The 57671-nt window shown below is 43.7% G+C and carries 46 protein-coding genes (2 of these 46 only partly in view); 25 read left to right on the top strand and 21 right to left on the bottom strand.

Annotation, left to right across the window (positions count from 1 at the left end):
- Positions 1-828: the 5' portion of an AGE family epimerase/isomerase gene (locus AC23P2_RS07390; RefSeq protein ID WP_487772592.1), read on the bottom strand. Its footprint begins 348 nt before the window's first position; 828 of the gene's 1176 nt are visible here — the first part of the coding sequence; it begins with the start codon at positions 826-828; its stop codon lies beyond the left edge, outside the window.
- A 96-nt stretch (positions 829-924) separates the two neighbouring features.
- Here AC23P2_RS07390 and tilS point away from each other — a divergent pair, with 96 nt between their 5' ends.
- The 3 genes from tilS to AC23P2_RS07405 all read left to right on the top strand — a co-directional run bounded on the left by tilS (position 925) and on the right by AC23P2_RS07405 (position 5444).
- The gene (tilS, locus tag AC23P2_RS07395) at positions 925-2259 is read left to right on the top strand and encodes a tRNA lysidine(34) synthetase TilS (protein WP_487772593.1); all 1335 of its coding nucleotides are present in this window, start codon (positions 925-927) and stop codon (positions 2257-2259) included.
- Between the two features lie 145 nt (positions 2260-2404).
- Complete coding sequence (locus AC23P2_RS07400; protein WP_487772594.1) at positions 2405-4726, top strand: OmpA family protein; 2322 nt, start codon at positions 2405-2407, stop codon at positions 4724-4726.
- Between the two features lie 223 nt (positions 4727-4949).
- A complete protein-coding gene (locus tag AC23P2_RS07405; RefSeq protein WP_487772595.1) occupies positions 4950-5444 on the top strand; it encodes a dihydrofolate reductase in 495 nt (164 codons plus the stop codon).
- On the opposite strand, the gene AC23P2_RS07410 is transcribed toward AC23P2_RS07405, so the two are convergent.
- Positions 5441-7102 (bottom strand): ArnT family glycosyltransferase, encoded by a 1662-nt coding sequence (locus AC23P2_RS07410; RefSeq protein WP_487772596.1) that lies wholly within the window; start codon positions 7100-7102, stop codon positions 5441-5443. The genes AC23P2_RS07405 and AC23P2_RS07410 overlap by 4 nt on opposite strands.
- Before the next feature lie 115 nt (positions 7103-7217).
- Positions 7218-8405 carry an acyl-CoA dehydrogenase family protein gene (locus AC23P2_RS07415; protein WP_487772597.1) on the bottom strand — a complete coding sequence of 396 codons (1188 nt, stop codon included), beginning with the start codon at positions 8403-8405 and terminating at the stop codon, positions 7218-7220.
- A gap of 244 nt (positions 8406-8649) precedes the next feature.
- Between AC23P2_RS07415 and AC23P2_RS07420 the strand changes: the two genes are divergently transcribed.
- The gene (locus AC23P2_RS07420) at positions 8650-9198 is read left to right on the top strand and encodes a tetratricopeptide repeat protein (protein ID WP_487772598.1); all 549 of its coding nucleotides are present in this window, start codon (positions 8650-8652) and stop codon (positions 9196-9198) included.
- A 21-nt stretch (positions 9199-9219) separates the two neighbouring features.
- On the top strand, positions 9220-9600 hold the full coding sequence (locus AC23P2_RS07425; RefSeq protein WP_487772599.1) for a co-chaperone GroES: 381 nt from the start codon (positions 9220-9222) through the stop codon (positions 9598-9600).
- Between the two features lie 43 nt (positions 9601-9643).
- On the opposite strand, the gene AC23P2_RS07430 is transcribed toward AC23P2_RS07425, so the two are convergent.
- From AC23P2_RS07430 to AC23P2_RS07440, 3 genes are all read right to left on the bottom strand, one after another.
- On the bottom strand, positions 9644-10477 hold the full coding sequence (locus AC23P2_RS07430) for a lysophospholipid acyltransferase family protein (protein WP_487772600.1): 834 nt from the start codon (positions 10475-10477) through the stop codon (positions 9644-9646).
- A 74-nt stretch (positions 10478-10551) separates the two neighbouring features.
- The gene (locus AC23P2_RS07435) at positions 10552-11325 is read right to left on the bottom strand and encodes an alpha/beta fold hydrolase (RefSeq protein ID WP_487772601.1); all 774 of its coding nucleotides are present in this window, start codon (positions 11323-11325) and stop codon (positions 10552-10554) included.
- 337 nt (positions 11326-11662) lie between these two features.
- A complete protein-coding gene (locus AC23P2_RS07440; protein WP_487772602.1) occupies positions 11663-12220 on the bottom strand; it encodes a YcxB family protein in 558 nt (185 codons plus the stop codon).
- Between the two features lie 54 nt (positions 12221-12274).
- Here AC23P2_RS07440 and AC23P2_RS07445 point away from each other — a divergent pair, with 54 nt between their 5' ends.
- Positions 12275-13168 carry a phosphodiester glycosidase family protein gene (locus AC23P2_RS07445; protein ID WP_487772603.1) on the top strand — a complete coding sequence of 298 codons (894 nt, stop codon included), beginning with the start codon at positions 12275-12277 and terminating at the stop codon, positions 13166-13168.
- Here the strand turns inward: AC23P2_RS07445 and AC23P2_RS07450 are convergent.
- Positions 13145-13642 (bottom strand): DUF6265 family protein, encoded by a 498-nt coding sequence (locus tag AC23P2_RS07450; protein ID WP_487772604.1) that lies wholly within the window; start codon positions 13640-13642, stop codon positions 13145-13147. The genes AC23P2_RS07445 and AC23P2_RS07450 overlap by 24 nt on opposite strands.
- An 80-nt stretch (positions 13643-13722) precedes the next feature.
- On the opposite strand from AC23P2_RS07450, the gene AC23P2_RS07455 reads away from it, so the two are divergent.
- On the top strand, positions 13723-14514 hold the full coding sequence (locus tag AC23P2_RS07455) for a hypothetical protein (protein ID WP_487772605.1): 792 nt from the start codon (positions 13723-13725) through the stop codon (positions 14512-14514).
- A gap of 87 nt (positions 14515-14601) precedes the next feature.
- On the opposite strand, the gene AC23P2_RS07460 is transcribed toward AC23P2_RS07455, so the two are convergent.
- From AC23P2_RS07460 to AC23P2_RS07480, 5 genes are all read right to left on the bottom strand, one after another.
- On the bottom strand, positions 14602-15840 hold the full coding sequence (locus AC23P2_RS07460) for an S-adenosylmethionine:tRNA ribosyltransferase-isomerase (RefSeq protein WP_487772606.1): 1239 nt from the start codon (positions 15838-15840) through the stop codon (positions 14602-14604).
- Positions 15840-16346 carry a hypothetical protein gene (locus AC23P2_RS07465; RefSeq protein WP_487772607.1) on the bottom strand — a complete coding sequence of 169 codons (507 nt, stop codon included), beginning with the start codon at positions 16344-16346 and terminating at the stop codon, positions 15840-15842. Before AC23P2_RS07465 ends, AC23P2_RS07460 begins: the two co-directional genes overlap by 1 nt.
- A 110-nt stretch (positions 16347-16456) precedes the next feature.
- Positions 16457-18016, bottom strand: a complete 1560-nt coding sequence (locus AC23P2_RS07470; protein WP_028525546.1) for an Rne/Rng family ribonuclease — start codon at positions 18014-18016, stop codon at positions 16457-16459.
- Positions 18017-18254: 238 nt separating this feature from the next.
- Positions 18255-19100 carry a tetratricopeptide repeat protein gene (locus AC23P2_RS07475; protein WP_487757826.1) on the bottom strand — a complete coding sequence of 282 codons (846 nt, stop codon included), beginning with the start codon at positions 19098-19100 and terminating at the stop codon, positions 18255-18257.
- A gap of 44 nt (positions 19101-19144) precedes the next feature.
- Positions 19145-19429 (bottom strand): HU family DNA-binding protein, encoded by a 285-nt coding sequence (locus AC23P2_RS07480; RefSeq protein ID WP_028525548.1) that lies wholly within the window; start codon positions 19427-19429, stop codon positions 19145-19147.
- Positions 19430-19605: 176 nt separating this feature from the next.
- Between AC23P2_RS07480 and mutY the strand changes: the two genes are divergently transcribed.
- Positions 19606-20670 (top strand): A/G-specific adenine glycosylase, encoded by a 1065-nt coding sequence (mutY, locus tag AC23P2_RS07485; protein WP_487772608.1) that lies wholly within the window; start codon positions 19606-19608, stop codon positions 20668-20670.
- 66 nt (positions 20671-20736) lie between these two features.
- Positions 20737-21210, top strand: coding sequence for a single-stranded DNA-binding protein (locus AC23P2_RS07490; protein ID WP_487772609.1), 474 nt, complete (start codon positions 20737-20739; stop codon positions 21208-21210).
- Positions 21211-21273: 63 nt separating this feature from the next.
- Here AC23P2_RS07490 and AC23P2_RS07495 read toward each other — a convergent pair whose 3' ends face one another.
- Positions 21274-21690: a hypothetical protein gene (locus AC23P2_RS07495; RefSeq protein ID WP_487772610.1), complete on the bottom strand. Its 417-nt coding sequence runs from the start codon at positions 21688-21690 to the stop codon at positions 21274-21276.
- An 89-nt stretch (positions 21691-21779) separates the two neighbouring features.
- Here AC23P2_RS07495 and AC23P2_RS07500 point away from each other — a divergent pair, with 89 nt between their 5' ends.
- Positions 21780-22151, top strand: coding sequence for a VOC family protein (locus AC23P2_RS07500; RefSeq protein WP_487772611.1), 372 nt, complete (start codon positions 21780-21782; stop codon positions 22149-22151).
- A 1-nt stretch (position 22152) separates the two neighbouring features.
- On the opposite strand, the gene msrB is transcribed toward AC23P2_RS07500, so the two are convergent.
- A complete protein-coding gene (gene msrB / locus AC23P2_RS07505) occupies positions 22153-22629 on the bottom strand; it encodes a peptide-methionine (R)-S-oxide reductase MsrB (protein ID WP_487772612.1) in 477 nt (158 codons plus the stop codon).
- A 78-nt stretch (positions 22630-22707) separates the two neighbouring features.
- Here msrB and AC23P2_RS07510 point away from each other — a divergent pair, with 78 nt between their 5' ends.
- From AC23P2_RS07510 to AC23P2_RS07560, 11 genes are all read left to right on the top strand, one after another.
- The gene (locus AC23P2_RS07510) at positions 22708-23472 is read left to right on the top strand and encodes an SDR family oxidoreductase (RefSeq protein ID WP_487772613.1); all 765 of its coding nucleotides are present in this window, start codon (positions 22708-22710) and stop codon (positions 23470-23472) included.
- Positions 23473-23592: 120 nt separating this feature from the next.
- The gene (locus tag AC23P2_RS07515) at positions 23593-24813 is read left to right on the top strand and encodes a sugar MFS transporter (RefSeq protein WP_028525555.1); all 1221 of its coding nucleotides are present in this window, start codon (positions 23593-23595) and stop codon (positions 24811-24813) included.
- 20 nt (positions 24814-24833) lie between these two features.
- Positions 24834-25916: a GHMP family kinase ATP-binding protein gene (locus tag AC23P2_RS07520; RefSeq protein ID WP_487772614.1), complete on the top strand. Its 1083-nt coding sequence runs from the start codon at positions 24834-24836 to the stop codon at positions 25914-25916.
- A gap of 80 nt (positions 25917-25996) precedes the next feature.
- Complete coding sequence (locus AC23P2_RS07525) at positions 25997-28843, top strand: PVC-type heme-binding CxxCH protein (protein ID WP_487772615.1); 2847 nt, start codon at positions 25997-25999, stop codon at positions 28841-28843.
- A gap of 400 nt (positions 28844-29243) precedes the next feature.
- Entirely contained in the window at positions 29244-30599 is a 1356-nt protein-coding gene (locus AC23P2_RS07530; RefSeq protein WP_487772616.1) for an SWIM zinc finger family protein, read from the top strand.
- 30 nt (positions 30600-30629) lie between these two features.
- Positions 30630-32201, top strand: coding sequence for a DUF5691 domain-containing protein (locus AC23P2_RS07535; protein ID WP_487772617.1), 1572 nt, complete (start codon positions 30630-30632; stop codon positions 32199-32201).
- Positions 32198-33277 (top strand): ATP-binding protein, encoded by a 1080-nt coding sequence (locus tag AC23P2_RS07540; protein WP_487772618.1) that lies wholly within the window; start codon positions 32198-32200, stop codon positions 33275-33277. The genes AC23P2_RS07535 and AC23P2_RS07540 overlap by 4 nt, the downstream gene beginning before the upstream one ends.
- An 82-nt stretch (positions 33278-33359) precedes the next feature.
- The gene (locus AC23P2_RS07545; protein WP_487772619.1) at positions 33360-36329 is read left to right on the top strand and encodes a DUF4132 domain-containing protein; all 2970 of its coding nucleotides are present in this window, start codon (positions 33360-33362) and stop codon (positions 36327-36329) included.
- A 47-nt stretch (positions 36330-36376) separates the two neighbouring features.
- Complete coding sequence (locus tag AC23P2_RS07550; RefSeq protein WP_487772620.1) at positions 36377-38638, top strand: DUF5682 family protein; 2262 nt, start codon at positions 36377-36379, stop codon at positions 38636-38638.
- 10 nt (positions 38639-38648) lie between these two features.
- The gene (locus AC23P2_RS07555) at positions 38649-39854 is read left to right on the top strand and encodes a VWA domain-containing protein (RefSeq protein ID WP_487772621.1); all 1206 of its coding nucleotides are present in this window, start codon (positions 38649-38651) and stop codon (positions 39852-39854) included.
- A 75-nt stretch (positions 39855-39929) separates the two neighbouring features.
- Complete coding sequence (locus tag AC23P2_RS07560) at positions 39930-41168, top strand: FG-GAP repeat domain-containing protein (RefSeq protein WP_487772622.1); 1239 nt, start codon at positions 39930-39932, stop codon at positions 41166-41168.
- 86 nt (positions 41169-41254) lie between these two features.
- Here the strand turns inward: AC23P2_RS07560 and AC23P2_RS07565 are convergent, their stop codons facing one another.
- Positions 41255-41410 carry a hypothetical protein gene (locus AC23P2_RS07565; protein ID WP_157607700.1) on the bottom strand — a complete coding sequence of 52 codons (156 nt, stop codon included), beginning with the start codon at positions 41408-41410 and terminating at the stop codon, positions 41255-41257.
- Positions 41411-41618: 208 nt separating this feature from the next.
- Between AC23P2_RS07565 and AC23P2_RS07570 the strand changes: the two genes are divergently transcribed.
- The 3 genes from AC23P2_RS07570 (at position 41619) to AC23P2_RS07580 (ending at position 46519) form a co-directional block, all read left to right on the top strand.
- Positions 41619-42785, top strand: coding sequence for a CPBP family intramembrane glutamic endopeptidase (locus AC23P2_RS07570; protein WP_487772623.1), 1167 nt, complete (start codon positions 41619-41621; stop codon positions 42783-42785).
- Positions 42786-42859: 74 nt separating this feature from the next.
- Positions 42860-45274 (top strand): alpha-L-rhamnosidase-related protein, encoded by a 2415-nt coding sequence (locus AC23P2_RS07575; protein ID WP_487772624.1) that lies wholly within the window; start codon positions 42860-42862, stop codon positions 45272-45274.
- A gap of 105 nt (positions 45275-45379) precedes the next feature.
- Complete coding sequence (locus AC23P2_RS07580; RefSeq protein ID WP_487772625.1) at positions 45380-46519, top strand: PQQ-dependent sugar dehydrogenase; 1140 nt, start codon at positions 45380-45382, stop codon at positions 46517-46519.
- 46 nt (positions 46520-46565) lie between these two features.
- Here AC23P2_RS07580 and AC23P2_RS07585 read toward each other — a convergent pair whose 3' ends face one another.
- Positions 46566-47837: an AGE family epimerase/isomerase gene (locus AC23P2_RS07585; protein WP_487772626.1), complete on the bottom strand. Its 1272-nt coding sequence runs from the start codon at positions 47835-47837 to the stop codon at positions 46566-46568.
- A 533-nt stretch (positions 47838-48370) separates the two neighbouring features.
- Between AC23P2_RS07585 and AC23P2_RS07590 the strand changes: the two genes are divergently transcribed.
- Entirely contained in the window at positions 48371-49339 is a 969-nt protein-coding gene (locus AC23P2_RS07590; protein ID WP_487772627.1) for a bactofilin family protein, read from the top strand.
- Positions 49340-49516: 177 nt separating this feature from the next.
- Here AC23P2_RS07590 and AC23P2_RS07595 read toward each other — a convergent pair whose 3' ends face one another.
- The 5 genes from AC23P2_RS07595 to AC23P2_RS07615 all read right to left on the bottom strand — a co-directional run.
- Positions 49517-51898: a glycoside hydrolase family 95 protein gene (locus AC23P2_RS07595; RefSeq protein WP_487772628.1), complete on the bottom strand. Its 2382-nt coding sequence runs from the start codon at positions 51896-51898 to the stop codon at positions 49517-49519.
- Positions 51899-51912: 14 nt separating this feature from the next.
- A complete protein-coding gene (locus tag AC23P2_RS07600; protein WP_487772629.1) occupies positions 51913-54186 on the bottom strand; it encodes a beta-galactosidase in 2274 nt (757 codons plus the stop codon).
- A 3-nt stretch (positions 54187-54189) separates the two neighbouring features.
- A complete protein-coding gene (locus AC23P2_RS07605) occupies positions 54190-54378 on the bottom strand; it encodes a hypothetical protein (protein WP_487772630.1) in 189 nt (62 codons plus the stop codon).
- Between the two features lie 13 nt (positions 54379-54391).
- Positions 54392-56317 carry a glycoside hydrolase domain-containing protein gene (locus AC23P2_RS07610; protein ID WP_487772631.1) on the bottom strand — a complete coding sequence of 642 codons (1926 nt, stop codon included), beginning with the start codon at positions 56315-56317 and terminating at the stop codon, positions 54392-54394.
- 126 nt (positions 56318-56443) lie between these two features.
- Positions 56444-57671: the 3' portion of a right-handed parallel beta-helix repeat-containing protein gene (locus AC23P2_RS07615; protein WP_487772632.1), read on the bottom strand. Its footprint extends 578 nt past the window's final position; only the last 1228 of its 1806 coding nucleotides appear in the window; its start codon lies beyond the right edge, outside the window; its stop codon occupies positions 56444-56446.

The raw sequence follows: 57671 nt of genomic DNA on the forward strand, positions 1-57671 counted from the left end.
TACTTTGATACATTTTTGTTTTACCCGTTCCGTGCGAGAGGGGTCATGCAATATTTCGGCAGTTTCCCACAACAACCATGATGCTTCAATGTCGTGGCCGTATGAAATCGTTTGCGCTTGGGGTGACCACCTTTGGTCAAAAAAAAGCCGCAGCCGATGGGTGTCTGAATCTATGAGCTTTTCGAGAAACATATCGAGCAAGTGTCCCACACGTTGTTTTAATACTGCATCTGGCCAAATCCTATACAAGTTGGTAAAGGCTTCGATTAGGTGCAAATGTGTATTTTGAGATTTATTCCAAGGCATTTTGCTGAGTATCAAATCATCAACGGCTTCCCATTTTGTGCCATATGATTCAAAATACCCGCCAAATTCTGCATCATACCCGTGCTTATCGACCACCTGAAAAAGCCCTTTGGCAAAATCTAGTGCAGGCTGAAATTTTGAGGCAGCATAATATTCACTGATGCCATAAATGGCAAAAGCTTGGGCATAAAGTTGTTTACGGGTATCGAGGGGAGCCCCTGTTGCAGTAACTGACCAATAAACACCGCCGTTTTGCACATCCCGAAAATGATTGTATAGATAATGGTATGCCCTGTCAGCCAAAACCAAATACTTTCGACGATGAAAATAACGGTACGCCGACGAGAACGTCCACAAAATACGGCTAGTAAGTATGACTGAGCGGGCGGCGTCCAACACAGGTTTGTTATCATAATTGACCCTGCCATGAAACCCACCACGTTCGTAATCGGGGGCATATTTTTCCCAATAGGCAAGAATTCGTTTCCATTCGGTCAATGCTTCACGGGCCAGTGGTTCCATTTGTATCAAGTAATAAAAAATGAGCGTTTAGGTACAAAGAAGATTCATAGCCAAATCTCATTTACCTTTGCTTCCGTCATTTTAATCATTTGTAGTATGCAGCAAGCCTTTGAACAATTTATCCAGGACAAAGCACTTTTTACCCACCATAATCGGCTATTGCTGACAGTGAGCGGTGGCATAGACTCCGTCGTACTTTCCCAGCTTTGCCACGATGCAGGTTATTCATTCGGCATTGCCCATTGCAATTTTCAGTTACGCGGAGAAGAATCAGAGCAAGACGAGCATTTTGTCAAATCCCTTGCCCAAACCTATCAAGTGCCTTTTTATACTACACGCTTTCAAACCAAAAAATACGCCGATGACAAAGGAATTTCGACCCAAATGGCCGCCCGTCATTTGCGTTATAATTGGTTTGAAAGTATAAGAGCCCAATACCAATATGACTTTATTCTGACCGCACACCACCAAGACGATGTGCTAGAAACAATTTTACTCAACCTTACCCGTGGAACGGGATTGGCGGGGCTTCATGGTATTCTTCCCAAAAATGGCCTCATTGTCCGGCCTTTATTGTTTGCGACAAGAAAAGAAATTAACGCTTTTCTAACTGAGAAACAACTTACTTGGCGAGAAGACAGCTCCAATACTTCGGTCGATTATGTGCGAAATCGGCTACGACATGATGTGATTCCAGTTCTTCGTGACATTAATCCACAAATAGCGGCGACCGCTTTTCAAATGGCTGAACGAGTACAAGAGGTAGAAAAAATAGTGGCACAAAGTATTGACGCTACCACTCGCCTGTTTGTATCAACAAAAAACGACGCCGTGTGGCTGAACAAAGCGGTTCTTGAAAATGTAAGTAGCCCGACAGAACATTTGATGTACCATTTGGCAGAATATGGCTTTTCTTACACGCAAGCTGTTCTCATTTGGCAGCAAAGAAACCAGTCGGTTGGAAAACAATTTTTATCTGCTTCGCATCAATTGGTCAATGATCGCCTCCATTGGCTCATTACCCCACTGCCTACTGCTGTCCCCTCTCCTATTTTGCTTACCGCTGATTCGGGTGAAGTAACATTTCAAAAGGCAAAACTACAATGGCATAAATTGAACTCGCTCGAAAAAATCCCTCTTGGTTCTGCACAAATGGCCCACCTTGACTTTGACAAACTAACCTTCCCTTTACGGCTCAGACCGTGGGGAAACGGCGATTGGTTTTGCCCGTCGGGAATGAAAGGAAAACGAAAGAAAGTGAGTGACTTTTTAATAGATTCTAAAATTCCCCGTAGCCTAAAATCAAAGGTATGGGTACTGGAATCTGCCAATGACATTGTTTGGCTGGTGGGCTATCGCGTTGATGAGCGGTACAAAGCACAGGAAAACAGTTCAACAATTTGTGTATTTCAATTTAACGCAAACACCTAACAAACAAATATTTACACATATCATTAAAAAATATTTTTTTTATTTTTCTGTAAATTAGCCTCTTTGCAAACTTCTTTTGGCACAGTATTTGGAGTACCCTTTGCGAAATCCTGTTTTCCTGCTACTGTAACACTAATAACACACAATGAAAACCGTAGTTAAAATGGCGTTGGGATTTGCTCTAACCCTGCTAACGCTCAATTTATTCGCCCAAAGTGCCCGACTACGCTCGGCCAATAGAGCATTCGACGACTACAGTTATGCCGACGCAGTGCGTGGGTATGAAGAGTTTATTCGAAATGACAAAAAAGCTGACCCCGTCGAGCGAAAAGAAGCGCTCGAAAAATTAGCTTACAGCTATCGGCGTCTTCAAGACACCCGAAATGCTGAACGTATTTATGCGGAATTGGTAGAAAAATTCCCTGACGCCGACAGCCGCAATTATCTCTACTACGCACAGGCACTCGCCAGCAACAGCAAATACCGCGAGTCGCAGCGTATGTACAGCAAATACGCAGAGGCACAATCGGCCGACTTACGAGGACGCAAGTTTACGGTCACGTACATGGACATGAATCGTTTTTACAAAGATTCGGCCATGTATCGGGTAGAATACCTCCCCGTAAACTCACGTCAGGCTGATTTTAGCCCCATGTATTACAAAGGTGGTTTGGTATTTGTTTCCGCCCGTGCCGAATCAGGCGTTATCAAGCGCGTTTTCAACTGGAACCAGACACCATTTTTAGATTTGTATTTTGCGCCTGATACTTCGGCCTTAAAAGGTGTTCGTGAGGTATATCGCAACACAACGGCCTCCTTGAGTGGTGCTTCAAAAGATGGCAATTCGGGCACCTTAGCAGAAACTTCGGCAAGTGAAGATTTACCTTTGCCAACCACCAAAGCTGAGAAATTTAGCCGTACGCTCAATACAAAATACCACGAAGGGCCTGCTTCTTTTTTCAAAGATTATACCAAAGTGGTCTTTACCCGCAACAACTATAATAGCGGCAAAGCAAAGAAGAGTAGCGACGGCGTAAATAAATTGAAACTTTACATCGCTGACCAAAAGAACAAAGACTGGGGAAATGTGAAAGAACTGCCTTTCAACAACAACGACTTTTCATGCGGTCACCCTGCACTTTCTCCCGACGATACTAAATTATATTTCGTTTCTGACATGCCAGGTGGTTACGGCGGCACCGATATTTACGTGGTTGAATACAACGGTGGCCAGTGGAGTACACCTGTCAACCTTGGAAAAGAAGTAAACACCGAAGGCAACGAAATGTTCCCGTTCATTGATAGCGGTGGCAATCTTTATTTTGCCTCTGATGGCCACGAAGGCTTGGGTGGACTTGATATTTTTTACGCCGAATTGAAGGACGGAATTGCCTACAAAGGCGTTCAAAACCTAGGTGCTCCTATCAATTCTGAGAAAGACGACTTTGGTCTGATCACCGACAAAGACCGTGGTACAGGTTATTTTAGTTCGAACCGTGCCAAAGGTGTTTCTGATGACAACCTTTACAGTTTCCGTCGAACTTGCCGCCCACTCGACATCCTAGTATATGATGCCAAAACGGGTGCTCCCATTGAAGGCGCTGACGTACGAATCGTAAAAAATGGCTCGAACCAAGACATTCAACAAACGGGAATTGATGGCTCAACTAAAATCTGCCTAGAAGCCCAAACGGATTATGACTTCAAGGCAATTAAAGAAGGATATGCCACCAACAACGTATTGTTTTCAACGATGACCCAGTCGTCGAAACCGCAAATGAGTGTATCGATTTATCTCAACAAAAGCGAAAACACCATTCTCCGTGGAACAGTAAAACGTGAGGTAAATCAAGCTCCTCAGGAGGGAGTAAAAGTGACGCTAAAAGATGAAAAAACAGGCAAGGAAAAAACCGTCGTAACAGGGCCAGATGGTGGCTATGAATTTGAGGTTGATCCTAACCGAAACTATGCCTTGCGCGCTGAAGGTGATGAGTTGGCTACCAACGAACAGCCCATCAACAAAAACAAGAAAAACAAACGCAAAGTAGTAGAAAGCGACTTGAGTATGTATGGAACGGGTGACGTTTTTACGCTTGATAACATCTACTACGACCTTGATAAATTCTTCATCCGCCCCGAAGCTGCCCGCGAACTTGACAAGGTAGTTGCGCTAATGAAAAAGTACCCAACGATGATGATTGAGTTGCGCTCGTTTACCGATAGCCGCGCAAGCGACACCTACAACCTACGCTTGTCAGAGCGCCGCGCCAGAGCTGCTTTTGATTACTTGGTTCGCAAAGGAATTACACCTTCTCGCTTGGAAGCACGCGGCTACGGAGAGTCTGAACTTGTCAATGATTGTAGCAACGGAATAGATTGTAATGAGTCTGATCACCGCCTCAACCGCCGTACTGAATTTAAGATTTTGTCAGTGAAAGGAACAGGCGAAGAAGCCATTGGCAAATAAGCGTTCGATTGAGACACAAAGATAAAAAAGTGTTAGTTAAGTACAGGAAGCAAGCGGCGGGGCAACATTTTGCCTCGCCGTTTTGTTTATATATAAAAATAAAGCACCATTCGTTTTATTATCAGCTTATTACATTACTTTACTTTACAAGTACTCTATTTTTGAACACTGTTAGTTTTTACACTTTACTGCGTTTTACCAAACGATTTTAAACCCATTTTCGATGCGAATTTCACTCATTGCCGCCATGTCAGAAAACCGTGCTATCGGATTAAAAGGCCGACTTCCTTGGCCTCATTTACCCAATGACTGGGCTAATTTTTTTAAGGTTACGGAAGGTTGTCGAATGATTATGGGCAGAAAAAGTTATGATACACCCGACCGACTTTGGTCCAAAGCAGGAAATTTTGTCATTACCCGCCAAGCAGATTTCCCCCTTGACGAAGGTTTTGAAAGGGTCAGTAGTTTGGAAGAAGCACTAGAACATTGTAAAGACGATAAGGAAGTTTTTGTCATTGGTGGTGAAGAAATTTTTCGCCAAGCACTTCCACTGGCCGACTGCATTCACCTCACTTTGGTGCACGGCGTTTTTGAAGGAGATGCGTTTTTTCCTGCGTTCAATGAAACCGATTTCCATATAAAAAGTCGGCAAGAATTTCCTGCCGACTCGTCACATTTGTATTCGTACGCGTTCTTAGTTTACGAAAGAAAGCATTAAGATTTTACCCGAATTAAATACCTCGGGCGAGTCTCCGTAGCGCGCATTGCTGGGTTTAAAAAAGGCAAAGTTAAGCCCGTCACGTGAAAATTTTGGTACTGGTTCACCACTTCAAAAGCGCTGCCAGAAGCCTTAATGGACGTGTATCCTTGCTCATCTGTATAGACCAGTTTAGGCTGTTTTGAGCTTTCGTTTTTCAAGGCAGATTCCGTACGAATCACGGGGGTAATTCGGCTTGTGTAGTAGTCCAAAGCACTGTGAAAAATGTTATATTCCCCCTCGGGTGCTAAGTCATAAATGACAAAATTTGGGAGTTCGGCTTTGTGTATTTTTGCCACTTCCTGCCCAACGACCGAACCTGTTTGATAACGTAAAAGGGATGGATAAAAATGACCATTCATCACCAAGTTTGCGGCGATAGCGGTGAGTAATGGCGCAAAAACGAGCTGCGAAAATGCAGGGCGTTTTTTATTATACAGCTGAACAATCAGTACTGCCAACAGCCCAAAAACGATGATCAAAAAAATATTTTCGAGCGGGAAAGCCCACGTTGACAAAATCAGAATGGCCAATCCCATAACACAAGTTGTTACAATCAAAGCAATTTTTACCCAACGAAATGCGCCAATTGAAGGATGTTCAATAAGCTTGCTCAAGTACCGCGCTGTGATAACGGCTCCCAGCGGAAAAACCACAAATGTATAATGCGGAAGTTGGTACTGTGCGGTGGAAAGCGCCATAAAAGGCAACACAAAACCACCCAAAGAAATGGCTTCCTGTGAGGCGTCTAGGCGGAATTTATTGCGGATAATTTCTCGAATAAAATCAACCAATCCTGGAGTAAAAGCCAAAACCCAAGGCAAAAAGCTCCAAAGGAAATTGTGCGATTGGAAAAACAAACCTGGGCTATTGTTCCATTCGTTCTCGCCCGTAATCCGCCCAAAGCTTTGTTCCCAAAAGAAAAAGTACAAACCGTGTGAACCGTATTGACGTTGTAACCCAATGCAATACGGCACCAAAACGATTCCGACGATTAAGATTCCGATAAGCCAGCGAGGGTCAAAAATGTTTTTCCATTGACGTTTTAGCGCAAAATCAACAAAAAAACCAGCCCCAACGACAATGACGCTGATGGGTCCTTTGGCCAACATTCCTAATCCTACAAACACAAATGCTCCTATAAAATGAGACCATTTTCGGTGTTTTAGGTATTCAGCCAATTGCCAGATGGCTACTGTGACGCAGTTGGTCAACAATGTATCGCAACGAACGTCGTGGTTCATCAAAAAAAATGCCTGACAGCTCCCCATTACCAAGGCGGCAATGTAGGCCGTTTGCTCTGAATAATATAATTTGGCAAAACGATAAATGGCGTAAATTCCCAATAAGGTAGAAAGAATAGGCACTAGACGATACGCAAAATTGGTCGCCCCAAAGATTTTGAGAATCATCGCTGTCACCCAAAAAAGCAACGGGGGTTTATCGAGGTAATAGTCTTTTTCTCGGAATTGTACTTCTAAAAATTCGTTATTATCGGCCATTTCGCGACCAATGGAGGCATATTGAGCGGCATCAATATCCATAATATCAACACCAAATGCTCCTACTAAATACACCACCAGCAATGCCGCAAATGGCAATAAACGATTGTAATTCATAATTTAGATTTGTGGGTTATTTTTGAACCATATAAGACATATAAGGGATTATAAGTGCTCGCGCGCAGTTAAATCATACATTTTTCTTATATGTCTTATATGGTTTTTGAAATTGTTACTTAAATGCCTGTATTCCAGTTATTTCATTTCCTAGAATCAACAAATGAATGTCATGCGTACCTTCGTAGGTAATGACTGACTCTAGGTTCATCATGTGGCGCATCATCGGAAAATCGCCCGTGATACCCATGCCTCCAAGCATTTGTCGAGACTCGCGTGCAATATTTAAAGCCATTTCCACATTGTTACGTTTGGCCATCGAAATTTGGGCTGTCGTTGCTTTTCCTTGATTTTTCAATGTTCCCAATCGCCACGCCACCAATTGCGCTTTGGTGATTTCGGTAAGCATTTCGGCCAATTTTTTCTGCTGTAATTGAAACCCTCCAATGGGCTTCCCAAACTGAACCCGCTCAAGCGCGTAGCGACGCGCAGTTTCGTAACAATCCATGGCTGCCCCAATCGCCCCCCACGCAATTCCGTAGCGGGCATTGTCCAAACAGCCCAACGGCCCACGTAGCCCATCGACGTTTGGTAAAATATTTTCTTTCGGAACTTTTACATTGTCAAACACCAACTCGCCCGTTGCACTCGCTCTCAACGACCATTTATTATGAATCTCGGGTGTAGTAAACCCTTCCATACCGCGTTCCACAATCAACCCTTGAATACGACCTTGTTCATTTTTAGCCCAAACCACCGCAATATCTGCTACGGGAGAATTGGTAATCCACATTTTTGACCCGTTAAGAATCACGTGATCGCCCGCCTCCGTAATACGAGTTAGCATTCCTCCAGGATTAGAACCATGGTTGGGCTCGGTCAAACCAAAACAGCCAATCATTTCACCCGAGGCTAATTTTGGCAGGTATTTTATTCGCTGTTCTTCTGAGCCATAGGCATAAATAGGCCACATCACCAACGAACTTTGTACCGAAACCGTCGAGCGCATACCCGAATCACAGCGTTCAATTTCTTGGGTAATCAATCCATACGAAATATAGTCTAATCCTCCTCCGCCGTATTCAACAGGGATGGTTGGACCAAACGCGCCAATTTCTGCAAAATTCTTAATCAAATGGGCGGGGAAAGCTCCTTTTTGGGCATACTCTTCGATGATAGGTTGCACGTCGCGCGCCATCATTTGGCGAACCGCATCACGGACAAGAATATGTTCTTCGGTCAGTAAATCATCAATTTGATAAAAATCTGTGTAGCTTGTCGATGTTGAGGAAGTAGTACTCATGATTTTTGGACAGGTGTTTAGCGTGACAAAATTAAGTTGCTTTGTTAATGAAGAATTGGCATCAAAAATACCACAAAATCAACCCAAAACCACAATGCGTCAAGGATAATCAAACAACAAACGTCATTTATAGGTACATAGTTTATAAGTTTTGGTGGAATTTTTCTGCATTCCTTAAACCCAAATTCTAAAATCCGCGTTAATAAATTGTAAATTTGATACATACTTGACACCTTGATTCCGTATGGAAACCTTACTACTTATCTTACTTTTTATCCCGTATTTGGTGATGCGGTATCACCTCACCGATCACGACACACCCAGCGAAAAGGACAAAAAGCGGTTTTCCGAAGGTATCGAACTCTTTCAACGTCAAGAGTATAGCAAAGCATTTGATTTTTTTAACGAAGCGTTAAAGACCCACCGAAAATCGGCAGTAGCTTATGCCTACCGTGGCAAGTGCAATTTAAAGGAAGACAATTTGTACTCGGCCTTGTACGATTTTTCGGAGGCCATTAGTTTTGACAACACCCTCCCAGATGTTCACCTTGACCGAGGTATAACGCAGTTTCGACTGGGAGATTTTGACAATGCGTTTTTGTCTTTTGACAAAGCCGTCTGGTTCTCCAGAGGGGAAGAACCCGAGTCGTTGCGTTGGCGAGCCTTGGCTAGACTCAAATTACACCAACATTCACAAGCGGAGAAAGACCTCCAAAAAGCCGTCAAACTTGGGGATGAAGATGCCGCATTTGTGCTCAGTAAACCACCCTTTCGACGAAGTATTAAAATATAACAACTTATTATAAATCGACCTATGCTCGAAATCACCTCCGATAACAAATTAAAACGCCTCATCGTCGTGGGCGACCGCGTGTTGATTCGTCCTAAAAATCCAGTAGATCAGACCCCGACAGGTTTGTATTTACCTCCAACCGTTACCGAAAAAGAACAAGTTCAAAGTGGCTATGTAATCAAAGTTGGGCCTGGCTACCCCATCCCAACCCCCACCGATGATGAGCCATGGAAAGAAACTGAAGAAAAAGTAAAATATATGCCGCTTCAAGCCCAGGAGGGTGATGTTGCCATTTACCTTCAGAGAAATGCAATTGAGGTAGTTTTTAACAATGAGAAATACGTCATTGTCCCACAGGCATCAATTTTGATGCTCGAACGCATCGAAGATTTATTTACTTAAAACTGCGACTGCCTGCTTTTCAATGTTTTTGAGAAGTAGGCAGTTACCCTTCCTCTTCTCCCTGCATCCATTTCATTTTATCGTAGGGAATTTCTTGCTCAATTTCCTTGCGGATACGCTCAACCATCTCCTCTACCGACATTGATTGATCAAACTCAATTGGCGCTTTGAAACGAACGGTCAAAGTCGTGTTACGCTTTTTAAAACGCAATCCTTTTTTATCAAAAGCACGACGGAAACCATTGATAACCACTGGAATGACAATCGGGTTGTTTTCTAGAATTAAGTGCGCCGTTCCTTTTCGGATAGGTGCATACGGGCTGGTAGTCCCCTGCGGAAAACTAACCACCCAACCATGCCCCAATGCTTGATACACTTTATCACCTGCTTTTGAGTCACGTTCTCTTTTTACGTTTTTTCCCTCTGCTCTCCATGAGCGCTCCACTGTCAGCGCTCCACCTAAGCCAAATAATTTGGGAACTATACCCGCCTTCATGGTTTCACTAGCCGCCACATAATAACTTCTGGCCCGAGGTGCCATCAGGTATAATGGCGGAACAATGGTACTTTTAAAACCCCACTTTACGCTCGAAAAAATATGGTAAAATGAAATAACATCCGCGAAATACGTCTGGTGATTCGACAGAAAAAGGACATTATTGTCGGGAAGGTTTTCAAGGTGCTCAATGCCTTCAATCACCGTTTTGTTGACTACCGTAAATCGCCAATAAGTAAACCAGCCAATTCCTGAAATCAGTAATCGTTTAATGAACAACGAATTACCAAAAGGGTCTTTTTCAAGAAACCCTAAAAAATCGAGCCACGAAAGCCATTTAGGCAAATAACTATACCGAGAAATAGGTCGTTCGGAAGCCATATTGAATAAAAGTAAAATGTCGCCAACAGCTATTACCCCATTGACGACTTTGTATTGTGCTAACTTAGAAAAAATTAGGCTAACTCAGCCACGGGATTCTCCACTAAGAATTGATCCAGCAATACGTTAAAACGTTCTGGATGTTCCATCATGGGGGCATGGCAACATTTATCGATGAAGTGTAATTCAGATTTTGAAATGAGTCGATTAAACTCGTGTGCTACGTGCGGCGGCGTGATAGTATCATTCAATCCCCAAACAAGTAAAGTTGGCACTTGAATTTTGTGTAAATCTTTGGCGACATTGTTTCGCTGTGCTGATTTGGCAATTCCGACAATGCTCATGCACTTAGGAATGCTTGATGTCGTTTCAAACACTTCATCAATCAATTCTTTCGTCGCTACCTTCGGGTCATAAAAAGTATAGGCCACGCGCTCCGAAATGTATTCGTAACTTCCCCGCTTAGGATACGACCCTCCCATCCCATTCTCAAACAATCCCGAACTACCAGTCAACACCAAACGCTTTACTTGGTCTTGGTGAGTAAGCGTATATAGAATAGCAATATGACCACCGAGTGAATTTCCAATCAGTGTCATGTCCGTCAATTTTTGAGAAGCCACAAATCCTTCCGTAAAAGTTACCAGTGCTTCCAAACCTGCTTCGCGCGGGCTCATTTCATAAATAGGGAGCATCGGAATGATAATACGGTAGTTTTTGCTAAAATGAGTGATTACCCCATCCCAGTTACTCAATGCGCCAAAAAGACCGTGCAACAGCAATAGCACATCTCCCTGGCCTTCATCAATGTAGCGATAACCGTCGGATTCTTTAATCAAGTAGCTCATAATCAAAGGATAAGATTCGTTTTTATGGGATAAATCAAAGGAAAAATAAAAAAATTTGGCTGACTTTTGCACGTCTATAACGCAAATATAGAATAATTCTTTTCAATGTTTTTATACTATTTTCAGAAACAAGGAATAGTACCACACTTTCTATCCGAAAGTCAAAATAGCCAACTGTTTGTAAATAAAGCCTTTACTACAATTTATCTTACGGTATGCAAACATAACAAAATTGCACTTTTTTGATTCTTCTTTTGCATTTTAATTTTTCATTTTTTAAAACAAAAAAAGTGACTGAGGAAATTCAGTCACTTTTTTTGTTCGATGTCAACAACCTTTATTTAGTTTCTGTCAACAAATTCTTTTGTTTCAAAATACGCTCAAACAATTTCAAGTCGTGTTCAGAATTGAAGGCTGACGTTGGGAAATGCAAAAACTGCCCGCGAGACATAACCAAGATATACGCTTCTTTGTCTTTATACGCACTCTGAATTTGGTCCCATTGCATCACACCACCTTCTTTGGTGTTAATTTTTACTAAAATTTGGCGACTATCAATTTCGTAGAAATACTTTTCAAACAATTGTTTATATTGTTCTAACTGAGTAACCCCTGTAAATTGAACCCACCAAAAACCTACGTAAAGTGCTGCTCCAAGAACAATAACGATGTACACCCAAATGTTAGGATACACACCCGTGATTCCCAAAATGGCATTCACTAACAAAAGACCCAACGGAAGAAGTACCCACATCTTTTGTTGTTCCCACGTTTGGCGCAATGCGATACGTACATACTCTTTTTTGTCCAGTGCAAACTTTTTGGTCTTCACCGATAATGGTGAAGTAGGCATTTGATACATTGGCTGGTGCTTATTAACCGGAACTTTTGCCATATTTGAAGAATAATTCGATTGATATTTTAAAGACTCGCAAAATTAGAAAATAAAATGAAACGGCTAACTTTTTTGCTCTGCCTAAATGTACTGTTTGTATCGGCACAAACCACCAAAGATTCATTAGCACTTGCTAATGCTCCCTGGAAAACGGAGACACTCGCCAAAGGTGTCATTTGGAAATACGCTCATTTTCAGCAAAAAGAGTTGTTTGAAGCCAACCAAAGTATCAATATTGTCGAAGTTTCTCGAAAGTCTCGGAAATTTGTTTGGGAGATTATCACCGCTGATTCGTTGAACAAACGAGATAAAAAAAGAGGACAATTACGAAAAACAAGTCAACTTGCCCAAGAAAATGACGCTTTTGTGGCCATCAACGGGGGATTTTTTGACGTTAAAAACGGTGGTTCGGTCGATTTTATCAAAATAAATGGCCTAACTCCTGATACAACCCGCGCTTTGAAAGGGTCAAAAGCTGCTTTTCATGGTCAGGCAGGAATTGCAGTCGATAAAAAAAAAATTCAAATTTTACGGGGAAAACCTTTGGTGGGGTGGGAATATCTTCTACCTTATAATAATATAATGCTGTCAGGTCCCTTGTTGCGCTGGGAAAACAAAGACGAAGTTTTACCGAAAAATGCTTTCAACGACAACCGCCACCCTCGTTCGTGTGTATGTACAACCAAATCGGGTAAAACACTCTTGATTACAGTCGATGGTCGAACAGCCGAATCCTATGGCATGAATTTGTCGGAACTTACTTTCTTGGCTCGCCAGCTTGGCTGTTCATCCGCCCTCAATCTCGACGGCGGTGGTTCAACCACTTTATGGCTCAAAGAAAAAGGGGTAGTAAACTACCCCAGCGATAATAAAAAATTTGACCATGAAGGTGAGCGTTCTGTAAGCAACGCCCTTATTTTGAAATTATTGACGCGCAAAAACAAATAAATCAGCAAAAACCCATTTACCTCCTTCTTGTTTTCCCCTTTGAATGACCAATTGATTAGGGGTTCTAAGTTCATAAATAATCCGAACGGCTCCATCCGACTTTTCAAACAATGCTTGGTTCTTTTTAGCCTCAATAAAACGGTAGCGATCCGAAATCTCTTTTTCTTCCATTGCTACCAAACCTGGTTTAAAATGTTTCACCAAAACGATAGGCCCTTGTTCCGTCTGCTCAAAAACCAACATTTCGTACATGGTTACTTTGTTGTCTTTCATCATCCGCATGAAGCCCGTTAGGTTGTCGCCCGCAGGTGCTGCCCAAAATGCTTCAATTGGACCTCCGTTAAACGTACCCAACCAATGACCTTTCATAAAAGCAACATCCGACAAAGCGCCTGATTGGGCCTGAGCACCAAAACTCAAAAGTCCCAAAAATAAAACGTACAAAACGGCGCGTAAAGAAGTAAAAAATCGCATAAAATGTTATTTAGAATGTATGTGTATTGCCCTTATAAGGCGGCAGGTCAAAAAAAATACTTTCAGAACATCATTTGAAAATGAAAACATACTTTTTTCTATTTCTTACCTTATGGGCACACGGGCTTTGGGCACAAACGCAGAAAGCTACAGAAGTGATTCGTTTTCAGGTCAAAGAAGCCAAGCAGGGAGTCGCGGTTGATGCTGCTTTTTTTTACGTCATCAACAATACCTCCATTTCAAAACATACAAAAACCGACGGAAAATTAGTAAAAACGTGGAGCGACTCAACGGGTATTCTCAAACACCTCAACAGTGGGTTGATTATTGGTAATCGTCTGTATTGTGCACACTCCAATTACCCCAACAAACCCATGAGTAGTTCTATTGAGGTATTTGACAAAAATACGCTGACGCACATCGACTCTCACAGTTTTGGACTTTTCCCTGGCTCGGCTACTTGGATTGATTTTCACGAAGGGCATTGGTGGGTGGCTTTTGCCAACTATTCTGACAAAAATTCAGACGGAGGCCGCGACAATCGCTGGACGACTCTCGTTAAGTTCACTCCCCAATGGCAACAAGTTGCATCATGGGGGTTCCCCGAATTTCTCTTACAATCTTTTGCGCCCAAAAGTACATCGGGAGGGACATGGGGGCCTGACGGAAAATTGTATTGCACAGGCCATGACAAGCCCGAGCTTTATATACTCCAACTTCCTGAAAGAGGCTCGACGCTAGTTTATCTTCAAACGATTTCAACTCCCAGCGAAGGGCAGGGCTTCGCTATTGACCGAACCCAAAAAAAAGAAGTTGTCGTTTGGGGAATTACCCGAAACGACAACTTTGTCATTCAATCTCGTATCAAGTAGCTCCCCTCCTGCGTGTGTCTTCTGGTTTTGAGAAACCAGAAGCACGGAGAATTGCATTTGCTCAGGTTTTGAGAAACCTGAGCCACACTACGGCAATAGCAATGAAGAATCGCCATAGCTTAAAAAGCGATAGTCGGTCGCAAGGGCTTCGTTGTAAATTGTACGCCAGTTTGGCCCGACAAAAGCGGCAACGAGCAACATCAACGTTGACTTAGGCTGATGGTAGTTTGTAATCAACCCTTTGCATAGTTTGAAGGTATAACTTGGGAAAATCATAATTTCGGTTTCACCAATTACCTCATTTAATTTATGGTCTTCCATGTACGCCAAAATGGTTCGCAAAGACTCTTCCGCCGAAGGTAAGGAAGTATAGTCCAGATAAGGCGTCAATTTTTCAATAAAAAACCCATTTTGAACTTCGGCCTTGTTTTCCCAAAGTTTTACCCCAAACCAATACAGGCTTTCAAGTGAACGCATGGAGGTAGTCCCAACTGCGACGATTCCGTCCAGATGGACAAGAAGATTTTCAATAAACGCTCGTCGGTAAACTACCTGCTCGGCGTGCATGGCATGCTCGATGGCATTGGCCACTTTCACGGGTTGAAAAGTACCCGCGCCCACGTGCAGTGTCACAAAATCATGGGTTATTCCTGCATTGGCTAAGTTTTCAAAAACCTGCTCAGTAAAATGTAATCCTGCCGTGGGTGCAGCTACTGCACCTTCAATTTTTGAATAAACCGTTTGATATGTTTCGAGGTCTTGTGCTTCCGTTTTTCGGTTCAAATACGGTGGCAGTGGAATTTCTCCCAATGCACGAATTATTTCAACAAAAGTAAGCGCTATTGGTTCGGGCTGTGAATCGGCAACTTCCCAACGAAAATTCACCCAGTTTTTTTCAATGTCTGCCCAATCGGCAAAGACTGTGACGGTAAGCTGATTAATCAACAAATCACACTGAAGCGTCTCATGGGCTTTCCATCTTTTTTTATTTCCCACCATGCAACTCCAAACCGCGTGGGTGGTTTGCTGCATGGCATCATTGATGACCCTAGTGGGGGCTTCGGGATGTAATAAAAATACTTCAATCAGCGCCCCTGTTGGTTTGGTAAAAAATACCCGAGCAGGAATCACCTTCGTATTATTAAAGACCAAAAAGCTTTGCGGCGGCAAATAGTTGACCACATCCGTAAATTGTCGGTGTAAGATTTCACCTTTTCGATACACCATTAGTTTTGACGTATCTCGTTGCTCAACGGGATACCGCGCAATTTTTTCGTCGGGCAAATCGTACTCGTAGTCGGCAAGAAGAATTTCGGGCAAGGTCATTAATCATTCGAGCTTGGTTTCATCAAAAGGCGAATCGGTAAGGCCACTACAATCGCAAGAAGGAATCCAACGATTAGGTATAACAATCCATTAAAATCGCCGATTTTAAATTTGAATTCATTATTCACAGTCGCCAACGCAAAAATCGTCAGTGCAATCGACGTATTTATCATGGCCACCAAACTATATATCCAATTCTGAATATGCTCGTTCAACTCTTCGCGATGTTCAGCCCACAGTGTTTGATTTGGAATCGGCAACACGTTTGAAGGCAATTTCAGCAACGCCCGACCAACCGACAGAAGCAACACATTGTTGGTTAAAATCAAACCTACCAAAATATAAAATATATCAGATTTGAGCATGAACTCATCGGCTTGTCCAAGGGCATTAAAATGCACCCCCACCTCTTGTCCAAACAGGCTATAACTGTACATCGAAGCCCCAAAAACCGTTATCATTGAAAATACCCGCCAAACGCGAATAGCAAAAGTTGTAATTTTCATATTTCACTCAGTGAGACACCATTTAAACTATCAAGGGTCAAAAGTTATTAGTTTTGGTTCGTTTACCTAAACTAATAACTCTTAACCCTTTAAACATGTTTTTAAAAGAATCAAGTGGTGGCGATTTCAATTTCCTCGCCATCTTTATCATAAAACTTAAACTCAGTAATCGGCAGCGAGCTATCTTTTAAGAGTTTAACCCATGATTTATATTTAAAGAACCATTTGAGTCGGGGCGACGGGAATCCCGCCGTAAAGTACGCGTGCAAGTACGGGTGAAGGGCTACCGACACCTTTCTTTCGTTTTGTTTGGTCAACAAATATTCGAGGTTGTTTTCGATAATATCCGAAATCAAAATACTAGGCTGAATAGTTCCTGCGCCATTACAAGTTGGACAAACCTCCCGCGTGACGATGTTCAATTCTGGGCGAACCCGTTGACGCGTGATTTGCATTAAACCAAATTTCGTAAGTGGCAAGAGCGTGAACTTAGAACGGTCAGCCTTCATTTCGGCTTTCATTACGTCGTACAGTTCTTTTTTATGCTCTGGCTTACGCATATCAATAAAATCCACCACAATAATACCGCCCATATCGCGAAGGCGAAGCTGACGGGCTATTTCTTTGGCGGCTTCGGTATTGGTATGAAGCGCAGTATCTTCCTGACTTTCCTCGTTGTTGGACTTGTTACCGCTGTTGACATCAATTACATGGAGCGCTTCTGTGTGTTCTACAATCAGATAGCCTCCACCAGGAAGGCTCACTGAGCGTCCAAACAATGACTTAATCTGCTTTTCAAGACCTACTTGTTCAAATAATTTGCTTTTGCCCGAATAAAGTTTTACAATTTTTTCTTTATCGGGAGCAATCGTATGAATAAAGTCCCTGATGTCGTCGTACATCTCTTTGGTATCAACCGTGATGCTATCAAACGTATCGTTGAGCATATCACGCATGATAGAAGACGCACGGTTCATTTCGCCAATGATACGGTCGCGTGGTTTGGCCTCACTCAAGGCTTTCATTCCTTGCTCCCACTTTCTAATGGAGTTTTGAATGTCTTTATCCAACTCCTCCACGTCTTTATTGGCGGCCACAGTTCGGACAATAATGCCGAAATTGGCTGGTTTGACCGAAGTCATTAACTTATGAAGACGTGTTCGTTCGGTCTTATCCGTAATTTTTTTGGAAATATTGACCGAATTAGAAAAGGGAACTAGCACTGCGTACCGTCCTGCGATAGAAATATCGCACGAAAGTCGGGGTCCTTTGGTAGAAATAGGCTCTTTGACAACCTGCACCAAAATGGGCTGGTTTTTTCCGAGTACTTTATCGATTTTGCCGAGCTTATCAATCTCTGGCTCCATCTTAAAGTTATTCAACTTCCCCGATGTGAGGCGTTTAGCAATCACATCTTTGGTCAGTTTATTTAAAGATTGGACGTTAGGGCCTAAGTCGTGGTAATGCAGAAAGGCATCTTTTTCGTATCCAATGTCAACAAAAGCAGCGTTCAAGCCAGTCACGAGTTTTCGGACGGTACCTAAATAAATGTCACCAACCGTAAAACTACTTTCCGACTCCTCTACTTGGTACTCAACGAGTCGCTTCTCCTGCAAGAGAGCGATGCGGGTACCTTTTTGCGAGGCACTAATGACTAATTCGCTACTCAATGTTATGTAAGGATAGAGGGTGAAAACCAAAAACCAAGGCACATTTTTACCTTGGTTTTGGAGTTAGAAATTATTTCTTCTTGTGACGATTCTTTCTTAGGCGCTTTTTGCGTTTGTGCGTAGCGATCTTATGTCTCTTTCTTTTTTTTCCGCAAGGCATAATCGTAAATGTTTTAAATGTTATTAAAAAATTGAATGATTCTGTTGTAAGGCTTTTATCGTAAATAGCTAACAACCACTACTTTAGCTCTTTTTCCAGTTCAGCAATTGCAGCCTGAATGGTCGGGTCTTTTTCTTTTTCCTTTACGATTAAAAGTTCTTCTAACGCTTCTTTGTTTTTGCCTGTCTGTGCCAACGAGACTCCCATGTAGAAACGTGCCTTCATATTTTCAGGACGCACTTTTAACAGTTGGCGAAAACGCTCTACTGCTTTTTCATACTGGTTTGAACGCATTGACAACAATCCCAAATTAAACAACGCTACTTCGTTGGTAGGGTCGGCGGCCAAAACTTCTCTGAGCATCATGATTCCTTGCATCGGCGTTTCGGTCGATACATAAGTCATGGCTAGGTTCGCTTTGACATTTAGCAGATTTGGATTTTTATCGAGGGCTTTTTGGTACCACTCGCGGGCTTTCTCCCCCAATTTTGCTAACTTTTGATTGTCAACAGCAAACCCAAACGCATCGTAATAACGGTCACCTGCGCGCAACAAATTGGCTTCTGTGGGCACTAAAAGTGCCACATTTTCGGCGTATTTGGCTGCACTATCAAATTTTCTAATCTGAGAATAAAAATCTGACAATTGAAGTGCCGCAGTCGATTTTGCTTTTGAATCTGCTGTTGAGGTATATTGTTGAAGTAACTTATTGACAGTGCTTTGTTGCTCAGATGTCAAAGGTGCACTATGTTCTGTCGGGCTCGAAGCACGCTCTTTAGGAGCTTCGGTCTCGTTTGTCTTAGTGCTTTCTTTCCCCTCAACCAACTTACGCTCCTTGGTATTTACCACAACTTTTGGAAGGCTATAAAGCCCACCAGTGAGCACAGTCGCAAACACAATTACTAATAAGATGGAGCGATTCATTGCACGTTACCTTTAAATCTTTCAACAATACTTTACTTCTTAGATTACAAATCAGAGCCTTTTACTTGCTCTACAAATACTTTAGCTGGCTTGAAGCTTGGTACATAATGCTCATCAATAACAATAGCCGTATTTTTAGAAATGTTACGAGCTACTTTCTTTGCACGTTTTTTGTTTACAAAGCTACCGAACCCACGGACATAAATATTTTCGCCTTTTGCTAATGAATCTTTTACTACTGAGAAAAACGCTTCAACTGTTTCAGAAACGTTTGCTTTTTCGATGCCGGTTTGGTCGGCAACTGCTGCGATTAAATCTGCTTTCGTCACTTTTATTAAACTTTAAGGTTATAAAATTGTTATTCTTTGGAAATTAGTTTCAAAATTCTACCAAGCCGATGTGTTGATAAGCGAACGGCCTAATTTGAGCGCACAAAAGTAGTACATTTTCGACTAATTTTGAAAATCTTTTCTGTCTTAATTTGAAAAAAAAACTCCCGAATTCATTGAATAACAAGTTTTTTGCTGAAACCCTCATCCGTTGGTACACCCACCAACACCGTGATTTGCCCTGGCGACAAACACGAAATCCGTATTATATATGGTTGTCTGAAATCATTCTACAGCAGACCCGCGTCGCTCAAGGATTACCCTATTATGACCGATTTGTTAGCACATATCCGACAATCACTGACCTTGCCAACGCACCCGAACAAGAGGTAATACGCCTATGGCAGGGCTTAGGGTATTATTCACGAGCAAGAAACCTCCACCAAACAGCCAAACACATTGCATATCAACTCAATGGGGTATTTCCGAACACCTACAATGAGCTGTTAAAACTCAAAGGAATTGGCCCTTACACTGCCGCTGCCATTGCTTCTTTTGCCTTCGACGAAGCCGTCGCCGTGGTGGACGGAAATGTATATCGAGTGCTTGCGAGGGTATTTGGCGTTGACCTTGACATTGCCAGTTCTCAAGGGCAAAAAAGGTTTGCCCAACTTGCCGCTGAACTCATCTCTACTCAACAACCCGCCTTGTACAATCAGGCCATTATGGAATTTGGGGCTGTTCACTGTACGCCTACCTCGCCCGATTGTCTGTTGTGCCCGTTTCAGGGCGTTTGTGAAGCTAATCTCACGGGTAGAGTTACCCAACTGCCCGTAAAACTCAAAAAAACGAAGGTACGGGTGCGGCATTTTCATTATTTTATTTTGATGAAAGATGGACAATTGGCCATGAACCTGCGTACAGAACGGGACATCTGGCAGCAACTCTATGATTTTTATTTGGTTGAAACCGAACATTCGGACGAAACCCTTGATTCGCTTCCTCTGCCTTCATTTTTACAAAAAGCACTTTCTCAGTCGGTTGTCTCCCAACCCAGCGAAACAATTACGCATATTCTCACCCATCAGCGCATACAAGCGAGGTTTTGGCAAGTAGCACTCCCAACGGATTTTGATTTGGAACTTCCTCCCTCGCTTCGATTTTTTACAGCGTCAGAAATCGACGAACTTCCTAAGCCCGTCTTGGTTTCGACCTATTGGAAAGCGCAGTTTTTTGAGTAAATTTGTCATCTGCATGGCTTCAAACCTTGCAGTTTTGGCTTGTAACTTACAATTCTTTTTATAACAATGGCTGGAGTAAACAAAGTAATTTTATTGGGCAATTTGGGAAGTGACCCAGAGGTTCGTCATCTCGAAAATGGCTCAGCAGTAGCACGTTTTAACATCGCAACCTCTGAGAGTTATACCAATCGCAGCGGCGAACGTGTAGAACAAACAGAGTGGCATCGGATTGAGCTTTGGGATAACTTGGCGAAAATCGCCGAGCAGTATTTACGCAAAGGAAATACTGTTTATATTGAAGGAAAACTTCGTACAGAAACGTGGGTGGACAAAGAAGGAAAGCAACGCGAAGGAAAAACTGTTCGTGGAACTACATTGACGCTCGTTGGAGGTCGTAATTCAAACAATAACGACGATAATTCGTCTGGCTACAGCGCGCCACAACAATCAGCACCTGCGCCTCGCCCTGCTCCTCAGCCTAAACCTACGACGCCTATTGCGTCAGATTTAGGAGGCGGAGATGATGACTTGCCTTTTTAAGGTTTCGCCATAACACAACCTCCCGAAAGTTTTGAACTTTCGGGAGGTTTAGATTCCCAAAAACTACTTTTTCAGCACTTGCATTTGAAGCTGATATTGATCATTTGGTACTTTCTCAGTCCTAGACTCTGGCGTAACCTGCCTTAGAATAAGTAAATACTTCTGCTGGTTGACCGTCACCTCTAATGAATCCTGCGTAACAGACGTCTTACGACCTACCACCTGACAGTCACCTAAGCACATTTTTACGTTTTGTTGGGCATTTAGCGCCAAATCAACAACCACTTCCCCCGCTCGAACACACTGTACATTTTTCGGACAACGACTATCTTGAACGCCAGTTAGTGCCAATTGGACATCACTTACCTGAACTGATTGTTTTGTCGTAAGAGGAAAATCACTTCCTAGCGTCAACGAATCTACGCTTTCCGACTTACAACCTACCATCAGACCCAAGCACAAAATCAGTGCATTTCTCATAACTTTATTCGATTTTTGCCAACGCAAGCACCTTACTTGCTACTGTAACGAAGACGAGAAACGACCAAAAAACGTTGGAATAGATATCCATGAATTTACGTATTAAAGAGATCAATCACGTAGCATTGTACGTCGCTGACGTTGCTCAAAGCTGCCAATTTTATTCAAATACCCTACAAATGACCCAATTAGAACGCCCCGCTTTCGATTTTCCTGGGGCTTGGTTTCAAATTGGTTCACACCAAGAATTGCACTTAATCGGAATTCGCACTGAGCAAGTTGTCTCAGGCTCCCGTAGCAATCACTTTGCGCTCGAGGTTGAAGACCTCAAGGCTTGGGAAAATCATTTACAAAGTATGAAAGCAACTTTTCGCCCACCCAAACCTCGTCCCGACGGCATTCAACAAATTTTTGTTGTTGACCCCGACGGGTATTGGATTGAATTATTTTCGCGGGCTTAGGTTATTTTTTATCAAACGACAACGCCGCCCCGTTCATACAATAACGAAGTCCTGTTGGTCGAGGGCCATCGTCGAAAACGTGCCCGAGGTGCGCATCACAAACGGCACATATTACCTCGTCACGTTCCATCCCAAAGCTTTTGTCCTTTTCATCTTTGAGCACTTTTTTGCTAATTGGGGCATAAAAACTTGGCCATCCCGTTCCAGAATCAAATTTGGTATCGGAGGCAAATAACGGCGTTCCACAACAAACACACTTATAGACGCCCTTTTCTTTGTTGTTCCAATAAGGCCCTGTAAAAGCGCGTTCTGTCCCTTTTTGGCGGGTTACGTAAAACTGAATAGGCGTTAGGATTTTTTTCCACTCCGCATCCGTTTTGACCACCCGTTTGAGGTCTTGGGATTGTTGTTGCGAAAAAGCCAGTGGACTCACTAACGATGTACCAATAAGTGTGTGAATGAATGAGCGACGGTTCATAGGTGATAGGCGATTTGGTTGTTTTCTATGTGTATATTAACGTACCAATTTAATCGAAAGTTTTACATAATATCAAAAATGCTTAACGACTGGCAATTAGGTGGAAAACGCGCCCTCGTAACGGGCGGAACCAAGGGCATAGGACGCGCCACGGTCCAGCTTCTTCTTAAAATGGGTGCTGAGGTTTTGCTCGTAGCCCGAAACGCAGAGGAAGTATCCCGACAAGTTAGTGATTATCAAGAGCAAGGTTTTCCTGTAACGGGCCTTGCTCTTGATTTGGGAAACACGGAGGCCATCGAATCACTCGGCCAATTTATTCAAACCCATTGGAAAAAACTTGATATTTTAATCAATAATGTGGGGACAAACATCCGTAAACCCACTGATTCATATTCCTACGATGAATATGACCTAATTCTTAACACCAACCTCCGCTCGGCCTTTGTATTAACCAAAACCCTATATCCAACCTTGCAATTGGCCAAAGGCTGTGTCGTCAATGTAACTTCGGTGGCGGGATTAACCTCCTTACGCAGCGGTTCTATTTACGGAATGACCAAAGGTGCGTTGAACCAACTTACCAGAAATTTGGCCTGTGAATGGGCCAAAGACCATATTCGGGTCAACGCCGTAGCGCCTTGGTACATTGCTACCCCACTGACGGAGTCGGTTTTATCTAATCCAGAGGCATTAAGCGACATTTTACGCCGAACGCCCATGCAGCGAGTAGGCCAACCCGAAGAGGTAGCCAATGCCATCGTTTTTTTATGTCTTCCTGCCGCTAGTTATATTAGTGGACAGATAATAGCCGTTGACGGTGGTTTTACAGTATATGGTTTTTAGCAGCATTCTAGTTTTATCATTTTTTAAAATAATTTAAAAATAACTTAACATAAATTTTTAATCCCGCGTTTTTTTTCATTTTTTCGGGGCTGAATTTACCTTCTAAACCTCCTATTTCTCATGTCAAAACAAAATCAAAGCTACGTAGGGCCGTTGATTATCATTGGTTTATTGTTTTTTGTGTTCGGGTTTGTTACTTGGGTAAACGGTACACTCATCACCTTCTTCAAGAAAGCCTTTAGCTTGGACAACACCAGCTCTTACCTTGTTACCTTCGCCTTTTTCATTTCTTACACGTTGATGGCGATTCCTTCGTCGGAAGTGTTGAAACGTACAGGTTTCAAAAATGGAATGTCATTGGGATTGGCCATCATGGCCGTTGGTACCGCTATTTTTATTCCAGCAGCCCAAATCGCCTCGTACCCACTATTTTTGGTTGGTTTATTTACCATTGGTATAGGTTTGACGTTACTCCAAACGGCTTCAAACCCTTATGCAACGATTCTCGGCCCGCGTGAAAGTGCCGCCCAACGCATCAGTTTCTTAGGAATTGCCAACAAACTTGCGGGTATCATTAGCCAATGGACCTTTGGCGGGTTGCTTTTAGCAGGTGGCGCAGCAGCCGCACCAACCGATGAACTCCAAAAAGTAGAAGTGCCGTACATGATTCTTACGGCCGTGCTTGTGGTGTTGGCGGTTGTCATCAAAATGTCAAAAGGTCTTCCAGAAGTGAGCGAAGAACAAGAAGACGAAGGAGGAAAAACGGCGACCGCCAAGCACAACAGTGTTTTTGCATTTCCTAACCTAGTTTTGGGGGTCATTGCCTTATTTTGCTACGTAGGTGCCGAAGTAATTGCGGGTGATACCATCATTAGTTACGGGGTTTCGCTTGGTTTTCCCGAAAGCGAAGCAAGTACCTTTGGAACTTATACCCTCTGGCTCATGCTTGCGGCCTACGGTCTTGGCATTGTGCTGATTCCTAAATACGTTTCTCAGGGTACTTGTTTGAAAGTATCGGCCATTTTAGGGCTCATCGTAACGGTATTGGCCATTATGACCACAGGATTTACGTCAGTTATTTGCATCGCCATTTTAGGTTTTGCAAACGCTCTTGTTTGGCCTGCCATGTGGCCACTTGCGCTGGATGGCCTTGGCAAATTTACCAAAATCGGTTCAGCCTTATTGATTATGGGTATCTCAGGAGGTGCCATCTTACCGCTCGTTTACGGAAAATTAGCCGATTCGATTCACAGCACACAGCAAGCTTACTGGATGCTTTTACCCCTCTACGCTTTCCTTTTGTATTATTCATTGATTGGTTACAAAAAACGTAGCTGGTAATTCTTAAAACATTTACGATTTTGAAAATATCAACACCAGGCCGAATTTGCTTATTTGGGGAACACCAAGATTACCTTGGGTTGCCCGTTGTGGCAGCGGCGATTTCAAGACGAATAAGCATTGAGGGGGGCAAAAGCAGCGACGATATGGTTCGCCTGCACCTCCCTGATTTGAAAGAAGAAGAGGCTTTTTTATTGGAAGAGCCTCTTCCTTACGTAAAAGAACGTGATTATTTTAGAAGTACCATCAACGTACTTCGTCGCCGTGGTTTTGTCTTTGGACAAGGTTTTGAAGTGAATATTCACGGCAATATTCCCATCAATTCGGGCACTTCAAGTTCGTCGGCTTTGATTGTGACATGGGCCAACTTTTTGACCCGATTAGCCGATAATTCCAAAGAATTAAGCTCAAAAGAACTGGGCGAAATCGCCAACGAAGCCGAAGTGCTCGAATTTGGCGAACCTGGTGGAATGATGGATCATTATTCGACCGCAATCGGAAATGTAATTTATTTAGAATCTGTTCCAAAAATCCACGTTGAAGGTCTCCAACCCAAATTAGGTGCTTTTGTGCTCGGGGATTCACTCCAACCCAAAGATACCCTTGGGATTTTGGCGCGTTGTCGTTATGGCATGGAAGCCATCATTGCCAAAGTAAAGCAGGTTGACCCATCGTTTTCCATCTTTACCACTCCCCTTGCCCAAGCCGATGATTATAAGGCTCATTTGAGTTTGGATGAATTTGGATTGTTGAAGGCAAACCTCGAAGACCGTGATATTTTAATTGAAGGAAAACGATTGATGTTGGCTTCCCAAAACGGTACGGCTCCCCAGTTCGACCAACAATTTGGACAGTTATTGTACCGCCACTTTGCCAATTTACGCGACCACAAGCGCACCTCTACCGACAAAATAAACCGCATGGTAGAAGCTTCCATGAATGCGGGAGCATTGGGTGGTAAAATCAACGGTTCTGGCGGCGGTGGCTGCATGTTTATGTACGCCCCCGAAAATCCTGAAGCTGTTGCCGAAGCCATTAAAAGCGAGGGCGGTATCCCTTACATTATCTACATCGACGAAGGCACAAGAATAGAAAAGCAATAAATGAGTAATTTTGAGGGAACGGTTGTTTTTTATATTATTTTTAGAAAAGATAAAACAAAACCTAACTGTTCCCTTTCCTCATGTACGCCTCACGCCTCTTGATATTTATTTACTGCGCATTCATTTGCCTTTCACTTCCTAGTTTTTCTCAAGATTCCGAAAAAATCGACCGTGAATTTACCCTCGAAGCAACCATGCTCGGGTACTTTGCACCCAATGGAGCCAAAAACCCAACGCTTCGTGCTAAAAAAGGCGAACGGATTCGCCTCAAAATTGTCAATGGCGAGTTAATGACCCACGACATTGCCCTTGAGAAATTGACACTTAAAAGTAAAACCATTCTCGAAAAAGGAGCCAGTGCCACGCTGGTTTTCACCGCCCAAGAAAACGATATTTACTACTGCTCCGTCCCAGGGCACCGCGCGGCTGGCATGGTGGGAAAATTGGAAGTATCGGAAAATGACGTAACGGCCAAGGTTATTACGGGACAACTTGCCCAGAAAAACGGCCAGCCCCTCAACTTAAACTTTGAAACGGGCACCCTCCAAGACTGGACTGCCACGGGCGACGCCTTCACCAACGGACTTATTTCAGCCGATCCTTCTCCCCTGCACGAAAAAGAAATGCACATTGGTTTCGATGGTAAGTTTTTCGTTTCTAGCGGTGGGATTACCAATGCTAAGCAAATCGGCACTCTTACTTCCGTTCCATTTACGGTTACTCAGCCCTATGCTTCCTTTAAAGTTTCGGGCGGCGCTTTGCAGGATACCCGCGTAGAGATTCGTCAAACAGGGAGCGATGTGGTTATTTTCTCCATCACAGGACAAGGACGGGCTACGTTGCAACCCGTGGTGGTGGATTTGCAGGCGTACCTCAACAAAGATATTTACATCAAACTTATTGATAACGAGACGGGTATCTCACAAATTCCGTACATCCCCCACGACAAATGGGCACACATCAACTTCGATGAATTTTTATTCCACAGCACCCGCCCCGAGTTTCCCAATGAATTGAAACAAAGCGACATAGTAATTTTACCTCCACTTGACCCCGTTGTCAACGCGGGCTTGTCGGGGATAAAAGCGGCCGCTGCCATGACGCCCCCCCAAGGTTTTAAAGTTTCTTTGGCCGCCGCCGAGCCCGACGTAGTTCGTCCGATTTGTTTTACGATTGATTACCGTGGCCGTTTGTGGGTAGTGGAAGGACACACCTATCCCGTTCCTGCCCCCGAAGGACAAGGCCGCGACCGAATCCTCATTTTAGAAGACACCAACGGCGACGGGACGCTCGATAGCCGCAAAGTGTTTATGGAAGGACTCAACCTCGTCAGCGGCATTGAAGTAGGCATGGGTGGTGTTTGGCTAGGTGCTGCTCCTTATTTGTTGTTTATACCCGCTGATTTTAAAAATGACAAACCAGCGGGTCCTATTCAGAAATTACTAGACGGCTGGGGAATGCAGGATACCCACGAAACCCTCAATAGCCTCCGCTGGGGACCCGATGGCTGGCTGTACGGAACACACGGGGTTTTTACGCATTCAAACGTAGGAAAACCAGGCGCTCCCGACTCAGAACGTACCAAAATCAACGCGGGCGTGTGGCGGTATCACCCCACAGCGCACACGTTTGAGGTGTTTGCCGAAGGCACAAGCAACCCGTGGGGCATCGACTTCAACGATTATGGCCACGCCTTCATCACGGCTTGCGTCATTCCGCACATGTACCACATCATTCACAATGCCCGCTATCAGCGCCAAGCGGGAAAACATTTTAACCCTTACACCTACGACGACATCAAAACAGCGGGCGACCACGTACACTGGATTGGAGAACGCGGCCCGCACGCGGGTAATTTTCGCTCGGGGCCAAAGGGAGGCGGGCACGCCCACGCGGGAGCCATGGTTTATTTAGGACATACGTGGCCTGCTGAGTACCGCAACGATATTTTTATGAATAACATCAACGGTGCGCGCTTCAACCGCGACCACCCCGAACGCGCAGGTTCGGGTTACGTAGTGCGGCACCGCGATGATTTTATGGCCATGAACGATACGTGGTCGCAGTGGTTGAACTTCAAATACGACGCCAGCGGTTCGGTCTTTGCCATTGACTGGTACGACAAAAACCAATGTCACAGTTCTAACCCCGACGTTCACGATAAAACAATGGGGCGAATTTTCAAAATTACCCACGAAAACGACAAATGGGTAAAAGTAGATTTATCAAAAGCTTCGGACAAAGAACTGGTGAATTATCAATTACACCCCAACGAATGGTACGTACGACAGGCAAGAACATTGTTACAAGAACGCGGGCCTAACAAAAAAGTCCACAAAGCATTGAAAGAAATCCTTGCTAACAACCCTGACGTCACCCGCAAACTTCGGGCGTTGTGGGCACTGCATGTGACCAAAGGTTTAACTCAACCAGAAATGAATGCCTTACTCAGCCACGAAAGCGAGTACTTACGCAGCTGGGCTTTACAATTGATGACGGAAGGCAAAACCATTTCGGACGAAACGCTAAAACAGTTTGTAACCCTGGCCCAAAACGACAATTCGCCCTTGGTTCGGTTGTACTTGACCTCAGCTTTGTTACGAATTGCTCCCACTCAGCGCTGGGAAGCAGTGGAAGCCCTTGTTCAAAAAACCAGCGACAAAGGCGACCATAATATACCCCTTATGCTCTGGTATGCGGCCGAGCCGTTGGCCGCTCTTGACGCCAAACGCGCTTTAGCACTCGCCGAAAAATCAGTGATGGACAAGCACTTAGAGTTTATGGTACGTCGAGTTTCGGCCTTGAATACCGACGAAAGCCGTTCGTTACTAACCAACTTGAAGAGCCGCCTCGAAAAAGAGCACAACCACCAATCCCACGAAGTCATTATGGCGATTGATGAAAGCATGAAGAGCACAAAAAAATAGGTTCTCCTTCTTCCTGAATTCCCCTTAAAAGGGCTAAAACGTAGAGGCTGTCTCAAAAGTCTAGTATCACCAAATTATCTTCGGTCTCTGTTCAACCTCACCCCCTAAATCCCCCTCTCCTTTCAGTAGAGGGGGACTTTTTGAGCCCTTCTCCAGAAAGGACAGGGCCGCCTGAGCGGAAGGGTTGGGATGAGGTTGAATCCAAAGAATATTTTGTAACCTGTTACTTTTGAGACAGCCTCTACGTTTTTTTGTTTTACACAATTTATTCGGCTGAATTTCGTGCTTTGAATAGAGATAGGGGAACCGATTAATAAAATTTTTCCGATAGATTATCTATTTTTATTTTACATAAACCTAATTTTTCGTTAATTGCGTTTCCTAAAAAATCAGGTTTTCTATGAATTTTCTAAACGAGGACCAAGTAAGCCAACTTGCGCCCGACGCTTCATCGCTTAAAGCGGGAAAAGACTTAGCCAATGAGCGCAAATGGTTGAATTACCAATCCAACGAACGGGTATTGTGGGGAGAAGTGCAAGGAAGTGGAAAAGACCCGTACCGAACCCAAATCGACCTCCAAAATACAGCCTTTAAATGCTCTTGCCCCAGCCGAAAATTTCCGTGCAAACACGGGTTAGGGCTTTTATTTTTAGTAGCACGCCGAAACGGTGACATTCCTCAGCTCACTAATGAGCCTAGTTGGGTCAGCGAATGGATTAACAAACGTTCCGAAAAAGCAGAAGCCAAAATCCAAACGCCCGTTAGTGAGGACGAAGATTCAGAAAAAGCAGCTAAACAAGCCAAGGACAAAGAAAAACGCCAAAACGACCGACTACTTAAAGTAGAAGCAGGCATGGCCGAGCTTGACCTTTGGCTTCGAGACATGGTGAGGGGAGGATTGTTGGCCTTGCCCGAAAAAGGTGGTGCTTACTTTGAAAAAATGGCTGCCCGCCTGGTAGATGCCCAAGCGACGGGTTTTGCCTCGTTGGTCAAAGAGTTTACCAAAATCAATTACCACAATGGCGATTCGTGGCAACCTCAAGCCCTCGAAATTGCGGCAAAAATACACTTACAAATCGAGGCGTTTAGAAACCTTGACCAGCTCCCTCCGCTTGTACAAGAGGAGGTAAAAAGTCGGGTGGGGTGGAATGTTCAGCAAAAAGAACTCCTTGAAAGCAAAGAAGCAGAAACCATTGATGATGACTGGGTTGTGATTGGGAGACGTACCACCCAAGAAGAAGATATTGTCCTCCAACGAAATTGGTTATACGGGTCTCATTCCAAGCGCTTTGCGTTGGTGCTCAATTTTGCCTACAAAACCGCTGCCATTGAAACCCCGCTTGTACCAGGCAATACCTCCAAAGCTCGTTTGGTATTTTATCCAAGCCACAGTCCCTTTCGTGCGTTAATAAAAAATCACTTAGAGAGTAAATCATTTCTTCCTACCTCGCTGGAGGGCGTTGAGAATTGGCAACTTTCCCAAGTGGAATACACACGAATCGTTGCACAAAACCCTTGGGCCGATGATATCCCTCAACTGGTCGAACATCTTCAAATTACCAAACACCAAACACAGTGGTACCTTCAAGACGCCACAGGGGCAGTGATGCGCCTCCACGACTCGTTTGAAGAAGCCATTATTTGGAAACTATTGGCTTTTACCGCTGGCCATCCTACCACTCTTTTTCTATTGCGACAATCCACGTCGGTATGGCCCTTGGGCATCGTTCAGAATTTTTCGTATCAACTACTATAAGCATTAACAGCCTTTTCCATTCATTATCAGATGTTTCATTGGGAATTATTAAAAAAGACCGCCCTCTTGGGTACCGAAAGGCACCCCTTAGCGACCGAAGCACTCCCCGCCTCTATTCAAGAAATTTTATCAAAAAGCAATAAAAATGATGCTGAAGGTTATTTCCTAAAAGCGGCGGCGGTTCTTTACAATTACAGTCGGGCGGGGCAAAATCCTGCCAAAATTACCCTCCCCAATTTGGCTTTGGAGGACGCAGAAACTTCGCCATTCTGTCCACCCAACACAGTTGCACTTTGGAAGAAAGTATTGGATTTATCGCCTGCTAACCCCTATTTGCTGGAATTGCTCCTTCAAAACTGCCACCAAAAACAGTGGGTTTTGACCGATGACTTGCTCGTAAATGCCTTGAACAATACACCCAAGCAACTGCTTCCTCAGCTCTACCTTCTCCTTGGTGTGAGGGGAAAATGGCTGACACAATTTAATGAATCTTGGCAAATAACAGACGCTTCGTTGAACATCACGCAGTGGGAGGAAGGAAAAATCACTGACCGAAAGGCATATTTGAGCGAAATTCGACATCAAAACCCTGCCCAGGCGTTGTCACTTTTGGCTCAGGCTTGGCCTAGCGAATCGGCCAAAGACCGAAAAAGTCTATTGTCCTCCTTGAAAATTTGTTTGTCGGTCAACGATGAACCCTTTTTAGAACAAATTCACGGTGAATTGACCAAAAACCAGACTTCGCCCAAACCCGTTACCCTTGAGACCATTCACCTCATCAACGAATTACGGCTTTCCATTCAAGGGAGTCGATTTGGCAAAGAGGTAGCTGAGCAAATTACCAAGTGTTTCACCAAAAAGAAGGGTTTATTGTCCGCAATTGGGTTTTCATCAGCCAATTATCAACTTCAATTACCCGAATCTGAGACTTCGTTTTGGAACGGTGATGAAATGAATCGACGATTTGGATTCGACAAATTAAGTTCCCAAAAAGGCGTTTCGGACTCCGAATACTGGCTACAATCACTGCTTCGATGGCTACATCCGAGTCATTTAATCACGTTTTTTGAAGGAAACCTTTCACGGTTGGTCGAGTTCTTTGTCAATACTCAAAGCAAAAATGCAACGGCGTATTTGTACGCCTTCAGTGAGGCTATGGCCTTTGCGTCAGCCGATGAAATCAAAACTTTTTTGAAAGTAACCGCCCACCTAGAAGTACAAAAAACAAGCCTCCTTCAACAGCTGCCTTGGCCCGACCAAGAAGAGCTTTTGTTGCATCATTTCCAACTTTCGTTTGCGTTGGTAAAAGCCACCACAACGGAAGGCCCGTCTCAAAATTGGTCGTCCCAATTTTCAAAAAAGGCGTTGTTTTCGTTGGTGAAAGAGCTTAATGGTTCAAACTATTACTACGTTTTTTCCGACCGAAATTTTTTGAATCAGTTGGGGCGGAAATTGCACGTCAGTTCCAAAGACCTCCTTTACTCGTTTCAAAATGAACTATCCCAAGAATGGCAACGAAATTATTGGAACACCCACGTTGCCGACATTCTCTTTAAACAATTAGAAATAAAAGAAGAAATCGAACAAATAACAGCACAATGAACGTACTAAGACAACATGCCGAACAGCAATTTGCGCAAGAATTAGAGGAAATCAGCAAACAAGATACCCTCAAACGCCCTACTAACTGGAAGCTTTCGCCCCAAGCGGTAGTTCAGTACTTGATGGGTGGAAAATTGAAAAACGGGTTTGAGGTTTCTCCCAAATACATTGGAAGCCGACGACTCATGGAAATCGCCGTAGCCACTCTCACCACCGACCGCGCACTTTTACTCTATGGCCTCCCTGGCACGGCCAAATCGTGGGTGGCCGAACACCTAGCGGCGGCTATTTCGGGCAATTCGACTTTACTTATTCAAGGGACAGCAGGGACGAGCGAAGAAGCGATTCGCTACGGCTGGAATTACGCCCGCTTATTGGCCGAAGGCCCCACCGAAAACGCGCTCGTAACAACGCCCATGATGTATGCGATGCGGACGGGGCAAATTGCCCGCATCGAAGAATTGACGCGTATCACTGCCGACGTCCAAGACACGCTCATCACGATTTTATCCGAAAAAACCTTACCCATTCCTGAACTTAACATGGAGGTGCAGGCCGTTGGCGGTTTCAACGTGATTGCGACGGCCAACAACCGTGACAAGGGAGTAAATGAACTTTCGGGGGCGCTGAAACGGCGATTTAATACCGTCATTTTGCCCGTACCAGAATCAATGGAAGAGGAAATTTCGATAGTTCAGCACCGCGTTTCTAGTTTGCAAAAAGCCCTTGAGCTTCCCGCCGAAGCCCCTGCTTTGAAAGAAATTCAACGCATCGTCACGATTTTCCGTGAATTACGGGCTGGAGTTACCGCCGACGGGAAAACAAAAATCAAAGTCCCCACGAGCACCATGAGTACAGCCGAAGCCATTTCGGTGGTCAACAGTGGACTTGCCCTTGCTGCTCATTTTGGCGACGGTCGCTTAAATGCCCAAGACGTTGCCGCAGGTTTGGTAGGTGCGGTTGTCAAAGACCCAGTTCAGGACAAAGTCGTCTGGAACGAATACCTCGAAACCGTCGTCAAACCCCGCGCCGAATGGAAAGACGTCTATCGAGCTTGTAAGGAAATCACTTTGTAACGACCAACAATCAACTAGTGTTTTGTTTACCATAGAAATTAACAAAACACTAGTATTAAAACACAAAAACCTTAATAAAGACATGGATTCAAGAACAAATATTTTAATTAATGCTGCTCAAGGGCGAATTGAAAAAGTAGAAAAACATGAACCAAATTACGCCCTTAGGTATAGCCAGCAAATCAACTTAGTCCTAAATTTTTTATTACAAAAAAATGACATTTCTATTCTTGAATCAGTCGAAAATCGAGGTATAGATTTTTTAGACTGGGCCATTAACAAAAAAAATGAACTTTGGACAATAGAGGATATCCCGATTCAAGAACTCATCAGGCCTGTATCTGAAAATTCTATTTATAAATGGATTATAGGGAATTTTATAAAGTCTAAATTGACAAGTTACAGTGAACTAATTGAAGAAGATTTCAATAAATACCTTAACTTTTTCAAGAAACAGGGGTTTAAAGATACTGATATATGTCGAATTTTATTTTCTAGCGGTAATACCTCAGTTTTATTTCATTTTCAAGATAAAATAAAACAACTTTCTTTATACGGTAAATACCTTCTTGAAAAATTAAAAACAACAAAAACAGAAGAATCACAACAGATTTTAGAGATTGTCTTTCAAAACGCTTTTGGAGAATACCGTGATATAAAATCTCATATTTTAGATTTCCTGTTCACTTACCATCAAGAAGCACTTGAAAATCATTACGTTAAATTTATGTATAGAATGGATAGTGTATATGACAATTCAATTTCGGCTTATCGACCCGTAAAAAAAATAGAAATTGAAAATATCTTGTATCTCATTGACAAAAATGCAACTAGATTTGAGCAAGATATAATAGAGATTATGAAAGATACATACCCAGAGTCATATAACCAATTTAGTGTGTATATTAAAATGGATGAATATATACCTAATAAATACAATGATGAAATTGAACAGTTTATAAATGAATACTATACCCAACAGTGCATTGCAGAAGGACAAGTTTATTACAGTTATTTGAGCGAATCCTATACAAATGGACAACCATCCAGTGTGGCTATCGCTAAGTGGCTATTAAAAAAAGATGAAAATACAGCTAAAGAACGGATACGAAAGTACCTCGAAGTTAGTGACTTTTTTTATCCTGAATTCCCTCGATTTTTAAGTGACCATTTTGGAAGTGATTCGCTTGAATTTCTTGTTATTGCTCTAAATAAAAACCCAAAATACCTACAAAAAAACTTCCACGACGTCGTTTTTTCATTAATTGAGCAATATAATTTTTCGTCAATTGCCCCCCAAATTTGGGAATATGCCATTCACAATGCAAGTAAAAATACCCGAAATTTGGCCGCCAATACCCTTGCAAAACTGGGAAATGAATCATTAGAAACTGCAAAAAATCTTTTACAAGCAAAAACCGCCGATGCAAGGATAGTGGCAGCACTTGTGCTGTCAAAATTAAAAACAGAAGATGCTGAGCGAGTTTTAAATGCGGTATTAGAAATTGAAAAAAATGATGATACTCGTGATGTTATCCTTGAAGCATTAGAAGAAACACTTTTCACAAACCCAATTTCTCTAACTCAAGCAAAAAACATCATTCAAAATGCTTCAAAACGGGGCAAACTTTCCAAATTTTCTGAAAAATGGATTGATGAGACTCAACTCCCGCCTATCTATTGGACAAACAATCAAGGGGCATTTTCCAAAGAAGAAGTAAGGTTTTTATTCTATCGAATGCCCCGAGGGAAGGGGTTAAATTCGGACATCGAGCTTCGTCAATTATTACCTTTAATCGACCGAAATCTATCAGGAGGGTTTGCCAAAGCACTACTCAAAGCTTTTGCTGACTCTGGTTCTAATTCAAAATTCAAGTACTACTTAACAACTGGAGGAATGTTGGGCGGTGATGAAGCCTTGACAACCTTAAAAGGTATTTTTAAATATAACATGGATGAAAAAAGGTATAAAATGGCAGAATACGCCATTGATGCCATGATGCAAGTCGGAACCAATAAGGCTCTTAGGAGTATTGAGGTAATTTCAAGAAAATATGTAAGTAAAAGGCCCACCGTAAGTGACCGTGCCATTAAAGCCTTAGACGCTGCTGCACTTGAATTAAACATAACAACCGACGAACTAGCTGACCGAATCATTCCAAATTTTGAATTTGAAGGATTGTTTAAATCATTTAAGGCTGATGGAGAAGAATACAGAGCTTTTGTCAATTCAGACTTTACACTCTGCTACTTTGATGAAGATAATAAAATGCGAAAATCTCTTCCAAAATCAACCCCATCTGACCTTAAAAAGGAATTTAAAGAAATTGAGAAAGAGATTAGAGACGTAATAAAAACTCAAAGTGGACGTCTCGAAAAATACATGATTGAAGAACGTCGATGGCCAGTGGGCCAATGGCAAACTGCTTTTTTGGAAAGTCCCATTATGTTTGTTTATGCGATGAAGCTACTTTGGGGCATTTTTAACAAAGAGAATGCATTTAAAGGGGTGTTTTACTGCCAAGAAGATACTTCATTATTAAACCTTGATGACGACGAAATAGAGTTTGAAGAGGGTGATTATATTTCTATTTTACACCCAATCTATCTAACTCAAGAACAAATCAAAGCTTGGCAGAGTAAAGTTTATGAACTCAGTGTTTTGCCAGTTTTTAGTCAATTAGAAAGAAAAACTTTCACTCCATCTACAGACGAACTCGGATTGAGCTACACGCGTATTTTCCTCAATCAAGATATTCCCAAAGGAGCTGATTATGCAAGCAGTACCATTGAAAAATATGGATGGATTAAACGTACGGGTGATGGTGGATATCTTGAACTCATTAAAAAACATCAAATCGCTTCAATTCAGGCAAATGTCGAAATAGAAGGTGTCTATGCTTGGTACCAAGGTGGGAATGCCAAAGCTACTGTGAATACAATCTCATTTAGAGGAAAATCGGGGAATGACACTTTATTATTGAAAGACATCCCCCCTGTTTTCTTTTCTGAAGTATTATTTGACATATACCGGTTGATAAACGCCGTTTAAAGCTTATATTTTAACTACCCAAAACGGATAATTAATTAACTTTCGAGATGCCTCTTCATATCTTAGGAATACGTCACCATGGTGTGGGTTCGGCCAAGAATGTCGTTGAACGACTGGCCCAACTACAGCCTGATATTATTTTGGTTGAAGGCCCACCCGAACTCGATTCCATCGTTCAGTGGGTAGGTAAAAGTGGTCTAAAACCACCCGTGGCTGTGCTGGGGTACAACCTCGACGACCCTCAGCAAGCTACGTTTTATCCTTTTGCCGAATTTTCTCCCGAATGGCAAGCAATTTCATACGCCCATGCCAAGCAGCTTCCCGTTCGCATGACAGACTTGCCTTTGGCCATCTCTTTTCAAGAACAAATCAACCAACGAGAAGCCAAAAAAGAGCAAACAATTGAGGTGAATGAGGAAGAACACAAATTTTTGTTGCCTTACAAAGACCCCATTTCTTACTTTTCGGACGTCGCAGGCTACGACGACGCCGAACTTTGGTGGGAACATCACTTTGAGCAAAAATACATTCCAAACAACGCGCAAGAACATTTTGAGGCGGTGTTGCTGATGATGAGTGAACTACGTGCCGCTCAGGTAAAATCAGCGCTAGACCAAGAAAACGTCGCCCGCGAAGCGTACATGCGGGAGCTGATTCGGAAAGCACAAAACGAACTCTATACCAACATCGTCGTGGTTTGCGGCGCTTGGCACGCTCCCGCCCTCCTCGATGTCGAATCGACTGCGAAGCAGGACGCCAAACTGTTGAAAGCGTTGCCCAAAACAAAAATTAAGGTGGGCTGTACGTGGATTCCTTGGACCAACGACCGCCTTTCGATGTTTTCTGGCTACGGAGCGGGTATTACCTCGCCAGGATGGTACGAACACCTCTGGAAATACGGCCAAAAAGACGATGGCTCGCGCTGGCTCACCAAAGTAGCGCGGTTGCTCCGTCAAAAAAAAATGGACATTTCCACGGCGCACGTCATCGAAGCCTTTCGATTAGCAGAGACCTTGGCAAGCCTGCGGGCCTTGTCGCGCGTGGGACTTCACGAACTCAATGAAGCCACGCAGACGGTCATGTGCATGGGTGATGGAATCTTACTCGAATTGGTCAAAAAAGAGTTGATTGTTGCCCAACGAATTGGAAAAGTCCCCGACGAACTTCCCAAATTACCGCTTCAAGACAATTTTGAAAAATTAGCCAAAAGCTACCGATTGCCCATTACAGCCGAAAAAAAGGATTACGAACTTGACCTCCGCAAAGACACCGACCTCCAACGAAGTAAACTAATTTACCGACTGGGAATTTTAGACATCCCATGGGGTACTCGCCTGTACGCTCGAAACAAAGGGACGTTTAAAGAAGCTTGGACGCTTCGCTGGCAGCCCGAAATGTTTATCAATCTCATCGAAAAAGGCATTTGGGGTAATTCCGTTGAAGCTGCTTGTACCCAATTTTTGATTGATAAAAGCAAAAAAAACAATACCATCAAAGACCTTGCGGACATGATTCAGCAAGCGATTCCCGCCGAATTGTTTGGGGCAATTGAACAGCTTCTTCACAAAATAAGCGAAGTTGCTACAGTTTCTGCTGACATTTTGGAGTTGATGACAGCCTTGCCTCCCCTGGTGGAAGTAAGTCGCTACGGTAACGTCCGCAAAACTGACCTTTCGGCCATCAATCAATTGGTCGAAGGATTGCTTACGCGCATCTGTATTGGTTTGCCCAACGCTTGTTACGGCTTAGATGACGAAAACTCACGAAAGGTTTTTGATTATATCAAACAAGTCAACGAAGCCACCCGACTCATTGAGAACGAAGCTCTTACCCAAAACTGGCATTCCACGTTACGTACCTTACTCGACAAAGAAGGAGTTAATGCCATCATTCTGGGCTGCACCTGTCGATTACTGTTTGACGCCCAAGTGCTTGATGAATTTCAAACTGCCCAAAGATTTGAATTAGCTCTGTCGAAAGGAAACGAACCCTTGTACTCGGCAGGCTGGGTCGAAGGCTTTCTCAAAGGAAGTGGCATGATTCTGCTGTACGATAATGTACTCTGGAATTTGCTCTACCGTTGGGTCTTTGAACTCTCAGAAGAGTATTTCATTGAATTGCTTCCTATTCTTCGTCGAACATTTTCAAAATTTGAACCCTCCGAACGCAAACAACTCGGAGAAAAAGCTAAAAAGGGTGCCAATGTAGAACAAACCCTCATCCTTGCCACCACTGAAACCGTCGATTTTAATCACCAACGCGCTGAGGAAGTTCTGCCAATGTTGCAGTTGCTCTTGGGGCTAAAATAAGAAAAAGCCAATGTCACACACTGATTCAGAAAATTTACGCCGCTGGCGACTTATTTTAGGCGGTGACGAAGCCGACGGAACCGACTGTCAGCTACACGGGCTTGATGCACAAATGGATGCATCTCTGTCGGCCCTCTATGAATTTGAACGAAAACAACGATTCGATTATAAATCCCCCCAAGATGGAGGAAGTCGCAAGGGAGGCTCAGAGGGTTCAAACCCTTCTGTAGCTCGCTGGCTAGGCGATATTCGCAATTATTTCCCGCAATCGGTCGTGCAAGTCATACAGGGAGATGCCCTCAAGCAACCCGTGCTTCAGAAAAAACTCATGCTCGAACCCGACATTTTAGAACAAGCCACCCCAAATGTAGCTTTGGTTGCGAACCTGATGGAATTGGGCAAACTGATTCCCTCTAAAACCAAAGAGACCGCCCGACGGGTGGTTCAGAAAGTCGTGGAGGAACTTATTCAAAAGTTGGAACAAAAAACGGTTCAGGCCATCACGGGAGCGTTGAATCGAAGCAGCCGTAACAAAAGGCCACGTTACAATGAAATCGACTGGAACACCACCATTCGCAAAAATCTAAAGCATTATCTCCCTGAATACAAAACGATTATACCCGAAACAAGAATTGGCTACGGGCGTAAAAGCAAACGCTCGCTCAAAGATGTGGTTCTTTGCCTCGATCAAAGCGGATCGATGGGTGCTTCGGTCGTCTATTCTGGGATTTTTGGGGCGGTCATGGCTTCCTTACCTCAAATCAAAACCCAAATGGTTGTATTTGACACCGAAGTGGTGGATCTAACCGAAGACTTAAAAGACCCCGTCGAACTACTTTTCGGGGTGCAATTGGGGGGAGGAACCGACATCAATAAGGCACTAGCCTATTGCAAAAAAATCATCTCACAGCCCGATGACACCATCTTAGTACTGATCACTGACCTGTGCGAGGGCGGCGATGAAAGCCAAATGCGAAAACGCGTGGAAGAACTGGTTACTGACGGGGTTCAAGTCATTTGTTTACTTGCATTAGACGATTCGGGAGCTCCGTATTTTGACACCCACAACGCCAAGTTCTTATCTGCCTTGGGTGTCCCAGTCTTTGCCTGTACACCCGACCTGTTCCCCGATATGATGGCCGCAGCTATTAACAAACACGACATGGCACAGTGGGCGGGCGACAATGGCATTGTACTCAAAGGAAGCAAATCATAGCACAAAAGTAAAAGCTCAGTAAAGCATTCTTTTATGAGAAAATGTCAGAACCTACCCCTAAACCTCTCTAAAAACATGATTTACAGAGCCTTTACACTTTTCCTTATCGTCCGCTGTTTTGGTAGCATAGCCCAGCCCGTCACTACGATGCTGCCCTCGGGCTTTAAAAAGACCACCCTTACGCGGGAGTTTATCTCGGAAGGTGCGACCGTTGCCGACTTGAACCGCGACGGAAAAATGGACATCGTGGCGGGGTATTATTGGTTTGAAGCTCCCACTTGGAAAGTTCACCAAATGCACCCCGCCGACGCGACAAAAGCCCAGTCGTCTGCCGTGGGTTTTGGGATGTTTTCCAACGTTTTTAACCCCCGAAAAGAATACAGCAACTCGTTTCTGAACTTAGGAATGGACGTTAATCTCGACGGCTGGGACGATGTGGTCATCATTGATTTTCCAGGAAAACCCGCTTTTTGGTTTGAAAATCCCAAAAATAAGGCAGTAAAAGCTTGGACAAAACACATTATCGCCGATTCGATGGGAGTTTCCAACGAATCTCCCGCGTTTGTGGACATTGATAAAGACGGACGGCTCGATATTTTGTGCGGCGACCCCGCCAAAAAACAAATTGTTTGGCTCAAAGCTCCCACCAAAAAGGGAGAAACACGCTGGCAACGTTTTCCTCTAACGGGTGAAAAAGTAGCAGGTACCGAAAATTTTTCGCACGGAATTGGCTACGGCGACCTCAACAAAGACGGATTGAATGACATTGTAGTGCGAGAAGGGTGGTTTGAAGGAACCAAAGACCTTGGTTCGGCCAATTGGAAGTTTCACCCTGCCAACCTCGGCGACCCCTGCTCGCACATGCAGATTTTGGACGTGGATGGTGACGGTAAAAATGACGTGGTAAGTGCCTCCGCCCACGCGCTGGGGGTATGGTGGCACCAGCAAATCAAGGATGCGCAGGGTAATCTCAATTTTAAAACCCACCTCATCAGTACCACTACCGCCCAAACGCACTCTTCTATCATGGCCGACTTAGACGGCGACGGCAAAAAAGAATACATCACTGGCAAACGCTTTTTGGCCCACCACGGCCGCGACCCAGGCGACGCCGACGCCTCTATTTTGTTTTGGCTAGAGTTTACCCCAGGTAAAGCCCCTTACTGGAACGAACACCTGATTGACAACGACTCGGGGTCGGGATTGAACGTTACGGTAAAGGACATGAACAACGACAAGACCTCGGACATCGTCATTGCCAATAAAAACGGGGTGTATTTGTTTGAGAATTACCTTACGAAAAGCAAAAAATAAGGCGTAACCTTTGTTGAATCACAAAACAAAAAAGCGAGCCTAGGCTCGCTTTTTTTATGGAAAATGTTTGTCTTGGCTGCTAAAAGCTAGAAAAATAGCCCTTTGCTAATCATTGGGTACAAGTAGTGAAATACGATGTAACCAAAAATCAAGAGAGTTAAGCCAGCTAACCAAATCGTTTGGTCTAGTACCAACGGGGTTCGTTTATCTTCAATGATGCGGTAACTTTTTACTGGTTTCATAATGCGGTAAAGTTTAAGAGTTTTCAGGCGACAAAATTGCGTACTTTTCTTTGAATGCTTTAGCGTAAAAATACCTGTTTTTCAAAGAAATTATTTTTCGGTTGCCTTAAGTACCCAGATGATACCATTTAATGACTGTAGAAAAACGACTCAAATAAATAGCCCATTTTTTGGTTTGAAAGTAGTACTAGCAAAGCGCTAAACTCTTATGAACTCCTCTTCGACCTATCCTCAGGTACTTATCAAAAGTAGCCTGCTCACAGCCTTATTTTTAGGACTTTGCCTCACTTTCAATCGTCAACTCTCGGCCGCAGAACTTGCCCTCGACAGCCCCTTTTTTGTCGTACTTTTCTTTCTTCTTTTTACCGTTGGGCATCCTGCGGTGGTGGCACGGTGGCAACCTCGGCTTACCGCTTCGGGACAACGGGCGCTGCTTTTTCCTGCGTTGCTGATTGGCATTTTGTATGCTTACCTCATCGTCCACGGCCACAGTCCCTTTCAAGGGTCGGCGGGGTTGTTTATCTTTTTCTTGGTATTCCCAACGCTCGGCTTTATTGCCTTACAACGCGTTGATGCCCCCGTGGCTTGGTCGGATGTCATTTTTTTGCTGATGATTGTGATTCCCGCCACCAGTATTTCGTTTGGCGTTGGGACGTCGTTGCCTTTCAAAGGCTCAGGATTCAGCAACGCCATGCGATTGGTGATTATGATTTCGGCCGTATATAGTTTTTCGTACGTTCGCCGCCTGCCCAGCGTCGGTTTTTACCTCATTTTTCGGTGGAAATACCTATTCATAGCCTTGGGCGCTTGGCTAGCGTTTTTGTCGTTGGTGGCCGTGCTTGGCTATTTTGGAAAATTCTTAAACCTAACGGGGCACGACATTCTTTCCCCCAATTTTGCCTACGAATACCTCAAGGATTTTGTGAGAATCTTTTGCGGAACGGCGCTTTTTGAAGAATTATTTTTACGGGGTATTTTACAAAACTTAATCACCCGCAAAGTCACCGACAGCCCCCGCTGGAATGGCTATTTGAAATGGGGCTTTATCGTATTTTTTGTACTATCGTTTGTCACGGGCTATTTGGTCGAGCCCAAACTCACTTGGTTTCCTATGCTCACTACGGCCTTGCTCTTTGGAGCGGCTTACTTCATTGAAAAACAGCAATTTGAAAAATTAGGCACCTACACGGCTCTTGCCATCACCAGTGTATTTTTTGGACTTGTGCATTTTCATGCGGGCTCCATGCTCTTCGTGGGTCTTGCCAGCGTAGCAGGTTGGGCGTATGGTTATACTTACCTCAAAACCCAAAATGTGTTTTACGCGGCGCTTGTTCATGCGCTTGTCAATTCGTCGGAGTTTTTGTTTCACATTTAGGTCATGAGCCATACCACCATCATCATTAGGAAGTTTCTTGTAACTTGCATCCTTGTGTTCCATTTAACCTATTGATGATGAAAGTCGCACCGTATTTTCTACTTGCGCTGTTGGCCATCCAATGCAAAACAGCGTCAACACCTTCCCAAAATTTGCAGGAAGCTCTTACCGATGTCGAAAAAATCAAAGGCCGTACCGAGTACATTGAGTCGCCCTACGTAACGGCAGGCGACCGTGTCTATATGGTAGGCCACCAAGACGGCTCTTTTCCCGACTTGGGGTGGCACATTACGGGAGAAATGGGGGGAATTTGGGACCATCCCATCAAATTAATGGATGGATTTTCGGCCCAATTAACCCTCAACAATTCTACCCTTTGCCTTAGTAAAGCTGACACTTTCTACAACTATCCCTTTGCAAATCAGCATGTTTATCTTCTCCCCAAAGAAGGAATGCGGGTAGAACGTTTGCAGTTTGTACCCGATGGCAAAGAGGCCGTGGTAGTTCAGTATGCGTTTCATAACTCCGATGCCCAAGAGAAAAAAATCACGTTTCAATTCAACGGAAAATCGGATTTGCGGCCTACTTGGCTTTCGGAACGCACCAATACCCAAGACGGAAACGACCAAGCGACGTTTGATGCGGGTACTAACGCTTGGGTCGTGAAAGATAGCCTTAATGAATGGTTTGTTACATTTGGGTCAACGCTCGCGCCCGTCAAATACGCGACGGAAGCCAACAATTGTACCTTAAAATCAGTAGGCAAAGGCACCAATGCTTCGCTGACCTATGAGCTCACGCTACCTGCCAATGGGTCAGTCGTTCTGCCGCTGACGATTGCAGGTTCGTACGAGTCGAAGACCAAAGCGCAAGAAACCTTGGCGGAAGTTCAGGAAAAAACGGCGGAATTATTCAGTACCAAAAAGAAAAGATATGCCGAATTAGCGTCACAAACCCAAGTTTCGATTCCTGACAAAGACGTCCAACAAGCCTTTAACTGGCTCAAATACAGCACCGACTGGCTAGTGCGCGATGTGCCTGCGGTGGGTCGTGGGCTTGCCGCAGGTCTGCCCGACTATCCGTGGTGGTTTGGGGTGGACAACGAGTATTCATTGCAAGGTGCTTTGCTCATTGGTCGCTTTGATATTGTGTATAAAACCATTGAGTTGCTTGTTAAAGAGTCGAATCGGGTCAATAAAAACAGCGGGCGGATTCTCCACGAAATGTCCACCAACGGCCAAGTGTTTAACGAAGGAAACATCAACGAAACGCCCCAATTTGCGACCCTTATTTGGACCGTTTATCAGTGGACTGGCGATAAGGAGTTTTTAGCCAAATATTACCCAACCGTCGTCAAAGGCTTGGATTGGTTGATGAAAGAAAACGACAAAGACGGAAATCTGCTTCCTGACGGCTTTGGAATGATGGAAATTCACGGGCTGAACAGCGAAATGATTGACGTGGCGGCTTACAGTCAGAAAGCCTTTGCGGACGCGGCCCAAATGGCCAAAGAAATGGGTGACGTGACGTTGGTGACTAAGTACCAAACCATTGCACAAAAAATTAAGGACAAAATCAATACGGAATTTTGGGTACCTGAGAGTCAGTCGTATGCCGATTTTATTGGGACGAAAGAACAGACCCTCCATCTCATTGACGACGCCATCGTGAGGGCTGATACGCTCAAAAAACCGTGGGCAGTCGCCGAAATGAAAGCCTTGAAGGAAAAGGTCAAGTCGTTGCCTGCGGGTACGAAAAAGGGCTTCGTTTTACACCACAATTGGGTCGTAAATACGCCGATGGAAATGGGCATTGCCGATGCTGAGAAGGCTTTAAAAGCCCTCAAAACGGGGCAAAAGTTTGTCAATCCGTTTGGCATGTTCGTGACGGGTATCGACCGCGACGAGTCGGCGGGCAAAGACGTGAGTTCGGCAGCAAAAGGAAAGAAAACGTTTACCTATACGGGCGCGGTCATGACCCTTCCAACGGGTGTACAGGCCATTTCTGAAAACAACTATGGCCGCCCCGACCACGCCCTCGACTACCTCAAGCGCATGACGCGGGCCTTTAGCTTTGCACTTCCAGGGTCGATGTACGAAGTCTCTCCCGACTTTGGCATGTTTGCCCAAGCGTGGACACTCTACAGTTTTGGCGTCCCCATCGTCCGTCAGTTCTTTGGTATTCAACCCAATGCTGCGCATAAAATCATTCGGATTCAGCCGCAACTTCCTTCGACGTGGGACAAAGCAAGCGTGGAAAAATTAACCATTGGCGACAATCAGCTAACGGTTCATTTTGAAAAAAGTGGCAACCAACAAACCATTCGCCTATCCCAAACCAAACCAGAGTGGAAAATTGTTTTTGCTTTGCCAAAAGGGAAATACAAGACGTGGAAAATAAACGGGAAAAGCGTAACGGCGACGCCAGAAGGAGCGTTGGAAGTAACGGGAGGCAACGGGGAGAAAATCGAACTCGAAGCCTTACAATGACATGAGTTTACTTTCCCGAAAGTTTTGAACTTTCGGGAGGGTCTTAAATGACATAAAATCTACCCTCCTGAAACTTTTTAACTTTCGGTAGGATACTCTAAACCCATGAATCTAAAGATTTTAACTCGCCTTCTTCCCTTTATCTTAGCATTGGGTCTGTTGGGTTTCTTATCCGATTCCCAACAAGTGTTCAACCTAGAAAACGCCTTCCCTCACCTCACATTTGAACGTCCCGTTGAGTTAACTCACGCGGGCGATGGTTGCAATCGTTTGTATGTGATTGAGCAAGAAGGGCGGATTCGGGTGTTTGAAAATAGCCCATCAATAAAGTCAGCCGACGTTTTTTTAGATCTCAAAAACAAGGTTTCTTCCGAAGGCGAAATGGGACTTTTAGGGCTGGCGTTCCACCCAAACTTCAAACAGAATGGGTACTTTTATGTGTATTATACCAAACGTAAACCGTTGGAATCCATCATTGCCCGCTACCAAGTGGTTTCCAATAAAGTGGACGTTTCGACGGAAGCTATTTTACTGCGGTTTGACCAGCCATACGACAACCACAACGGCGGCAAAATCGCATTTGGACCCGATGGATACCTCTACATTGGAACAGGAGACGGCGGTGCATGGGGTGACCAGCATAATTATGCCCAAAATCGAAGTTCGTTGCTGGGGAAAATCTTACGAATTGACGTCAACCAAACAACCCGAGGCGCTTACGGCATTCCAACTGACAACCCCTATGTGGGCTCAAAAGAAGGATTTCGGGAAGAAATCTACGCTTATGGACTGCGAAATCCGTGGCGGTTTAGCTTTGATACTCACACAAAACAGCTTTGGGTGGGCGATGTGGGTCAAAATGAATTTGAAGAAATAAATATCGTGACCAAAGGAGGTAATTACGGCTGGCGACTCAAAGAAGCCGTTCGTTGTTACAACCCTCGAAAAGATTGTGACCCTACCCAACAACTCATCGACCCAATTCACCATTACCCTCGCACTGACGGAGTTTCGGTGACAGGAGGGTTTGTGTATCGTGGTTCGCGTGTGCCTTCCCTGCGGGGAAAATACCTTTTTGCCGATTATAGCAACGGCCACATTTGGGCACTTTCGTTTGAAGGAAATACAAAAACGGGACTGGAATTGGTCAATAAAGAAGGAGGTTCTGTTTCGGCTTTCGGCGAAGATGCCAAGGGAGAACTTTACATTTTAGACCACAATAGTGGTAAAATAAAACGGCTTTAACAGCTACCTTCCCGAAAGTTTTAAACCTTCGGGAAGATAAACTAGACTAAATACCTTTCGCGATTTTATCCAAACGCACAATCGACTGCACCATCGAACGAACGTCATGGTAGTTGATTTTCCACGAATGGCTCATGTGTTTCCAAATCGGCACCCCTTGGCGCGTCATCAGCGGCCACCACTCTCCTAGTTCGTGGTTAATCATTTTATCAAAAACAAAACGGTGAATATTCTCATACGCCTCTAAGTACTTTTCGTCTTTGAGGTAACGATACGCATCCAACATCCCAATCAACATTTCGGCTTGCTGCCAAAATTCTTTTTCGCGGTCATACACCTCTCCTGCGTGCGAACCTTCAACATACACTCCACCAAACTCCCAATCAACGCCGTATTGTAATGAATGACTGTATGATTTTTTGATTTGGTCGCCATAGGTATCGTAAGGTAAACCTAACACGTCGAGGGCGTGCATCAACAACCACGCAAACTCCGAGTTGTGCCCATAACTTGTATTGTCTTCGGCGGCGGCTTTCAGGCCATCTTCAGTGAAACGATCCCAACCCCACACAATATCAAACTTGATTTGTGGCGCTACCGACCAGTCTGCCCAAAACTGAGGAATACCCGTCCCGTATTCAGGGTGCATAATTTTAGTCACCAACAATTCAATGATTTCTAACAACTTACGACGGTGTACCTCCAATCCTGTACATTCGTACAAGGTCGTGAAGGCTTCCATTAAGTGCATGTGCGCGTCGAGCGTTTTACGATCCCCACCTGCTGCGCCTGGCCCTTTGAGGGTCCAATCGCGGTGGAACATTTCAAAATAGCCACCAAAGTGCGTATCTGCGCCGTATTTTTGGAGAAGGTCAAAGCATTTTTCAGCGTACTCGCGGCCTCGTGGATCGCCCGTTGCCAACGTATATTCACTCAACGAATAAATGCAAAAGCTCAGCCCGTAGATAATTTTCTGGTCGTTGGTCACTTCACCCTTGCGGTTGGTCATCCAGTAAAACCCACCAAACTCCTCGTCCCACATGTTGTTGATGAGGTAATCTACTCCGTGGCGGGCCATTTCGGCAAACTCTCCATTCCCGTACCCCGCACGGTGTACCGATGAATACGTAAATACCGACCGAGATTGGGCAATCAGCGATTTTTCATCTTCGCCCGAGTCGTTTCCAAACTGGTCAAAATGTGTAATAAACCCTCCATTTTCTTTATCGACAGTACGCTTTACCCAAAAAGGCAATAATACATTGTTAAGGTACGTCTCAATTTCCTGACGCAAGGAGGCGATTTTTTCAGAAGTCATAGTTAAGAGCTTTTTTTCTTAAAATACAAACATGTGTTATAACTACTGAAAGTGCGTCTATTTAGGCTATGACTTGCCAAGTTTATATTCCTCCATACCCAAAACTTGGCAAGTCAAACCATCTACAAACCAAAGACTTGCCAAGTTTATATCCTCCATTCCCAAAACTTGGCAAGTCAAACCATCTACAAACCAAAGGCTTGCCAAGTTTATACTACTCCGCATTCAAACTTAGCAAGTCTGTATCCTGAGTATGATATTCAAAAACAATCATTTTTTGTCTTAATTTCCCTAAATTGCATCCTAGATTAAAACCATTATTTAACATGGAAACAATCAAAGTAATACTCCGCTCGAGTATTTTTTAAATCCATAAAATCCGTGTCTAAACCGTAACGTCCGTGTGCTCAAATCGTCGATAATAGCACACGGGTAACACGGATAGAACAGGTTCACACGGATAAAAGGGAGATAAAATAAAAATCTTCGGCTACAGTATCAAAGTAATTCATGACTTAAAACATTTTCAAAAAATGGCATCCCCAAAAAAAATAAAATTTCCTGAAGCAAAAAATGATTTTTCACCAGTCAATCAATTTAATCTAAGAGTATTCTGGGATTATTGGGCTGATGCAAACAAAGATTTCTATTTTCTTCTTTACGACGAAAATATAGTTTTAGAGTCTCTAAACTTAGACAACGATCACTATAGCGATGACATTATTGGCATAATTATAAAAGGCGATTTATTTGTTAATAATATTTACAATTTCGAGACTGACTATGGAATCCATTTAATTGTATTAGGCAATGTAATTGCAAAAAATATAATAGTAGGAGGACAAGATATAAACATTAGCGGCAACTTGACTATATCTGAAGTGTTTCTAGGATTTTACAATCATGGAAGTATGTTTGTAGAGGGAAACGTAAGTTGTCCTACTATTATTATTGAGGATTATAGCTTTGTGACAAATGGAGAAGTTGATGGTGCTGTATTTGGAAACGAATGTATTCATTTTTTAAATGAACCAAATGAAAAATCAATATGTCCTAGTCCTGACTTATATTTAGAAAGCATATTTGATGAGTCTGCATTTGAAGTGTATGACATAAATTTTGCAGCTCTTGCTCGTAAGGCAGAGTTAAATCAGCCAGTTTTATCAAAATATATTTATAACGAGCAAACAGACAATATTAGTATAGATGAAATTTTATATTGGATAAAATACCCTAATAAACATGCCTCTAAAAATAAAATTGTCATAAAAAAGTGGAACACATTAATTACCATAATTAAACATCCTATCCAAGAATTAGAAATTCAAGAATATAAAAAAATATACAAATTTCTTATTGTTGAAGCAAGAGTAGAATTACATTTTAAACAAAGAGAGTGTGAAAAATTTAAATGCATTGATAAAGGAAACAGAACCTATCGAAGAGCTAAAAGACTTCTTATAGACAAATCTAAAAATATAGATTTATATTTTCAAGATTAACTTTTGTCTTTATTTAAAAAACCGTATTTCTAATTTCAAAAAAACAGTAAACTTGGCAAGTCAAACCATCTACAAACCAAAGACTTGCCAAGTTTATACTACTCCATACCCAAAACTTGGCAAGTCAAACCATCTACAAATCAAAGACTTGCCAAGTTTATAATAGTCATAGCAAGTCTAAAGGGCAACGGTTGTTGGCTTTCCTTTTTGCACCGTGATTGTTTTGGTGTTTTTGCCGTATTTTACGCTGACCGTTCCGCCTAGTTTCGATGATACTTGCGCGTGGGTCAACTGCCCATTTTTCCATTTCATATCCACCACATAACCGCCTCTGGCACAGAGCCCTTTAACCTCACCATCTTTCCAAGCCGAGGGTAAGGCGGGCAAAAATTCAATGTTTCCATCGTGGCTTTGAAGAAGCATTTCGGCCAAACCTGCCGTTGCCCCAAAATTTCCGTCTATTTGAAAAGGTGGGTGAAGATTAAAGAAATTGGGCGCTGATTTTTGTTTCAAAATAATATTGAAGTTTTTCAGCCCTTCATCACCGTTTCTTAGCCTTGCCCAAAAATTAGTCACCCAAGCCGCACTCCAACCCGTTTGGCTCGCTCCGCCTCCGTTGGCCAAACGATATTCCAGCGATTTTTTGGCCGCTTCTACCAATTGTGGCGTTTGGCTGTAATTAAACGCATTGCCTGGATAAAGCGCGTACAAATGTGACATGTGACGGTGCCCTGGCTCCACTTCTTTGTACTCTTTAGCCCACTCCATCACGCGCCCGTCAGAACCAATTTTTACGGGTTGTAGCTTTTTGCGGGCGGCTTTCAACTCCCCAATAAAAGCGTCTTTGTCGTTAAGAATCTCAGCGGCACTGATGACGTTGCCAAAAAGCTCGTCAATAATTTCTTGGTCGTGCGCGGGGCCCATACTGATAGAGCCTCGGCTACCATCGGGGGCAACAAAAGCGTTTTCGGGCGAAGACGCAGGCCCCGACACCAGCAGCCCCGACTCACGGTCAACGACCAACCAAGCTTTGTAAAAACGAGCAGCGTTTTTGAGTGTATTATACACCGACTGCAAATAGTTTTTATCCTTCGTAAACGCATAATGCTCCCATAAATGTTGGCAAATCCAGCCACTCGCCCCCGACGTCAATCCCCACGAAGGGTGCTCGCCAGGCGAGGTAAAACCCCAGACGTTCACAATCGGATTTACACTCCAGCCTGGTAGCCCAAACTGTACAGAAGCCGATTTGGTGGCGGGTTTTTCAATATCCTTGATGAACTGCGTCATCGACAAATGCAACTCGCTAAGATTGGTAACTTCCGCAGGCCAATAATTCATTTGAATGTTGATATTGGTGTGGTAATCGCCATTCCAAGGTGTCTGGATTTTGTTGGCCCAAATTCCCTGAAGGTTGGCAGGGAGGGTATTTTCGCGGGTTGATGAAATCAACAAATAGCGACCAAATTGGAAATACAGTTGCGACAAATGATTGTCATTTTCGGTGGTTTTAAGACCCGAAAGTCGCTCATCTGTTGGAACATTATCGGCCGTTTCGCTCAACGTCAACGCTACCCGATTGAAGTACTTTTGGTAGTCGGCAAGATGCTCTTTTTTGGTTTGAACGTAAGGCTGCGCAAACGCCTTTTTCAAATTGGCCGCCGTAATTCCTTGATAATCTCGCCCTTTGTAAATGGGATAATTGGGCAGGTAATCGGTTGAAGCTGTGAGGTATAAAATCACTTCGTTGGCATTTTTAACCACCAATTTATTATCCAAAAACGACTGCGTTCCTCCGTTTAACTTAGCTTTAAGCCGCGTCATATACTGCATTCCGTCTGCGCCTTGGCCGTTGTGCAGCGCACCAAACATCCGTAATTCGCCGTCGGTGGCTTCGGTTGTAAACCGCTCAGGACGATTAAGGGAAGCAGTAAAACTAATAGCTCCCGTTTTGTTAGCCGTCAGGCGAACCACCAGCGCATTCAAAGGCCCACTGACAAAATACTCGCGTTTATACGTCACGCCATCTTGGGTATAGCTGACATTGGCAACGGCCTCGTTTAAGTTCAAATCTCGGTAATACGACTGATAATCACCCTGTTTTCCAAAATCCAACCACAAATCACCCAAGGTTTGAAAGCAGCCAAAAGGCACATTGGCTCCGTTTCCTTGTCCTGAACCTTTGCCTTTACAAATCTGCGTTTTGTTGGTCAACGCCGTTGCTTCTTTAAATTTTCCTTCAAAAAGTAAGTTGCGAATTTCATCCAAATACTTGGGTGCTTCAGGATTATCGTTGTCAAACGGGCTACCGCTCCAAAGCGTTTTTTCGTTGAGCTGAATGCGCTCTTTGTTGACATCTCCAAACACCATCGCACCAATATTTCCGTTCCCAATCGGCAAAGCTTTGAGCCATTCTTGATCATCTTTCCAGCCTTCTTTGCTGTCGGGTGTGGTGGCAGAAGCGGGTTGCTTGTACCAAAGTTTCAACGGTTGCTTTTGGCCATAAACTGTCCCCACAACTGCGAGACATAAACCGATTTTAATAAGTGTTTTTAACATAAAAAAAGGGATGTTTAGGGTTTTATTCTAACCGATGTTTTGTACTGAGGAATTACCTCTATGGCGTTGAAAGAAGGCCCTATTTTCTTGATATTATTGGCTAACTCCACCGAAATGCCTGTTATATTATTATTCCAATCTGCTAAACGCACACTCAGCGGCCCGAATGGAAGGTAATTTTTTAAGCCCAACAACCACGGAATTCCATTAAAAAGGTGGTCGGTTTTAAGCTTTTCGCCTTGCCACATTTCTGCTTGCCCGCCTCGATAATCTACCTTTACAAACACATCATTGATATAAGCAGGAAAGGCTTCCGCACTACCGATTTCGATGGTATTTGTTGCCAATTTTTTTATGCTTAATGCTGGTTGCTTTTGAGGAACACTTACGGTATAATTGTCCCACACTGTCGATTCAGTCTTCTTCTTAAGTGTTTCGAACGCTAATGTATTCGCAGGATAAATCTTAAAAACGAAAGTGGGTAGCTTCAACTGCAACAACGCTATTTCATTGTTTTTCACTACCATATCAGCTTCCGAAAGCACCAATGCTTGCTTTCCATGTAGGTTTACACGCCACGCGTTTTCCGCTTCGGCACGCGTCAAAAATACCAACGTAACCCGCTTTCTTACCCCATTTTTAAGTTCAATGACACTTGATTGGGAAGAAGAAACAACATCCAAACCACCTTCTTTACGAAGTGACCAACCCGCCGACTTCATCTCTTTTATGGTAGTTCTATCTAACGCCAGTTGCGGCTCAACGCCATTGAGTTTTTGAAAAAATACCATCAAATTCCCCTCGTTTTCGACCTTGGCGAAAGGTTGAGCAAGGGCATATTTTACCAAAACACCGTTGAGATTGAGGTTAAAGGGCAAAATCGGGGAAGTTTGTCCTTTCAGCGTAAACTTCGGAAAGTTAATGGTCTCATGGGGAAGTTTTACCTGCAAAGCCACCTGTTTATCAAGCATCGGAACCCGCACTTGGGCATTACAGAAGAATACAAATCCCTGATTGTCTTTGACCCTGCCAATGTACCTCACTTGCTCCGTATTCAATTCATCATGCAGGGGATTTTGAGCCTCTACGACCTTCATTTGCACCAATTCTTTGCCGAAATCATTGGCAAAATGGTGTAAAATCTTTAGGTATTTATAGGAAGGCCGCAAATAGCCAAATTCACTGATAGGCGCTTGAAAATCGTAATTTTCGGGGCAACCTGGTTCTTTCAACCCTGGCGATTGAGTACCACCCTGAAACATATAATACCCCATCATGTTCATCCCTCGACCGATTTGGTTTTGGAGGTGCGCTTCCACGATGTGGGGTTCTACCACAAAACGGTTGGCGTACGTCACCTGACTCCCACAGCCCTGTTCGCACATGCCTTTTGGAAAACGTTTGATATCGTAATACACTTTGCCCAATGCGTCGGTCATAATCCATTGGTCGTTGCCATAGAGAAAATCTTTCGTGGCCTTTCCCCCGCCTTTTTCCCAGCCACGGTAGGGATAGCCACCTTGGAGCGGAATCACCTCTTCTTTGGTGTCATCAAAAACCGTATTGGCCGTCACTGACCAATAAACAGGCTCAATTTTGCTGGAAAGCGCCATTTTCTTCAAGGTGGAGATGTGCTCCGCCTGTCCAGACGCATATTCATTTTCAAGCTGTACTCCAATGATAGGGCCGCCATTTTTAAAGTAAAGACCGTTTGTTTGTTCCCCAATTTGTTGGAAAAACCGAGTAGCCTCCGCTAAATAAGTTGGGTCATTAGAACGCTTACCTTTCATTGAATTTATCCAATCGGGGTGACCGCCGTGCAGTTGTTCCCCGTGAGACCACGGGCCAATTCTCAGCCAAACATACAGTCCGTGTTTACTGCACAGTTCCACAAACCGCCGCAGGTTACGCCCTTTTTCCCAATCCCATTTACCCTTTGGGGTTTCATGTTCGTTCCAAAAAACATAAGTCGCCACAATCCCCAAACCGCCACTTTTCATTTTCAAAAGTGCTGATTCCCAATCTTGGGGATTGACCCGATTGTAGTGAATTTCACCCATCAGTGGATACCACGGCTCGCCATTTTTGACAAAGTACTGATTGTTAACCGCCAACGTATTTCCTGAAGGATTTATGCCTTGCATTGGCAACACCCTTGGGGTTGTTTGTTCAACCTTTGTCATGTCCAATACGGCTAACTCTTGGGCATGGGTTGACGTCAATCCTGCCAAAAAAGTTAACCCCAAACCCATTTTTTTTAAAATATTCATGCTCGAAATCTGCTTCATTTTTTATTCAACAATCAATAAAAAGCCCTTCGTCGGGGCGATTTCCAAAAAGTCATCTTTGGAGAATGACTGTCCCTGTTGAAAATTTTTAATGGTAAGAATCCTAAATTTTACCTTTGCGGGATCCATTCCAATGGCTTTCCAGTCGATATTCAGCTTTACTTTTACGGTTTCGGGTGCCCACGATGCCACCGAAATAAGAGTTTTACCTCGCAATAAAGGGATAATTAATGTACGGATTAATCGGGTTGGCGTGGTGAACGTTGGTAATCTTGATGCCCGAAGCCAAATCTTTCAACGAAGGCGCAGGCTTATTCCCATCGTGATAATAACGATTGGTAAATTGGTCATAGGTATCTTGTTTTTTGACGGGAGTGAGCAAGAGACGAAACCCAAAGTCAAGGCTTTCTCCTGCGTTCATCGTCCGTTCTCCCGAATAAGTGGTCGCAATTGTTTGGTTTCCAGTGCTTGACAAACGAAAACCTCCTTTGTTGCTATTGTACCATGACGACGGAGGCGCTGGATGATAGAGATTCAATAGAGGCCCCGTATAATTGGCTCCCAACATCTCACACTGTAACCCCGCCTTCACAGAACCAATCCAATACGAGTCCTGTGGGCCTTTCCATTTCCATTGGTAATCAGCGGGGCAAAAGCCACCAGGCAGTCCCATGCCCATAAAATAAGTCGCATTGGTTTTCTCGACAGGAATCTCTAACCGAACGTCTTTTATGTTCAGCGATGTTTCTGTTTTTAAGCGAATATTATAAAGCAATGTTCCATCAAACTCCATTCTTCCGTCGCACAGAAGATTGAATCCGCGACCTTTACCTTCGGCCACCCACGAGACCACACCCTTATTGTTTTTGGTAAATCGAAGGGAGGAAGGAGTAATTTTTTCCACTCCCGCCTCCGTTTCGACCACAAACACTAAGGGGTTACGTAGCAAGTGTTGTTGATTGACCCTCATCGACTCAGGAAAGCCCGATTCATTGAGCGACACTTCGCCCATGAGGTATGAAATCTTTTTCCCGACTCTTTTTAATGCCGTGTAAGGGGCAACGGGTTGGTCATCAATGCCTAAAGTTGAGTTTAACCAACGCAGTCGAGAATGCCGCCAAGGCTCGCTATCCCCTCGGTCGGGCAGCTGTTGGTTGATTACGTCTATGATGACTTTTATCGTTTGCAGTGCTTCATTTTCGGCCGAGATTGTCACGTCAAATGACTGTTTTCCCAGTTTTTCGGTAGGTGAAATATCCACCCCAAACCAAAGCGGCTGGATTTTTCCTTGGGCTACGTCCACCTTTTTAGAGAACGGATGCCCGTCGGCGTCGATGCCTCCCGTGTTGAAACAGGTTACTTTATTGCTCCCTGAAAACGTCACTTTGAGGTTTTTTAGCTCCTTTTTAGCCGCAAAAACGGCAATCTGAAACGCGTAGTATTCGTTGCGGAATGCCTTGCCATTAAACACATTGGAAGATTTTTGCGCCACCCAACGATAGGGTATATTTTCGGTCATTCGAACGGGAAACTTCCTATCTTCGGGAAAAAGTAGGAAATTTTTATTCTCATGCTCAATCAGCGCCGTTCGCTCCGCTTGGGTCGCGCCCACTTCCATCGGATAAAAACTGTCAAAAGCTGTCCGTGATTCTATTTTCAACACGGGGGCTTGCGGAAGCGACTTTGCCTCAAAATCATTGGTCAAAAGTCGATGTTTTTCGACCCACGCTTGGTTGGGTTTGTTTTCAGGGATTAAATACTTTCCATCCCACCAACCCACGTTCTTTTTTCCCGCAAAAGGCATGTAATACACGTAAAAAACACCTGCGTGGGTCGGTTCAAATACAAACTCACCAACTTCGTTATCTATTCTAATCCGATGAATGTTTATGACTTCTTTTCCATTTTCATCGGTGATTAAAAGCCGTTTTTCTTGCGGGTTCGCATCTCTTCGACGCCATTGGATTTTTGTATAAACGGCCTCCGTAGGCTGGGTTACGCTAATGACCACGCGGTGATTTCCATAGTCTTCCTGCCAAGGCGTGGTGGCTACAGCATACGGGTGAATTTGGGCTTGCAGTGTTCCAAAAGCGAAACACAAAAAAGTAAAAAAGGGTATGATTGATTTCATGAAGGCGTGGGGTTAAATGAATCCTTCCAAGGTTCGGTTGAGTCAACCCTGCCAAGGTTCAAAACCTTGGCAGGGTTATCGTCAGACCTTCTAAGTTTTTAAAACTTGGAAGGTCTATTAAGGCTATTACCAATCCATTTTTACAGACGATTTATCCATGTGCGAAGTAGCTAATACAGGCTTCCAGTCGGCGGGAAAAGAATTGTCAGTGAGGGTGACATCTTTGCATGCTTCAATTTTGAATGTAGTTTTATCGGCCGTAAAATCTACCGTTTTTGACGAAATGATTTTGTTGTGGCGAAACACCAAACCATCCACGCTTTTAGCTGAAAGCAACGGAGCTACTGAAGTTTTGAAAGTATTATTTTCGATTCGAATGTTCCGATGAACATAAAAACCATTGACTAAATCGTGGTTTTCGGGGGCAATTGCAATCACATAACTGCCTGGTGTTGAATTATATCCACATTCTTCAAACACATTATTACGAATCACTACATCTTGCACGGGACCAGACTCAAACCAACTCGCGGCATCGTCAGCAATGAGAATGGCGTGCATTCCTGTTTTGTAAAATTGATTATTTTCAATCACCACTTTACGGCGCGTGGTCATCAAAATCCCGCGCGTATTTGTCCGTTCAAAGCGACAATTACGTATCGTCACTTCGGGCGTCCAAGTGAGGTTTTCGATGCACCGCCCCACCGCCACGTCAGCAGCAAAAGGCTTGTCGGTTTCTATTTCCATCTCCCGTTTGTTTTTCAAGACAGCGTTTTTAAGTTTGGCATAAGCGATGGGTTGCAGCGTTTTTGGGTTCACAATCGCAATGCTATCTCCTTTAAAAAATGCCTCAAAACCGTACGTTTGGTGGTGCATAAACCGCACCGTGAGTTTGTTAGAACCCGTTTTGGCTACAATCTGCAAATGCGTTCCGTGAACATTGATGGGGTCATCGTGCGCACCTGAAGTGAAACAACTGTCAACCAATATTTTACCCTTACATCCCGAAAAATGAAAACAGTCGGCAAAGGCACTGACAATCCGCCCCGATTCGACACGAGGCGCCACGCTGACTTTTCGGATGGTGATATTTTCGGAGAACTGCGATACTACGCCCAATCCGTGCATGTAGTGCAAATTGATGTTGTGCAACAACACATGCTGACTAAGCGTGATAAATCCACCGCAATTGTCGCGGTAGGTATCACGAATCGACAGCCTCTCCCCTGCTTTTAATTTCATTTTGGAAAAGTCACCCGTAAATACTACCTCACCCCGTTGTTTTTCTTCCGCTTTGCTCTCCAAAAACGCCCTAAACGAGTTATATTTCATGGTTTGGTCAGTTTCATTGAAA

The organism is Runella sp. R0.1_18, from assembly GCF_057652155.1.

Excerpts from the sequence above, each read along its gene's own strand:
- AC23P2_RS07545 (WP_487772619.1), top strand. The coding sequence starts at position 33,360 with ATGGATTCAAGAACAAATATTTTAATTAATGCTGCTCAAGGGCGAATT.
- AC23P2_RS07405 (WP_487772595.1), top strand. The coding sequence starts at position 4,950 with ATGCGAATTTCACTCATTGCCGCCATGTCAGAAAACCGTGCTATCGGA.
- AC23P2_RS07530 (WP_487772616.1), top strand. The coding sequence starts at position 29,244 with ATGAATTTTCTAAACGAGGACCAAGTAAGCCAACTTGCGCCCGACGCT.
- AC23P2_RS07445 (WP_487772603.1), top strand. The coding sequence starts at position 12,275 with ATGAAACGGCTAACTTTTTTGCTCTGCCTAAATGTACTGTTTGTATCG.
- AC23P2_RS07535 (WP_487772617.1), top strand. The coding sequence starts at position 30,630 with ATGTTTCATTGGGAATTATTAAAAAAGACCGCCCTCTTGGGTACCGAA.
- AC23P2_RS07580 (WP_487772625.1), top strand. The coding sequence starts at position 45,380 with ATGAATCTAAAGATTTTAACTCGCCTTCTTCCCTTTATCTTAGCATTG.
- AC23P2_RS07590 (WP_487772627.1), top strand. The coding sequence starts at position 48,371 with ATGGCATCCCCAAAAAAAATAAAATTTCCTGAAGCAAAAAATGATTTT.
- AC23P2_RS07415 (WP_487772597.1), bottom strand. The coding sequence starts at position 8,405 with ATGAGTACTACTTCCTCAACATCGACAAGCTACACAGATTTTTATCAA.
- AC23P2_RS07435 (WP_487772601.1), bottom strand. The coding sequence starts at position 11,325 with ATGAGCTACTTGATTAAAGAATCCGACGGTTATCGCTACATTGATGAA.
- AC23P2_RS07400 (WP_487772594.1), top strand. The coding sequence starts at position 2,405 with ATGAAAACCGTAGTTAAAATGGCGTTGGGATTTGCTCTAACCCTGCTA.
- AC23P2_RS07595 (WP_487772628.1), bottom strand. The coding sequence starts at position 51,898 with ATGTTAAAAACACTTATTAAAATCGGTTTATGTCTCGCAGTTGTGGGG.
- AC23P2_RS07510 (WP_487772613.1), top strand. The coding sequence starts at position 22,708 with ATGCTTAACGACTGGCAATTAGGTGGAAAACGCGCCCTCGTAACGGGC.
- AC23P2_RS07560 (WP_487772622.1), top strand. The coding sequence starts at position 39,930 with ATGATTTACAGAGCCTTTACACTTTTCCTTATCGTCCGCTGTTTTGGT.
- AC23P2_RS07440 (WP_487772602.1), bottom strand. The coding sequence starts at position 12,220 with ATGGCAAAAGTTCCGGTTAATAAGCACCAGCCAATGTATCAAATGCCT.
- AC23P2_RS07490 (WP_487772609.1), top strand. The coding sequence starts at position 20,737 with ATGGCTGGAGTAAACAAAGTAATTTTATTGGGCAATTTGGGAAGTGAC.
- AC23P2_RS07460 (WP_487772606.1), bottom strand. The coding sequence starts at position 15,840 with ATGACCTTGCCCGAAATTCTTCTTGCCGACTACGAGTACGATTTGCCC.
- AC23P2_RS07475 (WP_487757826.1), bottom strand. The coding sequence starts at position 19,100 with ATGAATCGCTCCATCTTATTAGTAATTGTGTTTGCGACTGTGCTCACT.
- AC23P2_RS07600 (WP_487772629.1), bottom strand. The coding sequence starts at position 54,186 with ATGAAGCAGATTTCGAGCATGAATATTTTAAAAAAAATGGGTTTGGGG.
- tilS (WP_487772593.1), top strand. The coding sequence starts at position 925 with ATGCAGCAAGCCTTTGAACAATTTATCCAGGACAAAGCACTTTTTACC.
- AC23P2_RS07450 (WP_487772604.1), bottom strand. The coding sequence starts at position 13,642 with ATGCGATTTTTTACTTCTTTACGCGCCGTTTTGTACGTTTTATTTTTG.
- AC23P2_RS07515 (WP_028525555.1), top strand. The coding sequence starts at position 23,593 with ATGTCAAAACAAAATCAAAGCTACGTAGGGCCGTTGATTATCATTGGT.
- AC23P2_RS07540 (WP_487772618.1), top strand. The coding sequence starts at position 32,198 with ATGAACGTACTAAGACAACATGCCGAACAGCAATTTGCGCAAGAATTA.
- AC23P2_RS07555 (WP_487772621.1), top strand. The coding sequence starts at position 38,649 with ATGTCACACACTGATTCAGAAAATTTACGCCGCTGGCGACTTATTTTA.
- AC23P2_RS07425 (WP_487772599.1), top strand. The coding sequence starts at position 9,220 with ATGCTCGAAATCACCTCCGATAACAAATTAAAACGCCTCATCGTCGTG.
- AC23P2_RS07550 (WP_487772620.1), top strand. The coding sequence starts at position 36,377 with ATGCCTCTTCATATCTTAGGAATACGTCACCATGGTGTGGGTTCGGCC.
- AC23P2_RS07585 (WP_487772626.1), bottom strand. The coding sequence starts at position 47,837 with ATGACTTCTGAAAAAATCGCCTCCTTGCGTCAGGAAATTGAGACGTAC.
- AC23P2_RS07430 (WP_487772600.1), bottom strand. The coding sequence starts at position 10,477 with ATGGCTTCCGAACGACCTATTTCTCGGTATAGTTATTTGCCTAAATGG.
- AC23P2_RS07500 (WP_487772611.1), top strand. The coding sequence starts at position 21,780 with ATGAATTTACGTATTAAAGAGATCAATCACGTAGCATTGTACGTCGCT.
- AC23P2_RS07455 (WP_487772605.1), top strand. The coding sequence starts at position 13,723 with ATGAAAACATACTTTTTTCTATTTCTTACCTTATGGGCACACGGGCTT.
- AC23P2_RS07610 (WP_487772631.1), bottom strand. The coding sequence starts at position 56,317 with ATGAAATCAATCATACCCTTTTTTACTTTTTTGTGTTTCGCTTTTGGA.
- AC23P2_RS07570 (WP_487772623.1), top strand. The coding sequence starts at position 41,619 with ATGAACTCCTCTTCGACCTATCCTCAGGTACTTATCAAAAGTAGCCTG.
- AC23P2_RS07420 (WP_487772598.1), top strand. The coding sequence starts at position 8,650 with ATGGAAACCTTACTACTTATCTTACTTTTTATCCCGTATTTGGTGATG.
- AC23P2_RS07575 (WP_487772624.1), top strand. The coding sequence starts at position 42,860 with ATGATGAAAGTCGCACCGTATTTTCTACTTGCGCTGTTGGCCATCCAA.
- AC23P2_RS07565 (WP_157607700.1), bottom strand. The coding sequence starts at position 41,410 with ATGAAACCAGTAAAAAGTTACCGCATCATTGAAGATAAACGAACCCCG.
- AC23P2_RS07525 (WP_487772615.1), top strand. The coding sequence starts at position 25,997 with ATGTACGCCTCACGCCTCTTGATATTTATTTACTGCGCATTCATTTGC.
- AC23P2_RS07465 (WP_487772607.1), bottom strand. The coding sequence starts at position 16,346 with ATGAAAATTACAACTTTTGCTATTCGCGTTTGGCGGGTATTTTCAATG.
- AC23P2_RS07495 (WP_487772610.1), bottom strand. The coding sequence starts at position 21,690 with ATGAGAAATGCACTGATTTTGTGCTTGGGTCTGATGGTAGGTTGTAAG.
- msrB (WP_487772612.1), bottom strand. The coding sequence starts at position 22,629 with ATGAACCGTCGCTCATTCATTCACACACTTATTGGTACATCGTTAGTG.
- AC23P2_RS07410 (WP_487772596.1), bottom strand. The coding sequence starts at position 7,102 with ATGAATTACAATCGTTTATTGCCATTTGCGGCATTGCTGGTGGTGTAT.